The organism is Enterococcus sp. DIV0660C (assembly GCF_017316125.1).
GTDB lineage: Bacteria > Bacillota > Bacilli > Lactobacillales > Enterococcaceae > Enterococcus_B.
Genome location: NZ_JAFLWA010000008.1, coordinates 1 through 57,671, shown reverse-complemented (window position 1 = coordinate 57,671; position 57,671 = coordinate 1). Strand labels below are relative to the sequence as shown.

Here is a 57,671-nt window from a genome sequence, read left to right as displayed (position 1 = left end):
ATCAATATCAAGAAGCTTTGGATGAAATCGGCACAGCACTCGAACGCGTGGAACCAGGAGCATTTAAGCGAATTGAAGATTTTTACTTCAATAATCCTGACTTAGTTTAGTCAGTTGATGCTTGATTTGCAGAATCAACAATGAATAAAGAAAAGAAAGTGGGAAAGTGATCCCACTTTCTTTTTTTGTCTATTTTGTGGAAGAACAGGATCTTTGAAATTTTTCTGCGAAACAACTACATTTAGTCGATTTTTTCATTATTTTTCGGAGTTGACCGCTTAGGGCCATAATCTTGTCTACGGTGTTTCCTAAGCAGTTTTTTCAGCAATAAGTTCTCTTTTCATAAAAATATGAGCAGCTATTTTTAGAAAAGCATTTTTATTGCTTGAAGCTAACCGTTTAGAGCCACATCAACTTACAAAAAAGAATTGTTGAAAGCATATAGGACAACCGTTATAATAGAAAAGAATTTCAAAAAAGAGGGGTTTCTTATGATATATTTTGACAATAGCGCGACAACCCCAATTTTTCCGCAAAGTTTAGATGCCTATGTAAAGACAAGTCAGCGGATTATTGGGAATCCATCAAGTTTACATGACTTGGGCAACCAAGCCAATCGTTTATTACAACAGGCAAGAAAGCAGATTGCTGAGCTTATTGGCGCAACTGCAGAAGAAATTTATTTTACCTCTGGTGGGACAGAAGGCGATAATTGGATCTTGAAAGGTACAGTGATTGAGAAACGTGAATACGGTAATCATTTGATTATTTCTGGAATCGAACATCCTGCAGTGAGCGAAACCGCCGAACAATTAAAAGAACTAGGGATAGAAGTCAGTATTGCACCTGTGGATAAAAATGGTTTCGTGATTGTAGAAGAGCTGAAGAAATTAGTTCGCAAAGAAACCATTTTGATTTCAATTATGGGTGTTAATAATGAAGTTGGTTCTATTCAACCAATTCAAGAAATCAGTGAATTTTTAGCAGACTATCCAAAAATCCATTTTCATGTTGATGCCGTGCAAGCAATTGGAAAGGTTCCAACTGACCAATGGCTGACCGAACGTGTTGATTTTGCAACATTTTCTGCGCATAAATTTCATGGACCTCGTGGAATTGGTTTCATCTACTGGAAAAAAGGGCGTCGTTTAGCACCTTTACTAACTGGTGGAGGGCAAGAAAACAATCAACGAAGTGGAACGGAGAATGTTCCTGCAATTGTCGCAATGGCAAAAGCATTACGCCTTTCTTTAGATACAAAAGCAAGAAAACCTGAGCATACAAAAAATCTTAAAACGGCATTGATCGGCGCGTTGAAAACATACGATAAGGTGACGATTTTTTCTGAAGGAGAAAATTATGCGCCGCATATTTTATGTTTTTCATTAAAAGGAATTCGTGGTGAAGTGCTCGTACATGCGTTGGAAGAAAAACAAATCTTTATTTCAACAACGAGTGCTTGTTCTTCTCGTAAACACATGGCTAGCAGTACGTTACATGCGATGCATGTGCCTCATGACTTAGCGACATCTGCTGTCCGGATTAGTTTAGATGAAAGTAATTCAATGGCTGAAGTAGAACAGTTTATGATTATTTTTAAACAACTGTATCAAAAGTTCTCAGCTATTAATTAAATGAAGGAGTGTTTCGGTGAAATATAGTGAAATTATGGTTCGCTACGGCGAGCTATCGACGAAAGGAAAAAATCGCAAAACGTTTATTATGCAATTAGCACAAAATGTGCGTCAAGCGTTAAAAGAGTTCCCAGAAATCAAAATTCATGCAGACCGTGATCGTATGCATTTATTGTTAAATGGTGCAGATGGACATTTGGTTATACCAAAATTGGCAAAAATTTTTGGTATTCAAAATTTTTCACCAAGTATTCGTGTAGAAAAAGATGTTCAAGTCTTAAAAGATAGTGTTCAAGCAATCATGAAAGAAGTTTATACGGGGGAGCAAACATTTAAAATTATTGCCAAACGTAGTGATCATGATTTTGAATTAACTAGTAATGAATTGAACCAAACACTGGGGAATGCTGTATTTGATATTTTTCCAGAAATCAACGTTCAAATGAAAAAGCCAGATATTCCATTACGTGTGGAAATTCGTCGCGATGGTGCCTACCTTTCTTATGAGACAATCAAAGGTGCGGGTGGCTTACCTGTTGGCACGAGTGGAAAAGGGATGTTGATGTTATCTGGTGGGATTGATTCACCTGTTGCAGGCTATTATGCGATGAAACGTGGTGTTGAAATTGAAGCTGTCCATTTTGCTAGTCCACCTTATACAAGCGAGCAAGCATTACAAAAAGCCAAAGATTTAACTGCCAAGTTAGCACCATATGTGGGAACGATTCAGTTTATTGAAGTACCATTTACAGAAATACAAGAAGAAATTAAAAAATCAGTCCCACAAGGATACTGGATGACAATTACCCGCCGGATGATGTTACGATTAACAGATGAAATTCGTCGTATTCGTCATGGATTGGTTATTTTAAATGGCGAATCATTAGGCCAAGTGGCTTCTCAAACATTGCAAAGTATGGTTGCAATCAATGAAGTGACGAATACACCGATTATTCGTCCTGTGGCAACAATGGACAAACTAGAAATTATTGAAGTTGCTGAAAAAATCGATACATTTGAGTTATCTATTCAACCATTTGAAGACTGCTGTACTATATTTGCACCACCACAGCCAAAAACGCGACCAAATTTGGATAAAGTTCATCAGTATGAAGAACGCTTAGCGATTGATGAAATGATTGAGCGTGCGTTGGTAGGGCTGAAAATCGAGGCAATTCGTGTAGATGCTATTCAGGAACAAGAAGAGGAATTTGCTGATTTGTTGTAAAAGGTTGTGAAAGAAGTGTTCAGCTCTGATAAGATAGCGGGCAGGTATTCAAAATAACTTTTCATATTTTGAGATGACTGAAAGCTATATGGAGGAGTTGTTTTGAGAACACTGTAGACAAGGTTGTGGCTCTAAGCGGTTAGCTTCAAGCAATAAGAATGCTTTTCTAAAAATAGGCTTCTCATAGTTTTATGAAAAGAGAACTTATTGCCGAAGAAGCTATTTGAGAAATGCCAAAGTACCAAATAATTAATTGAATTAGTTAGAAAAGCAAAGGATAATTTTTATTGTTCTTTGCTTTTTTCATTGACATGAATGCTTGTTCCAACGTTTCAAACATGATACACTAAATATGTGAAAATATGAACAAGGAGCTTTGAACATGCGAGAGTTGAAAAAATCTGAAACGTTACCAAAAGCAACAGCAAAACGTTTACCGTTATACTTACGTTACTTAAAGATGTTGGATGATTCAGGAATCGTTCGCATCAAATCAAAAGAATTTAGTGAGATTACGCAAGTACCGCCTGCAACGATTCGAAGAGATTTTTCACATCTTGGTGAGTTGGGAAGAAGTGGTTATGGGTATGATGTTCCTTTCCTGATCGAAGTTTTTAATAGTATTTTAAATACCCGGGAAGAAAAAAGAATCGCGTTAGTGGGTTATGGAAATTTAGGTAAAGCTTTACGACATAACAATTTTCGCCGAAATGATAATTTAAATATTGTTTGTGTGTTTGATAATGATCCTGAACTGATTGGCAGAGAAATAGATGGCTTGACGATCTACCCAATTGAACGTTTTGCTGAAATCTCAAAAGAAATGCAAGTCAGCGTAGCGATCTCTACCGTACCTAGCAAGTATTCACAGTCAGCTGTTGATGAAATTGTCAAAAGTGAAGTTACAGCTATCTTAAACTTTGCACCTGACCGAGTGATTGTGCCGGAGCATGTCAATGTTCAGTACATTGATTTAACGACAGAACTACAAACACTGATTTATTTTGACGAAAATTATTCGACTGTTTTCTCTTAAACGTTGACTAAAAATAAAGTGTAGTTGACACATAAAAAAAAGGAATGTAGAATGAATCATGACGTTGAACAAGAGGAGTAACTAGTGATTTATTTTTAGAGAGAGAGCGAGTAGCTGAAACGTTCTTAATAATAGCTGGTGAAGGTAGCTTGGAAGTCTTTGTCTTGAAGCTCATTGTGTTAGTCAATGAAGGAGTAGGGATAAACGAGTCGTGATCGTTAACTCACTTGAGAGGTAGTAGCAAAACTTGCTAGTACAAATTAGGTGGTACCGCGTAAATTATACGTCCTAAAATACGAAAGTATTTTAGGACTTTTTTTATTTTAAAGGAGGAAACAGGATGACGGAAGAAAAAAATTTATCAACAAAATATAATCCGCAAGAAGTTGAAGCTGGCCGCTATCAAAACTGGTTGGATCAAGATTTATTCAAACCAAGTGGCGACAAGAAAGCGAAACCCTACTCAATTGTTATCCCACCACCAAATGTAACTGGTAAATTACATTTAGGTCATGCTTGGGACACAACATTACAAGATATGTTGATTCGCCAAAAGAGAATGCAAGGTTTCGATACATTATGGTTACCAGGAATGGACCATGCAGGTATTGCCACTCAAGCAAAAGTAGAAGAAAAACTTCGTGAACAAGGAATTTCTCGTTATGATTTAGGTCGTGAAAAATTTATCGACCAAGTTTGGGATTGGAAAGAAGAATATGCTAGCCATATTCGTGAACAATGGGCAACAATGGGCTTGTCTTTAGACTATAGCCGTGAACGTTTTACTTTAGATGATGGGTTATCAGAAGCTGTCCGTAAAGTTTTTGTGACTTTATATGAAAAAAATCTGATTTATCGTGGTGAGTACATCATCAACTGGGATCCACAAGCTCGAACAGCATTATCCGATATTGAAGTAATCCACAAGGACATCGAAGGTGCATTTTACCATATGAGCTATGAACTAGCAGATGGTTCTGGCATCGTTGAGATTGCAACGACGCGTCCAGAAACAATGCTTGGGGATACCGCAGTGGCTGTTCACCCAGATGACGAACGTTATCAAGATTTGATTGGCAAAAAAGTTATCTTACCATTAGTCAACAAAGAAATTCCAGTTGTTGCAGATACGTATGTTGATATGGAATTTGGAACAGGTGTTGTTAAAATTACGCCAGCACATGACCCAAATGACTTCGAGGTTGGTAATCGTCATGACTTACCTCGCGTCAATGTAATGAATGAAGACGGAACAATGAATGAATTAGCTGGAAAATATGCTGGTATGGACCGTTTTGAAGCAAGAAAAGCAGTTGTCGATGACTTAAAAGAAATCGGTCGTTTAATCAAAATCGATACTATGACGCATAGTGTCGGTCATTCTGAACGTACAGGAGTTGTTGTGGAACCTCGCTTATCCACCCAATGGTTTGTTAAAATGCAACCACTTGCTCAAAAAGCAATAGAAAATCAAGAGACAGATAACGCGGTGGAATTTTTCCCACCACGTTTTGACCAAACCTTCTTACGTTGGATGGACAATGTGCACGACTGGGTTATCTCTCGTCAATTATGGTGGGGACATCAAATTCCTGCTTGGTATCATAAAGAAACTGGCGAAATGTATGTTGGAATGGAAGCTCCTGCAGATAGCGAAAACTGGGTGCAAGATCCAGATGTTTTAGATACATGGTTCAGCTCTGCATTATGGCCGTTTTCAACAATGGGCTGGCCGGATACAGACAGCGAAGATTATAAACGTTATTTCCCAACAAGCACATTGGTGACTGGCTACGATATTATTTTCTTCTGGGTTAGTCGAATGATTTTCCAAAGTCTCGAATTCACTGGGGAACGACCATTTGATAACGTCTTGATTCATGGATTGATCCGTGCAGAAGATGGTCGTAAGATGAGTAAATCGTTGGGTAATGGAATTGATCCAATGGAAGTAATTGAAAAATATGGTGCTGACGCACTTCGCTGGTTCTTATCAAATGGTTCTGCACCAGGACAAGATATGCGTTTCAGTTATGAAAAAATGGACGCAGCTTGGAACTTTATCAATAAAATTTGGAATGCTTCACGTTTTGTTATCATGAATGTGGAAGGCATGACAGTTAAAGACATTGATCTAACTGGTGAAAAATCAGTTGCTGATCGTTGGATCTTGACACGTCTAAATGAAACAGTTGCTAAAGTAACAGATTTATTTGACCACTTTGAGTTTGGTGAAGCAGGTCGCCAATTGTATAACTTCATTTGGGATGATTTTTGTGATTGGTATATTGAAATGAGTAAAGAAGTTCTTTACGGCGATGATGTGGATTCAAAACAAACGACTCGTAGTATCTTAATCCACACACTAGATCAAATTTTACGTCTGTTACATCCAATCATGCCATTTGTAACGGAAGAAATTTGGCAACATATCCCACATGAAGGGACTTCATTAGTTGTGGCGGAATATCCTGTTGTTCGTCCAGAATTTGATGATGAAACAGCTTCAAAAGGAATGGAAGTCCTAAAAGAGTTGATTCGTGCAGTACGTAATATTCGTTCAGAAGTGAATACACCGTTATCAAAACCAATCACTTTATTGATTAAGACGACTGATCCAAAAATTGATCAATTCTTGGTTGAAAATACCAATTATATTGAACGTTTCTGTAATCCGGAAGAATTAGTTATTTCCAGTGAGATTACTGCACCAGATTTAGCAATGTCGGCCGTCTTAACAGGGGCTGAAATTTTCTTACCATTGGCTGGATTGATCAATATTGAAGAAGAAATCAAACGTCTTGAAAAAGAATTAGCTAAATGGACAGGTGAGGTAAAACGAGTTCAAGGAAAACTTAGCAATGAACGTTTTGTATCTAATGCACCAGATGATGTTGTTGAGGCAGAACGTGCCAAAGAAAAAGATTATTTAGAAAAACAAGCAGCTGTGAAGGATCGTATTGAAAGTTTGCGTACGATTGGCTAAACCGTGAAAAAGAATGATGTTAAAAATGAAGATTCAAGAAGAGAGAAGACCAGAAATTTTTGGTCTTCTTTTTTTGAAGGATAACCAAGAAATCTTTTAACTTTTTATCAGAAGCTCCTATAATAGAAGGAAGAAAATGATTTTGAATGATTTTTCAGTTTTCTTTAAGTGGAACTCTTCTTTCATTCTTTCTTTTTGCTATAATGAAAGAGAAATGGGGGCATTGTTGATGACAATTGAAGAAGCAATTGCTTGGATCCATAGTCGATTACCTTTTGGCTCACGTCCAGGTTTAGATCGCGTAAACGCATTATTGGAAGTCGTTGATCACCCAGAAAAAAAAATCAAAACAATTCATATTGCTGGGACCAATGGCAAGGGTTCAACTGTAACGTACTTGCGTTGTTTGTTAGAAGAAGCGGGATTAACAGTAGGAACCTTTACCTCGCCTTATATTGAAACATTTAATGAACGAATTTCGATCAATGGCAAAGAAATTCCTGATGAAGAATTGATCCAATTAGTGGAAAAATATCAGCCCTTGGTTGAACATCTTGATAAATTTGAAGTAGTTGCTGGCATTACGGAATTTGAGACTTTGACGGCAATGGCATTTGATTATTTTTTAGAAAAACAAGTGGATATTGCAATTATTGAAGTCGGCTTGGGCGGCTTACTGGATTCAACCAATGTTGTTGAGCCAATATTGACAGCAATCACGACGATTGGACTGGATCACACCGAGATTCTTGGCAAAACACTAGAAGAAATTGCAGCACAAAAAGCAGGAATCATTAAGCAAGGTGTGCCTGTTGTAACAGGAAAAATCGAATCAAATGCACTGGAAGTAATTAATAAGATAGCCAAAAATAAAAATGCAAAACATTATTTATTTGATGAAGACTATCAAGTGTCTTATCAACATCCAGCTAAAAATTGGGGTGAGATTTTTGACTTTTATAATGAAACTGGGAAAATGGTCGGTCTAAGCACAAGTATGTTGGGGCAGCATCAAGTAGAAAACGCAGGTGTTGCTATTGAATTGTATGCTCTTTATTGCCAAATGGAAAAGTTACCATTTCGCGAAAAAGAAGTCAAAAATGGATTGAAACAAGCGTACTGGCCTGGCAGAATGGAACGATTAAGCAAAGAACCATTAGTTATTTTAGATGGCGCACATAATACGCATGCAATGAAACGATTAGTTCAAAATATGAAAAAAGAGTTTTCTGGCTATCGAATCAACATTTTGTTTTCGGCATTGACTACGAAAAATGTAAATAGTATGTTACAGCAATTACAGGAAATCCCTAACGCCCATATTTATCTCACTACATTTGAGTATCCGAAAGCAATCGAATTAGATCAAGTAGCAGATTTAGCCAATCAAAAAGTATCGATCGTTTCACTTTGGCAATTTGGATTAGCTGAAATTTTAGAAAAAATGACAGACGAAGATGTATTGTTAGTAACAGGTTCTCTTTACTTTATTTCAGAAGTTCGTAAACTATTAGTTGAATTAGGAGGAAATGATGAAGGTTAATGCAGTGATTTTTGACATGGATGGCTTGTTGTTTGATACAGAAATGGTTTATTATGAGGCAACTCAAATGGTAGCCGATCAAATGGGGTTCCCGTATGATAAAGAGTTTTATTTACGGTTTTTGGGTGTTTCAGATGAAGAAGTCTGGGCAAATTATCATGAGATTTTTGCTGAGTATGGACGAGAAACAGTTCAGCGATTTATTGACGAGTCTTTCCAAGAAACACTCACTCGTTTTGCCTCAGGCAACGTTCAACTAAAACCGGGTGTAATGGAGCTACTGGATTTCTTGGATGAACAGGAAATTCCTAAAGTAGTTGCTTCTAGCAATCAGCGAAAAGTGATCGAACTCTTGTTAGAAAAAAATAATTTATTGACTCGCTTTGATACGATCGTTTCTGCTGAAAATGTGAAACGCGCAAAGCCAGATCCAGAAATCTTTTTATTAGCACAACAAAAGTTAGGAACCGCTAAAGAAAATACGTTGATTTTAGAAGATTCACAAAATGGGATTTTAGCAGCAGAAGCAGCAGAAATACCTGTCATTATGGTACCTGATTTACTGGAGCCATCTGCTGAACTTGCAGACAAAACAGTTGCTGTAGTCTCTTCGTTACATGAAATTCCAACATTTATTTAATAGAAAATGCCTCTTTTTTCGTAGCTTATAGTGAACGGAATAGGAGGTTTTTTTATGGGGAAACGGTTGATGAAAGAAGTACCAACAACATCACTTCCAAGAGAACGAATGGAGTCTTACGGTGTAGAGGCATTATCGGATCAAGAATTACTAGCGATTTTGTTGCGCACAGGACAACATCCTTATAATGTAATGGATATTGCAGGTGAGGTTTTGAAGAAGTTTGCTAATTTAACTGCTTTACGTCAAGCTTCTTTAACTGAGTTGCGGGAGATTCGAGGAATCGGTCGAGTGAAAGCATTAGAAATTTGTGCATTGATCGAGTTGGGTCAACGAATCCAAGCAGAGGCCCGTCCAGCAAGTACACTCGTACGCTCAAGTTATGAACTTGCGCAACAGTTGATTATGGAAATGCGTGATTTTCAACAAGAACATTTAGTCTGTATTTACTTGGATACCCAGAATCAAATTATTTTGAAGAAAACGTTGTTTATTGGTTCTTTGAATCAGTCAATTGCTCATCCACGAGAAATTTTTCATTTTGCCGTAAGAGTTTCGGCAGCAAAAATTATCTTGGCGCATAATCATCCATCTGGCAATGTTATCCCATCTAAGCAAGATTTACATTTTACTAAACGAATGAGAGAGTGCGGAGAGTTGATGGGGATCGAAGTATTAGATCATTTGATTATTGGTACGAAACAATATTTGAGTTTGAGAGAAGAAGGCTTACTTGAAGAAGAGTAAGTGACATTCTTGCAAAAAAAACAGAGCAAGTGTACAATTATAGTGTAATTTTGTTTGGGAATAGAAGTTAGACATTTGTTCACCTCTATCGTACACGAGCAATGTTACAAAATAATAAGTGCTCTTATGCACGAGGAGGCTATTATATAATGGAACATGGAACAGTTAAATGGTTTAATGCTGAAAAAGGATTTGGCTTCATTTCACGTGAAGACGGAAGCGACGTATTTGTTCACTTCTCAGCAATCCAAGGCGACGGATTCAAAACATTAGAAGAAGGTCAAGCTGTCACTTTTGATGTAGAAGATTCAGATCGCGGACCTCAAGCTACAAACGTTGAGAAAGCTTAATTTACTCAATATCCAAAAGGCAGTAACTGCACTTGATGTGGTTACTGTCTTTTTTATCTATACTTAATAGGGAATCACTACGGAAGACAAGAGCGTCTTTTATTAAGAGAAAAACTCCTAATGAAACAAAAGAATAATTATAAATAGATATATTCAGAAATAGCTAAACAATTTGAAAGTCACAAACTAATTTCTGATCTTTCTGATAGTTGAGTCATTTTGAAAACAAAAAAACACCGTGTTACCTCATTATCAAATGCAGCAACAGCGGTGTTTTGTTCTTATTTATTTTGTGGGAATAGTCCAAAGATTATTCATCCACATCAGGAGTCATAATCATCGGTAAAATCATTGGATGTCTTTCTGTACGATCAAACAAGAAAGGTTGTAATGCACTAGTCATTGCTTCTTTTAGTTTATGCTCTGAGCAATCAGGTGCGTTCAAGCATTCTCTTAAGGCGTGGAATAAAATTCGTTGTGCTTCGTTGATCATCTCACCAGATTCCCGCATATAAACGAAGCCGCGTGATAAGATATCTGGACCAGCCAAAATTTCTTTTTTCTTGATATCAACTGTAGCAACAGCTAATACAAGTCCTTCTTGAGATAAGGTGTGGCGATCACGCAAGACAACATTACCGATATCACCGATTCCGCTACCGTCAATATAGACATCGCCAGAAATAAAGTGTCCAGCTGGTCGAGCAGAGTCTGCAGTTAATGCTAAGACATCACCATTTTCCATAATAAAACAGTTTTCAGCAGGAACACCTACATCTTGTGCTAAGGAAGCATGGATTTTTAACATTCGAAATTCACCATGAACGGGAATGAAATATTTTGGCTTGATTAAACGCAACATCAATTTTTGTTCTTCTTGGCCACCATGACCAGAAGTGTGGATGTTGTTGATTTTTCCGTGAATAACTTCAGCACCAGCTTCGGACAGTAAATTGATCAAGTGATTGACACTTGTTGTATTTCCTGGAATTGGTGAGCTTGAAAAAATCACGGTATCATCTGGTTGGATTTGAATCTGACGGTGAGTTCCATTCGCGATACGACTAAGAGCAGCCATTGGTTCACCTTGAGAACCAGTACATAAAATCATTGTTTCGTTTGCAGGCAAACGATTGATCTCATGCGCATCGACAAATGTACCCTCAGGAACGTTGATGTAGCCTAGACGTTGGCCATTAACGATTGCATTTTCCATACTACGACCAAAGACCGCAATTTTTCGTCCAGTTGCAACTGCGGCATCTGCGGCTTGTTGTAAACGAAAGATATTTGAAGCAAAGCTGGCAAAAATAATACGTCCTTCAATTTTCTCAAAGATTTTTAAAATTGACATGCCAATCGTTTTTTCTGACTTCGTAAAAGTTGGTATTTCAGCATTTGTACTATCAGATAGTAAACATAGAACGCCTTCTTCACCAATACGTGCCATCTTGTGCAAGTTAGCTGGTTCGCCAACGGGGGTAAAATCAAATTTGAAGTCACCTGTTGCAACGATATTTCCTGATGGTGTTTTAACCACAACACCTAAAGCATCTGGAATACTATGGGTTGTACGGAAAAAGCTAACGGATGTTTTTCTAAAACGGATAACCGTATCTTCATTGATTTCGTGAAGCTCAGCATCACGAAGCAAGCCATGTTCATCCAATTTATTTGTGATCAAAGCTAATGCAAGAGGCCCAGCGTAAATAGGAATATTTACTTGCTTCAAAAGATAAGGAATACCACCGATATGATCTTCATGTCCGTGAGTGATCACAAGGGCCTTTACTTTGTGTATGTTTTGAACGATGTAGCTGTAGTCAGGAATCACATAGTCAATTCCAAGTAAATCATCTTCTGGGAATTTAATTCCAGCATCAATAAGGATGATTTCATCTTGAAATTGTACCCCATACGTGTTTTTCCCGATTTCACCTAATCCACCAATTGCAAAGACGCCTGTCTCATTATTTTTGATGGAAAGTTTCATCTTAAAACTCCACTAAAGTAAATTGAACGTTCTCTTTTTCGTATTCTAGGTGATTTCCTTCTAGAAGTTGAACGAACTCAATATTGTATGGGGTATTTTCTTCGACGCGTTGTCGTGCTTCGACATCATCTTTCGCATCAATGTAAAGAACTTGTGTTTCTTCCCGTTTTGGGTTACGGATTTTTGATTCTTGATAGTAAACTTTGTAAATCATTTATTTTGTCTCCTTTATCTGCATATGCAGGAATTTAGCTAGTTGATTTTTTAGACAACACAAAACGAGTGGGCAAGCCACCTGAATTTTGATATGCTTTGACTCAAATTAATTATTTGGATCAAAGAGACAAGCCTCGCTTTGCTTGTTCTGTTCGGAATTTTTTTCAACCGTACCTTTGTATAAAAAATTATACAATAATTACTTGTTATTCTAGCACAAATTGGGGAATAAGTATAGAAATCAACAACAGAGTCTTAAAAAAATGTTGGGGATTTATTTCCAATATTTTTTTGAACGAGAAGTGTTCTAATAAGGATTTTAGTGTGCTATCATGGGTTTTAATGGCAAAAAAATGAAATTTTTAAAAGGGAGATGAGAAAGTGAAGTTAATGTGGCACTACACAATGAGGTATAAGAAATTTTTACTTTTCAATTTTATTTGTGTATTTGGATTTATCCTCATTGAATTAGGTTTACCAACAATTTTGGCACGAATGATCGACTTTGGGATATTACAAGATGATTTTGATTACGTTAAACAACAAGGAATCGTCATGATCGTGATTACCGTCATCGGAATTATTTTAAATATTCTTTTAGGCTATTTTGGCTCAAGAATCACGACAAATATCGTTGCGGATATTCGCGATGACTTATTTGAAAAAATTCAAAGTTATTCGCATCAAGAGTATGAAAATTTAGGTGTTTCTTCTTTGATTACGCGTACAACGAATGATGCGTATCAAATCATGCTGTTTTTACAAAATATTTTACGAATTGGTTTTATGACACCGATGATGTTTGCAGTTAGTTTATATATGGTTGTTCGGACAAGTGCAAGATTAGGGCTTTATGTAGTTGGTGCGCTCCCTTTCTTACTACTTGCTGTGATAGCAATTGCAAAAGTTTCTGAACCATTATCCAAAAAGCAACAAAAAAACTTAGATAAAATCAACAGCATATTAAGAGAAAATTTATCTGGTCTGCGTGTCATTCGCGCTTTTGTGAATGAAAAATTTGAAGAAAAACGCTTTGGCGAAGTTAATGAAAATTATGCTTCAAGCTCAAAAAGTTTATTTCGTTTGATGGCAGTCGCGCAACCAGGTTTTTATTTCTTATTTAATATTGTCATGGTTTTGATTATTTGGAGTGGGACACTACAAATTGATGCCGGAGCATTAAAAGTCGGGGACTTGATTGCATTTATCGAATATATTTTTCATGCACTCTTCTCATTTATGCTTTTTGCAAGTGTCTTTATGATGTATCCAAGAGCAGCTGTTTCGGCTTCACGTATCCAAGAAGCCTTAGATGCACAGCCTGAGATCTCAGAAAATCCTGACGGGGTTTCAGAAACAAAGACAAAAGGATTTGTTGAGTTTAAGGATGTAACATTTGCTTATCCTGGTCATGCACAAGAACCAGTCATTCGCAATGTGAGTTTTACCGCATCACCCGGTGAGACGGTTGCATTTATCGGAAGTACGGGGAGTGGTAAGTCAACTTTGATCCAATTGATCCCGCGTTTTTATGACGTGAGTGAAGGGGAAATTTTGATTGATGGTGTAGATGTACGCGACTATCGTTTAAGTGCTTTACGTGACAAAATCGGTTTTATTCCGCAAAAAGCATTACTGTTCACTGGAACTATTGCAGAAAATCTTCGTTACGGAAAAGAAGATGCGACAGATGAAGAAATGAAAGCAGCAGCAGATATTGCACAAGCGACTGACTTTATTTCTCGTAAACCAGATGGATTTAATGAACATCTTTCAGAAGGGGGTTCAAACTTTTCTGGTGGTCAAAAGCAACGGTTAGCCATTGCCCGCGCAATTATCCGCCGACCAGAAATTTATATTTTTGACGATAGTTTCTCTGCTTTGGATTACCAAACAGATGCAAAACTTCGTGCTCGCTTGAAGAAAGAAACAACGGAATCAACTGTTTTGATTGTGGCACAACGTGTTGGAACGATTATGCACGCAGACAAAATCGTTGTGCTGAACGAAGGGGAAGTTGTGGGAATGGGTACGCACCGTGAATTACTGGAAACTTGCCCAATCTATTACGATATTGCCGCCTCTCAACTATCGAAGGAGGAATTAGCATGAAACAGACATTTTCTTCTTTAAAAAGACTGGCACATTATATTAATCCGTATAAAACAACTTTTATTTTGGTCCTTTTATTTACGGTCTTAACGGTTGCTTTCAATGCAGCCCTTCCTTACGTGACAGGGTTGCCAACAACGGAAATCAGTCGAAATTTAGCAAATAATGAACCAATCAACTTTTCTTATATTATCCAATGCTTGATTTGGATCACGATTGTCGGAATCGGTTACTGTGTTTCACAATTGTTGTCAGGGGTGCTGATGACGAATGTGGTGCAAAGTGCAATGCAAGATTTGCGTCGTGATATTGAAGAAAAGATCAATCGTTTGCCAGTATCTTATTTTGATAAAAATCAACAAGGAAATATTTTATCTCGGGTAACAAATGATGTGGATGCTGTGAGTGGCGCATTACAACAAGCGTTTATTGGCATTGTTAATGCCATACTTGCAATTGCAATGGCTGCAGTAATGATGTTTTACATTCAACCAATCATGGCACTCATCTCGATGATCATGATTCCAGCTTCTATTTGGATTTCTAAAAAAATTGTGAATGTATCGCAAAAAGATTTCCAAAATATGCAAAATTCACTTGGTGATTTGAATGGATATGTCCAAGAAAATATGACAGGATTTACTGTTTTAAAAGTTTATGGACGTGAAAAACAAACGCTAGACGGTTTTAAAGCTGTTAACCATCAATTAAAGTACTTTGGTTTTAAAGCGGCATTTATTTCTGGTTTAATGATGCCATTAGTTCAATTGACTGCTTATGCAACGTATATTGGCATGGCTGTCATGGGAAGTTTTTATGTTATCACTGGTGTGATCGTTGTAGGGCAACTTCAAGCGTTTATTCAATACATTTGGCAAATCAGTCAACCGATGGGAAATATCACACAACTTTCTTCTGTGCTACAGAGTGCTTCTGCAGCAACAAAACGAGTATTTGAAATTCTTGATGAGGCAGAAGAACCATTGAATGAAGTCGACGCGACTTTACCTGAAATTGTTGAAGGTGCGGTCACGTTTGAACATGTTGACTTTGCTTACGATCCAAGTAAACCGTTGATCCAAGACTTGAATTTTGAAGTCCAAGCAGGACAAATGGTGGCTGTAGTTGGGCCAACTGGTGCAGGGAAAACGACTTTGATCAATTTATTGATGCGTTTTTATGATGTCAACAGTGGTGCAATCAAAATTGATGGCATTGACACCAAATCCTTAAGTCGAAGCGATGTTCGATCGCTATTTGGCATGGTATTACAAGATGCTTGGTTGTACGAAGGAACTATTGCAGACAACATTCGTTTTGGGAAGTTAGATGCCACTGATTATGAAGTCGTCGACGCGGCAAAGACAGCGAACGTCGATCACTTTATTCGCACGATGCCAGACGGATACGACATGGAAATCAATGCTGAAGGTGACAATGTTTCTCTTGGTCAAAAGCAGTTATTAACGATTGCCCGTGCAGTGATTTCTGATCCTAAGATTTTGATTTTGGATGAGGCAACAAGTTCAGTTGATACACGTCTTGAAGCTCTGATTCAAAAGGCAATGGATCGTGTCATGGAAGGGCGCACAAGTTTTGTGATCGCGCACCGATTATCGACGATTCGTGAGGCAGATTTGATTTTAGTAATGGATCAAGGATCAATTATTGAAAAAGGAACGCATGAAAGTTTACTTGCACAAGGTGGTTTTTATGAGAAACTTTACAACAGCCAATTTGCTGAAGAAGTCGAGTAACAGTTAACTGGTTAATCGGGAAATTATTCTTCAATGCGAAATTTTTGTTTTTCCAAAAACTTGGTGATACAGTTAAAGTATCAAGAAGAAACGGAGATGGAAAACATGGAACAATTTCTAAATAAACAAATCGCTGAAGCTAAAAAAGAAATCGACCGTTTAACAACACGCCGACAAGAAGAATTAGGTAATTCAATCAATTTTATCGAAAACGAAGTGCAAATCGAGCGTTTACTCGCACAAGTTGAAGCTTATGAAGTTGTCTTAGAACAACTATAGGATTCAACTCAAGTGTAAGGTTGTAACAGGAAGTCTGTAGACTTTTGTTGCAACCTTTTTTCATTGATTCTTTTCTAGTATTCACAGAAAAGTATTGCTATACTTTGAACAAAGAATGAGTGAAAGTGGGAGGCAAATGGAGAAAATATTTATTGCGCCAAATGCAACAGTAGTTGGTGATGTTACTTTAGCCAAAGACGTTACGATTTGGTACCAAGCTGTTTTGCGAGGAGATAGTAATTGGATCAAGATAGGAAAAGGAAGCAATATTCAAGATGGAACGATTATCCATGTAGATCACGATGCACCAACAGAGATTGCAGAAAATGTAACGGTCGGTCATCAATGCTTGCTTCACGGATGTAAAATTGAAAAAGGTGCACTGATTGGGATGGGCTCAACGATTTTGAATCATGCGCAGATCGGCGAAAATAGTCTGATTGGCGCAGGATCTTTGGTAACGGAAGGCAAAGTGATCCCGCCAAATGTGTTGGCATTTGGGCGACCAGCCAAAGTGATCCGTCCGTTAACGGAGGAAGAAATCCAAAAAAATCAGGCAAATATTCAGCACTATATTGAGTTAGGCAAAGACTATTTAGCAGGAAACATTTCAATCAAAGCATAATGGTATAATCCATGAAGCAAAGCCTAAAGAAAAAACTAGCGCAAGGAATTCATCACGAATACCGTAGCGCTGTTTTTTTTGCGTATGTCAAGGTACCGATAAAGAATCTGCGCTAGATAAAACCGCTGAGAAAGTGTGATGGGCGAAAACTATTTGTTATGTTATTCTACTAATGAAAAATTTCTTTACCACATCTAATCATTACTTTAATTTAGCAGGAGGAACTCAAATGAAAGATGAAGCATTGAAAGAATTGTTTCTGCAAGAAAATGAAATTGAAATTATTCAGCGCACAAAAGGCTATAATGTGAACGATCAAAATCTTCCGTTTGAAAAGGTGGACATTCCTAAAATGCCGAGCACTAATTTTTTTAAAGAAGGGAATATTTTTATCAATAAGCATCATCGTTATTCTGCTATGCCGAATCATACACATGAATTTGTCGAATTTAATTACATGCTTTCTGGTAGCTGTACCCAGTATGTGAATGAAAAAAAAGTAGTGTTGAATGAAGGCGAAATTATTTTGTTAGATAAAGAGATCGTGCAACGAATCGATCCTTTAACCACACACGATTTATTGATCAATATTTTATTAAAAGATGAGTCGATTACTACCGATATCATCATTAATATGGTCAAATCAACAGGATTGGTGAACGAGTTTTTGATGAATGCTTCAAATAAAGCAGGGAAACATGATGCTTTCATCCATTTTCATTGTGGAAAAAATGAAGAAGTTCAAAACATTCTCCACAAATTAATTGGCGAATATGTGCAAAAGAAAAGATACTATATGCGAGAAGCTAATCTGTTGCTTTCCCTTTTGTTGATCGAGTTAACTCGTGTGATTGAAGAAGAACGTTTAGATCATTACCAGCAAAAGGATGAAGAAATCATTCAGATCATGCGATATATTGAAACCAATTTTAGGTACCTCAGCTTGAAAGAGTTAGCAAATAAATTTGGTTACAATGCAAATTATATGGGCAATAAATTAAAAAAAGACACTGGACGTACATTTCAGGAGTTGATCAATTCTGCTAAGTATCAAACGGCATTAGAACTGATGAAAGAAACAGATCAAAGTATGGAAGAAATCGCTTATGAGGTTGGTTTTCATTCGTTGCCTTCTCTTTATAAATTATTTGCTAGATTCACAGATAAAACACCAAAACAAATACGAAATCAGTTGAAGAAGTGAAAAGACTTTCCTGCTTTTGCAGGAAAGTCTTTTCTGTAGTTTGGCTAAAAATATCTGGAATTAGACCATGGTTGAAAAGCCGTGATGCGCTTACAATTACCTCGTAAGCTGATCAGCTAAAAAAAGAAATGGAGTGTTTGTGTTGAATAAAAAAAGTAATTCAGTCGTCAAAGAATATTCTCCTTTAGCTACGGCTGCAGGAATTGGATCCATGCTTGGATCCGGCTGTATCGTTGGATTGTCCGCAACGATTCCAGTTTGGCAAAAAGGATTAGAACTAACAACTGGTCAAGTAGGGATTCTTTCTGGAGGATTAACGTTTGCGATTGCTTTTGGCTCAATATTTGCCGGAAATATTACAAAAGGATTTGGATTAATTCGTTCCTTTAACTGGCTTAATCTTTTTTATGCGATTGGTGCAGCCATCTGCTTGTTTTCGACGAATTTTTTGATGTTGTTAGCTGGTGTGATTGTCATGGGCCTGTCATCTGGTGCCGATTTACCAATTAGTTTGACGGTTGTCTCACATGATGCGCCTGATGAAACAACGTCTGCGCAATTAGTTTCTTCTACTCAGATTTTTTGGCAAATTGGTGTATTTATTTCTTATATTTGTTCTTTCTTGCTTTCTGGCATCGAGGGTGTATTGGGTGCACGGATCGTGTTTGCTATTTTGTTTGGTTTTGCAATTATCACATGGCTATGGCGTACATTTTCAGCTAAATTCAAACGTTTCCATGAAGAAGGAAATGCTCGACAAGCAGTCAATAAAGCCATCACACAAGAAGGACAAGAAGTCTCATTCAAAACGGTTCTTTTTGGTGAAAACAAACGCAAATATCTCGGCTTCTTTTTCACTATTCTTACTTTTTATATCTGTTGGAATTTATTAGCCAATACGTGGGGACAATTTCAAACATATGCGTTAACAAATGCTGGTGCGAGTCAAACACAAGCTACTGGTCTAGGAATTGTCTTGAACGTTGTTTCTTTAGCAACAACGATTGTTTTCACTTCAATTGCTGGTGGAAAATATCGTAACAAAGCTTTCTTTGTTGGTGCCTTCGTTCAATTTGCAGCAATGGTCGGTATGGCTTTGCTTGGTGGTGGTGCGGGCTTCATCGCTTTGGCTATTACGATCGCCTTTTATAATTTTGGAAATCCTTTAGCAGGCGAAGCAATCTACAAGGTATGGACACAAGAATCGTTTCCGGCAGAAACCAGAGCTTCTTTGCAAGGATTCATTAACGGCTTCTCCCGTTTATGTTGTGGGCTTTTCGCCTTCGTTACACCTTACCTAGTGATGCCAGAACGGATTCAGTCTTCAATGATTGGTTTTGCTGGAATCGTCTTATTGGCGACAATTGCTGGGATTATTATGATGCGATTGCAAAAAAAATATGGAACATCAGAAAATCACGAAACTACTCTTCAAGATACAAATGTTACTGTTTGATAAAAAATAAGTGAGGAGAATGAACATGGCTTTTACTTTTCAAATAAACAACGATGTCGTTTGGGAATACGATCAAAAACTTTTGACAAAAGCAGAAGAAAATATCCCAGAATTAATGGAGACAGAAATTAAGCCGGTTAGGATCGTTGAAAAAATTCCTGCAAACCAGCGTTCAAATGACTTTTCACTACTAGAAAGTCAAAAAGATATCTTAGCATTAGAAAAGTACACATTGGGAAGAGAGGAGTCGATCATCTTGGATTTAGGCGATCATTATGTCGGACAATTTCGTATTGATATCGACTCAGTTGGTTCGCCGATGGATGCACCTTTGTATTTGCGTTTGAAATTTGCGGAAGTACCTTCTGAATTGTATGCCAATTCAGAAGACTATGATGGTTGGTTATCACGCTCATGGATTCAAGAAGAGTTCGTCCATCTTGATGTATTGCCTGCTACTCTAAAATTACCACGACGTTATAGCTGTCGTTATGTCGAATTAACTGTAATCGACACGTCACCAAAATGGCAGGCAAGTTTTCGTCATCCGCGATTTCTTGCAAAAAGTTCGGTATCAATGGAACAATTGCCAGCAAGAACAATTGAAGATGATACATTAAAGGAAATGTACAATATTTCAGTTAAGACCCTTTTTGACTGTATGCAGACAGTTTTTGAAGATGGTCCTAAACGAGATCGAAGATTATGGTTAGGGGATTTGCGCTTACAAGCGTTAGCTAACTACTATACGTTTGATGATTTGTCGTTAGTAAAACGTTGCTTGTATCTTTTTGGTGGCATGCGAACAGTGGAAGGAAAGATTCCCGCAAATGTCTTTACGGAACCTCGTTTGACACCAGATGATACGTTTTTATTTGATTACAGTCTTTTCTTTATTGCTTCACTATATGATTATGTTGAACACACGAATGATAAGAGCGTTTTAGAAGATCTTTATTTCGTGGCCAAAAATGCTGTTGATTTGGCACTGACACAAGTTGACGATGCTGGTCGTTTAGTATTAACGGAAGACTGTCCTGTCTTTGTTGACTGGTCGAATGATTTCGATAAAGCAACTGCTGGACAAGCAATCATGATCTACGTATTGAAACGATTCTTGAAATTAGCTGAACGTTCAAATGAAAGAGAAAAGCCACATTACGAAGAAGTTTTGGAAAAAATGATCCAATTCTCAACACAACATTTATTTGACCCAAAGCAAAAGCAATTCATTATTGAAAGGACAAACGAAGTAAACATTGCAAGTCAAGTGTGGATGGTGTTGGCTGAAGTATTCGACACGCCAACAAATCAAGCAATTATGCAGACAACGGTGAAAAATCATTTTCCGATAAGAGGAATTGCTACGCCTTATATGTACCATCATGTGGTGGAAGCATTATTTCTGGCGAATTGCCGCGAAGAAGCGATTCAATTGATGAAAGACTATTGGGGAAAAATGATGGACTTAGGTGCGGATACTTTTTGGGAAGCCTTTAAACCAGAAGATTTAGACTTTTCTCCTTACGGCAGCCCAATATTAAATAGCTATTGTCACGCGTGGAGTTGCACACCGGCGTATTTGATTGGAAAATATCTAGTGGAAAATTAGTCTTGCTAAAAATCATGGATCATTCTGTATATTTCTACAGGATGATCCATAGATTAATCATGTGGTGAAAGCGGTTGTAATTGCTGGTAGATCATTTTAAAGGAGTTTTATTATGGAAACGACACAAATGAATCAATTGAAAAGAAACCAATTCAACATTTGGCGACAACGGATTGGCTACGGTGTTTCTGATTTAGCCTGTAACCTTATTTGGCAAATGATTTCACTTTATCTTCTGTACTTTTATACAGATGTCATGCATTTAAATGCCGCAGCAATCAGTTTGATGTTCGTTGTTACGCGCTTTGTAGACGGGATCACCGATTTATTGGTGGGCTATTTGATCGATCATACCAATACGCGTTGGGGAAAATCACGGCCTTATTTTCTTTTCGGAGCGATTCCTTTTGCGCTCTTTGCTTTTTTATGTTTCAGTGTCCCTGATTTTTCTGCCTCAGGGAAATTAGTGTATGCGTATATCACCTACTTTGGGTTATCGCTAGCATACACTTTGGTCAACGTACCAATGGCTTCAATTTTACCTAGTTTAACAAGTGATACAGAAGAAAGAACAGCGTTATCAACTTCACGAAAATTTTTTGCCTTTCTTGGTGCAACGATCGTCAGCTCTTGCGCATTCGCTTTGGTGGCCTTTTTTGGACATGGAAATGAACAAATTGGCTTCAAAATTGTCATGGGGATCTTCGGAATTATTAGTTGTCTTTTATTCTTTTTTACGTTCTTCAATGTTCGAGAATTACCAGTCCATGGGGTGAAAAATCCCTCACTTAAGACAGTTTTGACTTCGTTAAAACAAAATAAACCTTGGTTGGTCTTTGCCGTCAATATTCTTTTTATGTGGACTAGTTTCTTTATTCAATCAAGTGCGTTAGTTTATTATTATTCTGTTGTCGTCGGCAGCAAATCACTGTCAGTTACGGTAGCAACGATTATGTCGATTGTCCCAATGTTTGCAAACTTTTTCGTCCCGCTGCTTGCTAAATTATTTGGCAAACGAAACTTGTATCTTTTGTCTTCGGGTATCCAGTTAGTTGGTTTAATCGTGATCATGTTTGCAGCTAGTCGTATACCAGGCATTCTAGTAGGGGCTTTTATTTCAGCAATTGGTTATGGTGTGAAAGAAAGTATTTATTTTTCTATGCAAGCAGATTCAGTTGATTTTGGGGAATGGAAGACAGGGATCAATGTCTCTGGTTCTCTTTCAGCAATCAATGGCTTTTTAGGAAAAGTAGCACAGGCAATTTCTGGTGGACTAGCAAGTGGATTGTTAGCTTGGGGAATGTATCAGCCCGGAGCAGCTGTGCAAACTGAACGAACAATTTTTGCCATCCAAGCAATGTATCTTTATGTCCCAATATTCTTGATTATTTGTTCGATAGTAACCATGCTATTTTATCATTTAGATACAATTTATCCGCAAATAAAAGCTGATTTAGAGCAAAAGAAAGTTATTGAAGCCCAAAACAAAAAAGCATCATGAGTAAGTTAAAACAAAACAGTCAGGACTTAGTTCTGACTGTTTTTTGTAATGAATAAAGCCATAAGAATAGCCTGGATAGCAAAAAGAAAACGGCGTATCGATTTAGAGTTCCCAAATTTATTTACTAACTTTTGAAAAAATGATTTTTGACTGATTGGTACAAAAATGATAAACTAAAAAAATAGTACGGAATGAAAGGAACGAATTAGTATGAATGAAACCATTGATTTATTACAAAAGCATGTTTCTGTTCGACAATTTTCAGATAAAAAAATGTCAGAGGCGCAAGTGAAAGAATTGATTCTTTCTGCTCAAGCAGCTTCCTCATCCAGTTTTTTGCAAGCATATTCGATTATCGGAATCGAAGAGGAAGAGCTCAAAAGAAAAATTGCTCGATTAGCGGGCAACCAACCATTTATTGCTGAAGGCAGTCACTTTTTTATCTTTTGCGCAGATATGCAAAGACTAAATAAATTAGCTAAAAAAAGGAATGTTGATATTCAACTGACACTCGAAGGAATAGATGCTACTTTAGTAGGGACGGTAGATGCGAGCTTAGCTGCCCAAAACATGACAATAGCAGCAGAATCAATGGGGATGGGCGTATGTTACATTGGGGGAATCCGTGACGCCATCGTAGAAATTTCTGAAATGCTGGAATTACCAGAATATGTTTTCCCAATCTTTGGATTAGTTATCGGTTATCCTAAAGTACGAAATGACTTGAAGCCTAGAATGCCGATTACAGGTATTTATCATGTCAATAAATACAATAATGAGACAGACCGAGTAGTGGATGAATATGAAGAACAAACAAAAAATTATTATGCCCATCGAACAGGTGGCGCTAAAAAACATTCTTGGGCTGAAAGTGTCTTAAGTAGTCTAAAAAGATTACCAAGAACGGAAACGAAACCTTTCCTAAATCAACAAGGCATGGCTAAAAAATAAATTTTGATCAGAAATGGTAGGTGACTCTTTTTATGACAGGAAGACCAAGAAAATGTAGCGAAGAAGAATTAATTGAAAAGGCGATGAATGAATTTTGGGCACGTGGGTATGAGGCATGTTCCACTGATCATTTATGTCGGAAAATCGGAGTCGGCAAAGGTAGTTTTTACAACGCGTTTGAAACTAAACATGCACTATATGTTGAAACGCTGAAATATTACCATGAACTTTGGTTGGAAGAACAAATTGCGCTCTTGTCGCAGCCAATCGCGCTCAAGCAACGGTTAGAAAATTTATTGAATTGGGCAGTAGCGGTGGATTTTGGCGATCAAAGACAAGGATGCTACCTGATCAATGCAGCTATAGAACGGGGAAAAACGGATGAAGCCGTTGTTCACTGGACCAAAAAACATGTGGATGTACTAGGGCAAAAAATCCAGATGGAAATTCAACGTAGTATAGATGAGAAGGAATTAAACACAGCTAAAACTGCAACAGAATTAACAACGATGTTTCTAACGAGTTATTATGGCTTGCGAACATTAAATGCGTCTGTTCAAAGTGAAGAAATGGCGAAAACGATCGTAGCAAATGCCATGGCAGCTTTTTGAGTGAGCATGCAATGTGTGAGTGAATCATTTTCTTGCCAGACTGTTAATAACGAATGTCACCGAAACGCTCTTATATAAAGAAAAGTAGCCCGAAAAATACGGAGCAAGAGAAATATCACTTCAGATCAAGTGTTTAGGAAAAAATTTATCTAAAAAAGAACCAGCCTTATTAACGATAAGGCTGGTTCTTTTTGTGTCTTTTCAATTATAAGAAATTCTATCACTGATCAAAGTTAAATTGTGCTGGTCTGTTAGCCGTTTACTTCAAAGCAGAGTTGTTTTCCATTACTTCGTCGATCAAGCCATAATCTTTTGCTTGCTGAGCAGTCATATAATTGTCACGATCAGTATCTTTTTCGATGACTTCAAGTGGTTGACCTGTACGTTCAGCTAAGATTTTGTTTAAGCGTTCACGAGTTTGTAAAATGTGGCGTGCAGCAATTTCAATTTCAGTTGCTTGACCTTGTGCGCCACCAAGTGGTTGGTGAATCATGATTTCTGCATTTGGCAAAGCAAAACGTTTGCCTTTTGTACCAGCGGTTAGTAAGAAGCTACCCATTGAAGCAGCCATCCCCATAACGATTGTTTGGACATCTGCTTTGACAAAGTTCATTGTGTCATAAATGGCCATACCTGCTGTCACAGATCCACCTGGAGAGTTGATATAAAGATAAATATCTTTTTCAGAGTCTTGAGCATCAAGGAAAAGCAATTGTGCAATGATCGAATTTGCAAGATCATCTGTTACTTGTCCACTCAACATGATGATACGGTCTTTTAATAGACGAGAATAAATATCGTAGGCTCTTTCACCACGAGATGATTGTTCGATAACTGTAGGAATTAAATTCATTCTAAATTTCCTCCTTAAAATTCTTTCAAAGTTAGTGTAACACAAAGTGTTCTTAAATACCTAAGAAGAAGTATACCTTTTTGGTCAACAAAGGTCAAATGAAAAAACTTCGACAAATTGGTCGAAGAAAGACTTCTTTATGTTATGATAAAAAGAGAACAGAAACAAGGAGGAGCAATAGATTTGGAAGTGGGAATCATAGGTTTTATCGGCGTTCTTTTGGGTGCAGTGGTTGTCTATCTTGGCATGGCGATCCAGATGCGCCATTTAGAAAATAAAGAAACACGTCGACGTGAATTAGAACTAAAGGTCAAAGAAATTGAAACGTTGAATCAATTGAATAAGAAAATCAATGAGATTTTGCAAAAACGTTCCACTCTAATGGAAGAGTATGTCAGCTTTGACGCATTTGATGACTGCTACATCACGATTGACGATTTTGCTTATTTGCAATCATATGCGACACAAAATAATTTTTATTTACCTAACTATATTTTAGATGAATTGTTCAAAACAATTGCCCATCGAAAAGTAATTCTTTCACCTGATGAAACAATGAAAGTAGGTGGATATGCGTATAAAGGTGGTCGTGTCATTTTAGAAAACTTTAGTGATAATTTGACTGAGATGATCAACGAGAAAAAACTACAATTAAAAAATCTGACGAAACAACCAATCGGTTTCTTTTCAAAAGATGACGTGTGGAGCTAACTAGAAAATCAATGAGCAGCAGAACCTTGACGAGAGTCAGGGTTCTTTTTTGTTGCAGATAGAAAATCTTTCTTAAAAGATTGGTTCAGCTTGGTATGATGGATGCGTTTAGCAACAAATTTATTTGTGAGCTTTTTAAAGTAAAAAATCGAAAAAATGCGTAGCTATATAAAAACAGCGAGAGTTCTTTGAAGTACTTGTTCCTTGTTCAGCTAGGGTCAGTGCTTGAGCTAGAACTTCTTCCATATGTTACAATAGTACTCGATTGGAGTGAATGAATATGGTACAGATTTACGCACATCGCGGGAGTAGCGGAACACATCCTGAAAATACATTGCCAGCATTTGCCGAAGCAGTTCGTGTTGGTTCAGATGGAATCGAGTTAGACGTTCATCTTAGTGCAGATGGCCAAATAGTTGTGATGCATGATGAAGAAGTGGATCGAACAACAAATGGTAAAGGATTACTTCGCGAAAAAACGTTGGAAGAAATCAAAAAGTTGAACGCCGGTAGTTGGTTTAGCAAAGATTTTTCTGCGGCAAAAGTGCCAACTTTAAAAGAGGTACTGAACCTTTTGCTCCAAAAAAACTACCGCGGTGTATTAATGATCGAATTAAAGACAGATAAGTATGAATATCCTCAAATTGAGGATAAAGTTTCTGCCTTGTTGCAACAGTCTTGGCCGTTTGAACATGGGTATTGCAGTTTCAACCTTGCTTCTCTAGAGCGCATGGCGAAACTAGAACCCGGTGTTCAATTAGATGTTTTAACAGGGACTTCAAAAAATAAAATCATGTACGCAAAGGAAAACGAATTTATCGAAGGTGTTCATCCCAAAAAGACTTGGTTGCAAGAACAATCTGGACAAGTAGGAATGTTTGATAAACCTATTCGACCATGGACGATCAATACAGAAGAAGAAATCAATTGGTGCTATGGACTTGGAGTGACAGGAATTATTACTGATTATCCTGAGAGAGCCATTCGCCTGAAACAATTTATGAAAAAGTAGGATGCTTATGAAAAAAGTATTAGTAATTGTTGGCCCAACGGCTGTTGGTAAAACAGCTTTGAGCATTGAATTAGCAAAAAAATTTAATGGGGAAATCATTAGTGGTGATTCCTTGCAAGTGTACCAAAAACTAGACATTGGAACAGCGAAGGTCACCAAAAAAGAAATGGCTGGCGTACCACATCATTTGATTGATGTGATCGAGCCGACGCAACATTACTCAGTTGCTGATTTTCAGCAGTCTGCTAGACAATTGATTACTGAAATCACGGCTAGAGGTCATTTGCCAATTATTGCAGGGGGCACAGGATTGTATATCCAGTCTTTACTTTATGATTATCAATTGGGTGCTGCAGATAAGCAACAAGATGAAACCAAACTAGTTCGCCAAAAATACGAAACATTTGCTGACGAATATGGAAAAGAAGCTTTGTGGAGGATGCTTAAAGAAAAAGATCCAGAAGCTGCAGAAAAAATTCATTGGAACAATCAGCGAAAAGTTGTCCGGGCACTGGAAGTTTTAGAAACAACTGGATTCAGCATTACTGCCCCAAAAGAACAACCAAAACAATTATACGATTATTACATGATTGGCTTGGATACCAACCGGGAGAAGCTTTATGAACGAATCAATTTACGAGTGGATCTGATGCTAAAAGCTGGTTTGGAGGATGAGGCACATTTTGTTTATCAATTAGGTGATACACAAGCAAGTCAAGGAATTGGGTACAAAGAATTTTTTCCTTATTTTAACGGACAGGGTTCTTTAGCAGAAGTCGTAGAACAAATCAAACAAAATTCCAGACGCTATGCAAAACGACAACTTACTTGGTTTAGAAATCGACTAACTGCTCAGTGGTTTGATTTAATAGAGCAGCCTGAGGAACAACAAGTAATTGAAACGGAAATTCAAAAATGGCTGGAGGAATCACAATGATTGAAGAGAAAGAAAAAGTGGTGGTTGTCGGGGTTGAAACGGAAAAAAATCAACATTATTTTGCAGAATCAATGAAAGAATTGATTCAACTGACGAAAACTGCAGCAGGAGAAGTGGTTTTTTCGCTTACACAAAAAAGACCGCAAGTTGATCGCCAAACATTGATTGGTAAAGGAAAATTAGAAGAATTAGTCCAGCAAGCAACTGCTTATGAAGCAGATTTAATCATTTTTAACCATGAGCTAACGCCACGACAAAGTCAAATCATTTCGGATACCGTAGGATTACCGGTTATCGACCGAGTACAATTGATTTTAGATATTTTTGCGATGCGCGCACGTTCAAGAGAAGGCAAACTGCAAGTAGAGCTGGCACAGCTTGAATATTTGTTGCCACGATTGGTGGGGCAAGGGAAGACTTTGTCTCGTTTAGGCGGGGGAATTGGAACAAGAGGGCCTGGTGAAACAAAACTGGAAACGGATCGTCGCCATATTCGCAACAAAATCTATGCAGTCAAACGTGAACTGAAAGAAGTTGAAGCACATCGCGAGCGTAATCGGCAACAGCGAAAAAATAATGAGATTTTTCAAATTGGTCTGATTGGTTACACGAATGCTGGAAAATCAACGATTTTAAATCTATTGACCCAAGCAGATACGTATTCAAAGGATCAGTTATTTGCAACACTTGATCCATTGACGAAAAAATGGCATTTTCCTGAAGGATTTGAAGTGACAATGACAGATACTGTTGGTTTTATTCAAGATTTGCCAACCCAGCTGATTGATGCATTTCATTCAACTTTAGAAGAAAGTCAAAATATGGATTTACTTCTACATGTCGTGGATGCTAGTGCACCTGAACGAATTTTACAGGAACAAACGGTTCTGAAATTAATGGATGAACTTAAGATGAAAGACATACCAATCTTGACCATTTATAATAAAGCAGACCAAGTTAATCGTGGAACCTTTACACCCACATTGTTCCCGAATCGTTTGATATCAGCCAAAAGTCAGTCGGGAAAACAAGAATTGACAGAAGCAATCAAACGAGAAATCATGGAACTATTGACTCCCTATACACTTTTGTTGCCAAGTGATGCAGGACAACAGCTAAGTGAAATCAAGCGACAAACCTTGGTGTTAAGTGAAGAATTTATTGAAGAAAAGAATAGCTATGAAGTCAGAGGATTTGCAAAGAGTACTTCGAAATGGAAAAGGAGAATGACAGATGAGTTGGACAGCTGAGTTAGCGCCTGAATTAGTTGAAAAAATAGATGAAGTGGATCAAAAGGTTGCTAAGCGATTAGCTGAGGTTCGAGAAGTAGCATTAACGAATCAGGCAAAAGTGTTAGCAGCATTTCGAGACCAACAAGTATCAGAGACACATTTCTTGCCATCAACTGGTTATGGAAATGATGATTTAGGTCGCGATGTTCTGGAAGCTGTGTATGCTCAAGTGTTTGGAGCAGAAGCAGCGCTTGTTCGTCCCCAAATCGTTTCTGGCACACACGCAATTGCGACAGCACTTTTTGGGGTGCTACGTCCAGGTGATGATTTACTTTATATTACAGGAACTCCTTATGATACTTTGTTGGAAGTCATCGGTGTTGCCGGCAACGGGATTGGTTCGTTTAAAGAATACGGAATTGGATACGACCATGTTGACTTGCAAGCAAATGGAGAAGTAGACTTTGAACAAGTACGAAAAAAAATGACAAGCAAAACAAAAGTGGTTGCGATTCAACGTTCGCGAGGATATGCTACGCGTCCATCTTTTACGATTGAAAAGATCAAAGAGATGTGCACTTTTGTACATGAAATTGATCCAAATGTGGTTATTTTTGTCGATAATTGTTATGGAGAATTTGCTGAATTAATGGAGCCAACTCAAATTGGTGCGGATCTCATTGCTGGGTCATTGATCAAGAATCCTGGTGGTGGAATTGCAAAAACAGGTGGTTATATTGCTGGAAAAAAAGAGTTTGTTGAACGTGCAGCTTATCGTTTGACTACACCAGGTGTTGGTGCAGAAGGTGGCGCAATGTTGGGAAATGTTTACGATATGTTACAAGGTTTTTTCCTAGCACCACACGTAGTTAGTCAAGCGATTCAAGGTGCAGTCTTTACAGCCGCTTTATTGGAAAGTTATCAACTGCGTTCGACACCACGTTGGGACGAGCCACGAACGGATTTGATCCAATTAGTTGAAATGGAAAATGCAAAAGCCATGGTCACCTTTTGCCAAGCAATCCAAAAATTTTCACCAATCGATTCATTTGTTGCACCGATTCCCTCATACATGGCTGGATATGAAGATGATATTATTATGGCAGCAGGTACTTTTGTCCAAGGTGCGAGTATCGAATTAAGTGCTGATGGTCCTTTGAGAGAACCTTATGCTCTGTATATTCAAGGTGGATTGACCTTTGAACACGTAAAAATTGCAGTTTCTCACGCGGTGAATGCTGTTTATCATCAATAAATAATCAAATGATGCGCTTTTTCTAGCAAAGAAAGAGCTCATTTTTTTTGTACAGAAAAAAATTTATCTTTCATGTTAGAAAACCTTACATGAATCGTTGACAAGTAAAAAATAAATTGGTACACTTTTCTCAACTTAGAAAACGAAAGGAGACGTCTGATGGGAGAAAAGGAATTACGGCGCTCAATGTCAGTTTTTCCAATTGGTACAGTTATGAAATTGACTGATTTAACTGCGAGACAGATTCGTTATTATGAAGAGCAAGAACTTGTTCATCCTGAACGTAGCGAAGGAAATCGTCGTATGTATTCGTTAAATGATATTGATACATTGTTGGAAATCAAAGATTATCTTTCGGATGGTCTGAATATGGCAGGAATCAAACGGGTATATGAAATGGCGCAGGCGAAGAAAAAAGAAGCCAAGAAAAAACGACCATTGACCGATCATGATGTCCGTCAAATCTTTCGTGATGAAATGCTGTCACAAGGTGGACTAAGTAAAACGGGGCACTATCAGTCGCAAGGAATGCAACATCAATTCTATGACTGAATAAAATAAAAAACAAAAATGAAAGAGAAAGAGGGATACCATGGTAAAGAAACAAATCACTGGCGAAGAAATCAAACGAATTATTGAGGAAGAAAACGTACGCTTTTTACGTCTAATGTTCACAGATATTTTAGGAACAATCAAAAATGTTGAAGTTCCAGTAAGTCAAATCGACAAGGTCTTAGAAAATAAAATGATGTTTGATGGTTCTTCGATCGAAGGATTTGTTCGAATTGAAGAAAGCGATATGTATTTGTATCCAGATCTTTCAACTTGGATGATTTTCCCATGGGAGAGTGCGCATGGAAAAGTTGCACGTTTAATTTGTGATATTTACAATCCAGATGGAACACCATTTGCTGGCGACCCTCGTGGAAACTTAAAACGTGCGTTGTCAGATATGAAAGAACTTGGTTTTACCTCTTTCAATTTAGGTCCAGAACCTGAATTTTTCTTATTCAAACTTGATGAAGATGGCGGAATTACTACGACATTAAATGATAAAGGTGGTTACTTTGATTTTGCCCCAACGGATTTAGGTGAAAATTGTCGTCGTGATATCGTTTTGGAACTGGAGAGTTTAGGGTTTGAAGTCGAAGCTTCTCACCATGAAGTTGCGCCAGGACAACATGAGATTGACTTTAAATATGCAGATGTCGTAGATGCTTGTGACAATATTCAAACATTCAAACTAGTTGTCAAAACAATTGCTAGAAAACATGGCCTACACGCAACCTTCATGCCAAAACCATTATATGGAATCAATGGTTCAGGGATGCATTGTAATATGTCCTTGTTCAATGAGGACGGCAACGCTTTTTATGATAAAGATGGTGAATTAGAATTAAGCCAAACAGCTTATCACTTTTTAGGTGGATTGTTGCATCATGCGCGTGCTTACACAGCTGTTTGCAACCCAACAGTGAACTCATACAAACGTCTAGTTCCTGGATATGAAGCACCTGTTTACGTTGCATGGAGTGGACATAATCGTTCACCATTAGTTCGAGTTCCTGAATCGCGTGGTGTATCCACTCGTTTAGAATTACGTTCAGTTGATCCATCTGCAAATCCTTACTTGGCAATGGCTGTATTATTACAGGCTGGATTAGACGGTATCCGTCATGAATTGACACCACCAGACGCAGTTGACCGTAATATCTATGTGATGAATGAAGAAGAACGTGAAGCCGCACAAATCCAAGATTTACCTTCAACAATCCACAATGCAATTAAAGAATTACGTAAAGACGAAGTAATGATTGATGCACTAGGTCAACACATCTTCTCAAACTTTGTTGAAGCGAAACGCTTGGAATGGGCAGCTTTCCGTCAAACAGTTTCTGAGTGGGAAAGAGAACAATATTTAGAACTTTATTAATTCGAAAAAGCAGAAAACACAGAAGACATTCTTTTGTCTTCTGTGTTTTTTCTTTACTCCTTGTTTTTTGCTTCCCGCAAGTTTATTTTTCTAGGACAAATTAAGAAAAAAATTGTTGAAATATTCTAACTGAAGTTTTGCTATATTGTCTAGAATGCATCCAGCACCAACAATTTTTTTGAAATCGCAATCATCAAATTGATGTCTTGACTTTCGATTCTGGAGCTTGTATTATACTCCTTGGGCACCCTTTTAAAGGGTCAGAAGTTTACAGAAATTTCAGCTCCCTATTCTTGTTAGAAGAATAGGGAGCTTTCTTTATTTTTTTCTGGGACTTTTCCTGCAGATAAAACAAGAAGGAGTTTTTGAATTTATGACAAAATACATTTTTGTAACTGGCGGCGTTGTATCTTCGATTGGTAAAGGAATCGTAGCAGCTTCATTGGGTCGCTTGTTGAAAAATCGTGGCCTAAAGGTAACTATCCAAAAATTTGACCCGTACATCAATGTTGATCCAGGAACAATGAGTCCTTATCAACATGGAGAAGTATTTGTAACAGATGATGGTGCGGAAACAGACTTAGACTTAGGTCACTATGAACGTTTTATCGACATCAATTTGAACAAATACTCCAACGTTACCACAGGAAAAATCTATTCTGAAGTATTGCGTAAAGAACGTAAAGGGGAGTACCTAGGGGCAACTGTCCAAGTGATTCCACATATCACAAACGAAATCAAAGAAAAAATCATGCGTGCCGCAAAATTAACGGACTCTGATGTGATCATCACTGAAGTTGGCGGAACAGTGGGCGATATCGAATCATTACCATTTTTGGAAGCTTTGCGCCAAATGAAAGCAGATGTTGGTGCAGACAACGTAATGTATGTGCATACAACATTGATTCCTTATTTAAAAGCTGCCGGTGAAATGAAAACAAAACCAACACAGCACAGTGTGAAAGAATTACGTGGTTTGGGAATCCAACCAAATATTTTAGTTGTTCGTACGGAGCAACCTGTTTCACAAAGCGTAAAAAATAAATTAGCACAATTTTGTGACGTTGAACCAGAAGCAGTGATTGAATCACCTGATGTAGACACTTTATATTCCATTCCATTATTGTTACAAAAACAAGGAATGGATCGAATTGTTTGTGAACACTTGAAACTTGAAACACCAGAAGCAGACATGACGGAATGGAAAGAACTAGAAGAACGTGTCTTGAACTTGAAGAAAAAAGTGCGTATTGCTTTAGTTGGTAAATATGTTGAGCTACCTGATGCTTATATCTCAGTGGTAGAAGCATTGAAACATTCAGGATTTGCTTATGATGCGGATATTGAATTGGATTGGATCAAGGCACAAGAATTAACGGAAGAAAATGTTGCAGAACGCTTGAAAGATGCTGACGGAATCTTAGTTCCTGGTGGATTTGGTGACCGCGGTGTTGAAGGGAAAATTGAAGCAATCCGTTTTGCCAGAGAAAATGATATTCCATTTTTAGGTATTTGCTTGGGGATGCAAATGGCTTGCGTTGAATTTGCACGTAACGTCGTCGGTCTTCCTGACGCGGCTTCAGCTGAAACAAATCCTGATGCACAAAACAACATCATTGATTTGATGGCTGATCAAGAAAACGTTGAGAACCTTGGTGGAACACTTCGTTTGGGCTTATATCCATGTAAAATCAAAAAAGGAACGAAAACAGCAACAGCGTATGAAGAGGCAGATGTCGTTCAAGAACGTCACCGTCACCGTTATGAATTCAACAACCAATACCGTGAAATGTTTGAAGAACAAGGATTGGTCTTCTCTGGTGTTTCACCAGACAATCGCTTGGTTGAAATCGTTGAAATTCCTGAGAAGAAATTCTTTGTTGGTTGCCAATTCCATCCAGAGTTGATTTCACGACCAAATCGTCCACAAAAACTTATTAAAGCATTTGTTGGTGCTGCGTTAACTGATCGCGAATCAAAATAAAAAACAGATCAAACAGAGTAGCTTTTATAAACTACTCTGTTTTTTTGCGGAAAGAGTCGGAAGTAGGGATTAAGTGAAGCAAATGAGGATTTATGAAAAAAGAATGATTTTTTCTATTTGTTCTTTTGTTATTAAATGGGGAAGAAAAACATAATAAAACGGTATTTTTGTCTAGTTATGATCTGTGATTGTGTTTCTTTTTTACAAAAAACTTGTTGAAAATTTTCATTTTCGGTGATTTTAGTAGAAAAGTACCACAATGTTTGGTAAAATAAGGTCGTTGGTTAAGAATTGTCTTAACAAATTTAGTTTTTACAAAACTTAGGAGGAATTTTATTATGCCAGTAGTATCAGGAGCTGAATTTTTAAAAGCTGCTCGTAAAGGCGGTTACGCTGTCGGCGGATTCAACACAAACAACTTAGAATGGACTCAAGCTATTCTTGAAGCAGCTGAAGCTAAACAAGCACCAGTACTTATCCAAACTTCAATGGGTGCAGCTAAATACATGGGTGGTTACAAAGTATGTAAAGATTTAATCACTGATTTAGTTGAAGCAATGAACATCACTGTTCCAGTTGCTATCCACTTAGACCATGGTGACTACGATGCAGCTTTAGAATGTATCGAAATCGGCTATACTTCAGTTATGTTCGATGGTTCTCATTTACCATTCGAAGAAAACTTGAAATTAGCTAAAGACGTTGTTGAAAGAGCTCACGCTAAAGGAATCTCTGTAGAATGTGAAGTTGGTTCAATCGGCGGAGAAGAAGACGGAATCATCGGTAACGGCGAATTAGCTGACATTGAAGAATGTAAACAAATGGTTGCTACAGGTATCGACTACTTAGCATGTGGTATCGGTAACATCCACGGTCAATACCCAGAAAACTGGAACGGATTAGCATTTGATCACTTACAAGCAATCGCTGATGCTGTAGGTCCAGATATGCCTTTAGTATTACACGGCGGATCAGGTATTCCTCAAGACCAAATCGAAAAAGCTATCTCAATGGGTATCTCAAAAGTTAATGTTAATACTGAATTCCAATTATCATTTGCTGCTGCTACTCGTGAATATATCGAAGCTGGTAAAGACCGCGAAGGTAAAGGATTTGACCCTCGTAAATTATTAGCACCAGGTAAAGCTGCAATCGTTAAAGATGCAGAATCTCATATTGACTGGTTCGGTTCAGCAAACAAAGCTTAATTACTTCCTTTGTTGACTGATGAAAAGGGTGAGACAAAACAGATTTGTTTTGTCTCACCCTTTTTTTGTCTGCTAAAAATGTTTGTTTCTCCAGATTTGACAATGAAGAGCTGGTGTCAGAGAAAGTTTTTCAATTGATTAAAAGCTAAAGCTAGATTCATCTAAAAGGTCTCAGCTTTTTTTGACTTGCTTAGCAAAAGAACTGGAGAGTTTTGTTGTCGATCATTTGAAAAAATCCCTTACTTGATTTGCTAGCTATTATGAGTTATTTTGTTCTAGAATAAGTTTTGTAATCGCTTTTTTGATAAAAATAGAAATAAGTGGGCAAATTTGAATTGAGCTGCAACTAGGGGGAGAACAAATGAGTTTTTTTGGGAATATTGATTTTAATGCTTTGTCTGATACTGATCAAGCAATTTATCATTATATGAGTAGCAATGTGGATAAAGTTCCGTATATGCGCGTACGAGATATTGCGCAAGAATCGCATACTTCAGCATCTTCGGTGATGCGTTTGATTCGTAAGCTGGGGTATGAAAGTTATACTGAATTCCGCAGTCAGTTTAGCACAAGTGTGATAGAAGGAGAGGACTTTAATGCAGCTTTGACAATTTTGAGCCGTGATAGTTTTCGCAAAGATATTGAAAGTAAATTAAATCAAGTTGTGGAGAAAATCCAATATTGTGAGAATATTATTTTTTTTGGTATGGGCGCATCGGGTTCGATTTGTGAATACGCAGCCCGCCGTTTTGCTTTGATGGGGTATAACAGTTACCCATTGATTGACCCAACTTATCCAATTAAATCAAAACTGCAAAATACGAGTGACAATGTGCTAGTGACCTTATCTGTTTCAGGAATGACAAATGAAGTAGTGGAAGTAGTGAATGGCTTCCGGAATCAAGATGATTGTTTGACGATTGCGATTACTTCAGATATCAATTCGACCTTGAGTCGAATGTCTGATTATGTGCTGGATTATCACGTGGATGTTCGTCGAGTAAAAAAACATGAAGATTTGACCAGTCAGATACCTTGTATTTTTTTGATTGAACAACTTGCAGATCGTCTTCAACAATTTGACTAAAAAATTTCACTATTTTTAGGTACATGGCGTTTTAGGAAACACCGTTTTGGTACATAGCGTACCATGATGGTGTTTTTTTCTATTTATTGGATTTTATGCCGGAATTCCGTATAAGCATTGAGTAAGGCTGACTTCCTAATTATACTGAGGGCATTAAATAATTGAGGTGACCAATAATGACAAATAAATTTCCAAAAGATTTTTTATGGGGTGGCGCAGTAGCAGCTCATCAAATCGAAGGTGCTTGGAACGTTGACGGTAAAGGGGTCAGTATTGCTGATGTGATGACAGCTGGCGCCAATGGTGTTGCACGAGAAATTACGAAGGGTGTGAAACTTGGTAAGAATTATCCCAATCATGAAGCAATTGACTTTTATCATCGTTACAAAGAAGATATTTCTTTGTTTAAAGAATTAGGATTAAACGTGTTTCGGACATCGATCAATTGGACAAGAATTTTTCCGAATGGAGATGAGGAAGAACCTAATGAAGCAGGGTTACAATTTTATGATGATTTGTTTGATGAATTATTGAGAAATGGGATTGAACCGGTGATTACTTTATCACATTTTGAAATTCCTTATCATTTACATGAAGTATATGGTGGATTCAAAAACAAAAAGTTAATTGATTTTTTTGTTCATTATGCGGAAACAGTCATGACACGTTACCAGAAAAAAGTGAAGTATTGGATGACCTTTAACGAAATCAATAATCAGGCAGACGGGCAACATGAGCTACACACTTGGACCAATTCTGCCATGCTTTTTCAGGTGGATGAAAATAAAGAAGAATTAACTTTTCAAGCTGGTTTAAATGAATTGATTGCCAGTGCCAAAGTGGTTCAATTAGGACATAAAATTAATCCGGAGTTTCAAATTGGCTGTATGATGGCTTACGTTCCTGTTTATCCATACTCTTGCAATCCAGAAGATTTAATGGCGTCCGTCAAAGTAATGGAGCGTCGCTTCTTTTATTCTGATATTCATGCTCGTGGTATTATTCCTACTTATGCCAAAAAATATTGGGAAGAAAAAGGGTATCAAATCGAAATTACCGATGAGGAATTACAAGCGTTGAAAGAAGGAACAGTTGATTATATTGGCTTTAGCTATTATATGTCTGGTGCAGTAACGACTTTACCAGAAATTGATGGAGAAAATATTACTGATTTTCCAGAAGCAAAAATAGTTCGAAATCCTTATGTTCAGGCAAGTGATTGGGGTTGGCAAATTGATCCAGTTGGGTTGCGTTATATTTTGAATGTTGTATACGAACGTTATAATTTACCTCTTTTCATTGTTGAAAATGGTTTCGGGGCCTACGACCAATTAGAGGAGGGGCAAGTCCATGATACGTATCGGATTGACTATTTGCAAAAACACATTGACCAAATGAATCTGGCTGTACATGTCGATGGGGTGGATTTACTTGGGTATACACCTTGGGGAATCATTGACTTAGTCAGCTTTGGTTCTGGTGAAATGGAAAAACGCTACGGTATGATTTATGTGGACAAAGACAATGAAGGCAATGGGCGTTTAACTCGTTTGAAAAAAGATTCTTTTGCTTGGTATCAAAAATTGATTCAAGAACATCAATAGAAGGAGTATATCATGGACACTCACGAACTAAGAAAAGTAATGGACAAGTTAAGTTTAGCTGAAAAAATTGGTCAGTTGGTTCAAATAACACCTAATTTCTTTGGGAATCAAGGAGAAATTACTGGTCCAATGGTGGAGTGGTCAATGGGGACAGACCAGCTTTATCAAGTAGGGTCTATTTTAGGTACCCATCGAGGAACAGAAGTTAGAAAAATTCAAGAAGATTATTTAGCACATAGTCCACATCAGATTCCTTTATTGTTTATGGCAGATGTTATTCATGGTTATGAAACGATTTTTCCGATTCCGTTAGCATTAGCTAGTAGTTTTGATCCTGAATTAATTGAAAAAGTAGCAAAAGCATCCGCCGCAGAAGCAGCCAGTGAAGGCATTCACGTCACTTTTTCTCCAATGGCAGATTATGTCAAAGATCCCCGTTGGGGACGCGTGTTAGAAAGTAATGGTGAAGATCCGAGACTTTCTCGCACGTTAACAAAAGCTTATGTCAAAGGGTACCAAGGAACAGATTTGGCAACAGAACCATATCATATAGCGGCTTGTGTGAAGCATTTCGTCGGCTACGGCGCTGCTGAAGGTGGTCGGGATTATAACACTGTAGATTTTTCTGATGTTGAGTTGCATCAAAACTATCTGCCTGCTTTTGAAGGAGCCATTACGAATGGTGTAAAAATGGTTATGACATCATTCAATAGCTTACATGGGGTACCTGTAACGGGAAATCGAGAACTGATCAAAGGAGTTTTGCGAGATGAATTGGGGTTTGATGGTGTCGTAATTTCAGATTGGGCAGCAATTGCTGAGTTGAAGAATCATCGTGTAGCTGAAAATCTACATGAAGCAGCAAAGAAAGCCTTTGAGGCAACCGTCGATATAGATATGATGACGGGTTGTTATTTAAATGAGCTTGCGGAAATGATTGAAACAAACGAGCAATTAAAAAATTTAGATGAAGCAGTTTGGCGTATCTTGACGTTGAAGAACGAGTTAGGCTTATTTGAAAATCCATACCGCGGGTTGGATGTTACCACTAATTTATCTGAATTAAAAAAATTAAGTTATCAAGCAGCTATTAATTCTGCTGTTCTTTTGAAAAATAATGGCGTCCTACCTTTAGAAAAAACAGAAAAAATTTTATTGATCGGCACGAAAGCAACAACACAAGATGTGCTTGGTGCATGGTCATGGATTGGTGATTCAAAAAATGCCCTTTCGTTTGCTGATGGGGTCAAACAGCAATTTTCGGAACTCCAGCATATTTCAGTGACTGACCAGCTTGACAAAAAAGCAATCGAGCAAGCAATTCGAACGACTGATAAAGTGATCATCGCAGTTGGGGAGAAGAGCGAAGAATCAGGTGAGGCTGCAAGTCGTGCCGATTTAAAATTAAAAGCGATAGAACTCGAACTGATCGATTTATTAGCGACATATGAGATTGATAAGATTTTAGTGACTTTTAGTGGACGACCATTGGTTTTGACGGACGTTGTTGAAAAAGTAGATGCAGTTGTTTCTGCTTGGTTTTTAGGTAACCAAACAGGAGAGGCATTGGCGATGCTTCTCAGTGGAGCAGAAAATTTTACAGCACATCTACCAATGAGTTTTCCTCGTAGTGTCGGGCAACTACCTTATTCTTATCAAGAAATGTCGACTGGACGACCTCAAACAAAGGAAAATTATCAGGAAAAATATATTTCGCGCTACGTGGATGAAGAGAATCAGCCACTGTACTGTTTCGGTCATGGGCTGTCTTATAGTGAGTTTCAATATAAGAATTTTATCCTTTCAAATGACACGTTGGCGAAAGAGGAAGAACTGACAGTAAGTTTTGAAGTTATGAACATTTCTCAGATCAAAGGGTGGGCATTACCACAACTTTACTTTCAAGATGAGGTTACCGAAGTTATTCGACCAAAAATCGAACTTTTGAAGTGGAAAAAAATCGAACTAGCTGCAGGTGAAACAAAGAAAGTTGAGTTTGTAGTTTCACCAGTTGAATTGGCCTATAGCCATGTAGATTTAAAGAGAACGATTGAATCAGGAGGATTTCGTTTATTTTTAGGGGAAAGTGTAGCAAATATTGTGGCAGAAAGTCGATTTTTCTTAACCTAATTTTCATAGTGGTACAGCTTGTACCACTATGACTTTTTTTTCAAAAGAGAGAAACGAAAACCATCAATTGGACAAGTTATTGTTTTTGAAAACGTTTTTATTTATGATGTGAATGTAAAAAAGACTTCTTTACTTATTTAAGAAAAATAAAAACGTTTTTATTTGGAGGGAGTTATGAAAGAACGAATAACTATTCGTGAAGTTGCTCAAGAAGCAAATGTCTCGATTGCGACTGTTTCAAAAGCATTGAATAATGTGGACGTGGTAACGCCAAAAACAAAAGAAAAAGTCCTGACTGCGGCTAAAAAACTGCATTATACACCGAACTTATTTGGCAAAAATCTAAAAGCGAAGCACACGAATATGATCGGTTTTTATACGCATACGATTATCGGTCCTTACTTTAGTACATTGATTGAAGCAATCGTGAAGGAAGCAGAAAAACATCAGTATGGTGTGAATGTGATCATTTCTTCTGACAAAAAAGTGCTCAGTTCGCATCTGTTAGGAAATATGGTTGATGGGTTTATCGGATTTGAAGACCTGATTGATGATGAAGCACTAGGTACGATTCAGTCAGAAGGGATCAAAGCAGTTTTTATGGATCGAGAAATTGAGGACCAAAGTATCAGTAGTGTGGTCTTTTCTTCTCGAAAGGCTGGGAAATTAGCGACACAGCATTTAATTGAAAAAGGACATCAAAAAATTGGTTTTTTACCTGGACATCCAGGTGTCTATGATAGTGACGAACGTTATTTAGGCTTTGAAGAGACAATGAATGAAGCTGGCTTGGTGATTAACGAACAATGGATCATCCCAGGTTTATTTGAAGAAAAAGCTAGCTTTAACAATATGACACAGTACTTAAACACGCAAGAAAAAAATAGCTGGCCCACAGCATGGATTGCTGGGAATGATTTGAGTGCAATCGGCGTGATCAAAGCAATTGAAAGTTTAGCGATGTCAGTTCCAGAAGATTTTAGTGTGATTGGGTTCGATGATATCGAATTACTTCGCTATTTCAACCCAAAGATATCGACGATTCAAAATCCCATTCGTGAGCAGGGACGTCAAGCAGTTATTGAACTACTACATTTGATTGATAACCAAAAAACTGGTGAGAATAAAAGCCTAGACTGCCAGTTGATTCCCAGAGAAACAGCGAAGGAGTTGCGTAAAAAATGCAAAAGTTAGCGTAATAAATTGAAAAGGAAAAACAATGAGGAGGAAAATCAGTTGGAAGCAAAAATAAAACCAGCACTGGGCGTTCGTATTAAGAAATGGTTTCGAAATTTTGGCCGTCAGTGGCAACTACAATCGATGGCGATTCCAGGTATTGTCTACATGATTATATTCAGCTTTATTCCCATCTACGGATTAGTGATTGCTTTTAAAAATTATACAGTGATTGATACGATTGAAAGTGCACAATGGGTGGGTCTTGAAAACTTTAAAATTATTATGGCAGATAAATATTTCTGGCAATCAGTAGTCAATACGTTAGGAATCAGTGGCTTAAAACTAGCTTTTGGTTTTGTCTTACCGATTATTATAGCAGTGATGATTTATGAATTAAGAGATAGCGTCTTTAAACGGACGATCCAAACGATTTCTTACTTACCACACTTTCTTTCTTGGATCATACTCGGGGGAATGTTGATTACTTGGTTTTCTTCCAACGGAATGATCAATGAGCTTTTGAATTTTATTGGTATCCAAGCGAAACAAAACCATATGTTAGATGCGGGAAAATACTGGTGGATCGCTTCTTTATCTGATGTTTGGAAAGAAGCCGGGTGGGGAACGATTTTGTACCTTGCGACGATGTCACGAATTGATCCCACATATTATGAAGCAGCAAAAATGGATGGCGCCACTCGAATGAGCCAAATATGGAGTATTACGATTCCCATGATCCGAAATATTATTTCGTTAAACTTGATCCTTAGTGTAAGCGGTTTATTTAATTCGAATTTAGACCAGACATTGGTTTTAATGAACTCACAAAACCAACCTAAAGCAGAAGTAATCAATTCGTATGTTTATCGCGTTGGTTTGATGCAGGGGGATTTTTCTTACGCAACGGCTGTTGGATTAGGGATTTCAATCATTTCAGTTATTTTGCTAGTTGCAACGAATATCGTTACTAAGAAATTAAACGATAATCAGTCAGTTTTATAAGAAAGGAGTAAAAATGTTGGAAAAAAGAAAATTATCCTTATCAAAACCCAAGAGTAATGTCGTACAAGACAAAGACAGTAAAATCTTTAATTTTGTTAATGTGTTACTTTTACTAGTTTTCACAATCATGATTATCGTCCCCGTTTGGAACATTGTTGCTTCCTCTTTTGCTTCAAGTGATGCTTTGGCAAAAGGAGATTTTGTCTTTTGGCCTTCGGAGATCTCGATGGATAACTATCGTAAAGTCCTTGGTGATTCTTCCATGTGGCAGGCATTGATTATCTCAATTGGAAAGACGGTTCTTGGTGTATTAGCACATACGGCTTTTTGTGCAATTATGGCCTATGCTTTGTCTAAACGTAATTTAAAAGGTCGTAATCTTTATTCGACAATGGGAATTATTACGATGTTTTTCTCTGGGGGGATGATCCCAACCTATTTATTGATTAAATCTTTAGGCTTGTTGAATACTTTTTGGGTTTATATTATCCCAGCATTGTTATCTTACTACGATGTTATTATTCTAATGAATTTTTTCCGTGATGTGCCAACTTCACTAGAAGAGTCAGCAAAAATTGATGGTGCAAGTGATTGGGGTGTTTTCTTAAAAATCTTTGTGCCATTATCAAAGCCAGCACTTGCAACAATTGCACTCTTTCACGGTGTCTGGCAATGGAATGATTTTATGACAGCAAAACTGTATGTGACGGACAAAGCACTGTATCCACTACAAATGAAGCTTTATGAAATCATTACGCAATCTCAGGCAGCTTCGCAACAAGGCTTGAATGCTGCTGTTGAAATCAGTACCACATCTAAAGGAGTACAATTGGCAACGATCGTTGTTACGACCGTTCCAATTTTAATCATCTATCCATTGCTACAAAAACATTTTATCTCAGGCATGATGCTTGGGGCAGTCAAAGAATAGGAGGAATAATTAATGTTTGGAGTCTCAAAGAAAAAAGTTGTTGGTATGTTGGCATTAACGAGTACGGTGTTACTAGCTTTAGGTGCTTGTGGCAATAGCAAAGAAGAAGCATCAGCAAATAAAAAAGTGGAGCTTCCATCAATTGAAGATCGTTATACACCAGAGAAAGATACACCTGCTTGGAAATTAGATAAAAAAGAAGAAACAACAAAATTAACTTGGTATGTTAATGCCGATTGGTGGAACACTGAATTTGGAAAAGATATGGTAACGAAAAAAGTAAAAGAAGACTTGAATATTGATATTAAATTCATCACAGGTGATGATACAAAATTAAATACTTATTTTGCTGGTGGAGACATGCCAGATATCGTGACTGTCTTTGATTCAAATTCACAAGTAGCTAGAAAAGCCAATTCTTGGGCGCTTCCATTACAAGACTTAGCAGAAACATATGATCCGTATTTCAATCAGGTGGCACGTCAAGAAACATTAAATTGGTATAAACTTTCAGATGGAAAATCCTATGGTTATCCAGACTATTCAAATGTTCAAAAAGATTTTGACAGTGGCGACATCTTTGCCCGGGATGCATTCATTATTCGAAAAGATGTCTATGAAGCAATTGGCAAACCAGATTTCACTACACCAGATGGTTTTGTTGCTGGAATGAAGAAAATCAAAGAACAGTTTCCTGAATTGATCCCATTTGGGTTCAATGACTTTGCCAAAGATGGTTCGTCAAATGGTTCAATGGATAGTGTGGTTCAAGATATGTTAGGTGTTCCTTATACGGATGGGGATGATTACTATGATCGTAATTTAGATGAAGATTACATTAAATGGGTCAAAGCATTCCGCCAAGTTCATGAAGATGGAAATATTTCAGATGATACGTTTACAGATGATGGTGATAAATTCAAAGAAAAGTTACAAACTGGTAAATATGGTGCTGTGATGATCGGTTCATTTGTTAATCAAGGTATCCCGCTCCAAACATTCAAAGCGGCTAATCCTGATTCGGAGTACATTGCAGTTGACGGAATTCAAAGCACCAAAGGGAATGATCCAACGTTAACACAAGCGGGTATCTCTGGTTGGATGATCAACTATATTGGTAAAAATTGCCAAGATCCTGCAAAAGCAATTCAATTATTTACTTATTTGCTAAGTGATGATGGACAAATGTTAACGAACTTTGGGGTCGAGGGCGAAACGTATACAAAAGATGGCGATAAAGTACAATGGACAGATGAAGCACGAAAAATTCAACAAGAAGATCCAGAAAAATGGCAATTGGATTATCGAATGGGTGAATTCATTCAATTTGGTCATGACCGTTTTAAAGCTATGAACGATGATTCTTACGTTGATGCAGTAAAACAAATGCAGCAATGGGGAGAAGGCAAATTAACTTCTCAATTCTTAACGGAAAACATTGGACCAGATGCAGGTAGTCAAGAAGCACGTGCCTTAAGTGCTATCCAAACGAACTGGAGTACAACACTAGTTGGTATGCTACGTGCCAAAGATGAAAAAGAATTAGATGATTTATTAGCTAAGTACAAAACATTCCAGGAAGAAAATAAAATCGATGATGTGAATAAAGTTCGTAATGAGAAAATTCAAGAGAATAAAGAAAAATTAGCTATGTAATCTCTAAACCAAAAAAGAAGACTTAAGAAAAAAAGAACTTCTCAAAAATAGATTCATCAAATTTTCGAGAAGTTCAACTTCTTTTTGAAAAAATGTATCTGCGAACACCTACGAAACTAGCAGAGATTGTTCAAATAGTTTGAGGCTACATAAGCTAGGTGAATGACGGCTAAAAACGTTCAAAAAATCAAAATGAGTGTAATGATTTTTAGTGGAAGCAAAATGACTGAATTAGCTTGTGGCGAAAAGCTAAAATTGGAGCAATGAAAAATTTTTCTAGTTGAGACAACCTTTTCATTTGTGTGAACAGGATCATTTAGGAGGTAAAAAAATGCAAAAGATTTTTAGTACGGAAGGTAAAATTTACGAAGGAATGCAACGAATTTATCAAGTGCTATTACTAACAATTATTTTTTTACTTTCCTGTTTACCGATAATCACAATTGGTGCGGCAATAGCTAGCACTTATGGAACTGCTTACAAAATGGTTGATCATAAAGAAGGCATTTTGTATAAAGAATATGGTCATCAGTTTAAACAAAATTTTGTTTTGGCAACGAAAATGTGGATGCTGATTCTGGGCGTAAGTGGGGGGAGTTTTTTCCTGCTACCTTTTATCCAACCTTTATTGCTTGGAAATAAAATCGCCTATTATTTAGTAATGTCATTGATCACATTGCTTGTTCTGATGGGACTATATTTGTTTCCGTTAATCGCTCGTTTTGAAAATAATTTATCAGGAACAGCGATCAATGCGTTCGTCTTATCACTAAAACATTTACCGGTTAGTATCCTATTATTTTTTATAACAATTGGTGGAGGGATACTGGTTCCTCTTTATTTGCCAAGTTTATTATTTGTATGGCTCTTTTTGGGAATCGGTACAGTCATTTTTATCAAAGCAAAGTTATTATTGAACGTTTTTCATTCGTACGAGAATTTAGAAGAGGGAAGTTGATCATATGTATGTAGGATTTGATATTGGTGGAACAACTGTGAAATATGGTGTTCTAGATGAAACTGGAACTATTTTAGAAAAATCAGTCATTCCGACAAATTATCAGTTGGCAGATTTTTTGGTTGAGCTAGATGGAATCGTGAAAGATGCTCAGAAACGATATGAAAAAATTGAGGGAATTGGCATTAGTGTACCAGGAATTATCCAAAAAGATGGATTCATGCTTACAGCTGGTGCAATTAGACCTTTTTATGGGGCTAATATCAAACTGGAACTAGAACGACTGACTGGTTTACCCGTTTCTGTCGAAAATGATGCTAATGCTGCAGCGATTGCCGAACATTGGATTGGGAATGCACAAGGCTTGGAAAATTATTTATGTATTGTTTTGGGAACCGGCATTGGTGGCGGAATCGTACTCAATGGGGAAGTTTTTCGAGGCGCTCACGGCATGGCCGGTGAATTTGGCTGGAGTATCATTGATCAATTACCAGCAGAAGGAGATATTGAAGAAGTTTCGTGGAACAAGCGAGCAGCAACTGTTGGCGGACTTTGCTATCAATATAATTTGAGCCAAAAAAAGTCAGATGTAGCTGCACCGATGCTTTTAGATGCTCGAGAAATTTTCCAAAAAGAGGCAGAAGGTGAAGCATTAGCAATCAACACAGTAGAACAATTTTTAACAGATTTGGCTGTGGGAATGTTGAATCTAATTAGCTGCTTTGATCCAGAACTGATTTTATTCGGTGGAGGAATCAGTTCAAATGAGCAATTTAATCAGCGCTTTCAAAAACGTTTGGAAGAACTGATGGATCGACATCAATCAATTCATTACCTTAAAGATAAAACGATTGCTGCTGTTCGCCCAGCCAAATTAAAAAATGATGCAGGGATGATCGGGGCTGTTTATCAAATCCATCGTCAAGTGACAAAATGAATCAAGTCTTTGGCTATTTAAAGAATGTTCGAGAATAGTAGTTTAAATTGCCAAATAGAAAGCAGACTGAAAACTTATTTTTCAGTCTTTTTTTTGTGAAAAAAGCGGTTGAAAAGGACAAAAAAAGTTGTTTATGTACTGGTACAGTCCCAAGCTTTTGAAAAATGACAGTCTATGGTAAAATTAACGAGTATGAATAAATTAAGAATAGGTGGATTTTATGAAGAAAATCGTTATCAATGGTGGCCGTTCACTAACAGGTGAAGTAACGATTAGTGGGGCAAAAAATAGTGCAGTGGCATTGATTCCAGCAGCTATTTTAGCAAATTCCCCAGTGATTTTAGAAGGTGTCCCTGATATTCAGGATGTTCATTCGTTAATTGAAATTTTAGAAATTATGGGTGCAAAGATTACTTTTTCAAATAACGTATTAGAAATTGATCCAACAGAAATCGTATCTGTGCCAATGCCAAATGGAAAAATCAATAGTTTACGTGCATCGTACTATTTTATGGGAACATTATTAGGAAAATTTGGTGAAGCTGTAGTTGGTTTACCTGGTGGCTGTTATTTAGGCCCAAGACCAATTGATTTACATGTTAAAGGATTCGAGGCGCTAGGTGTACAAGTTACGAATGAGCATGGCGCGATGTATTTGCGAACTAAAAATGACCAAATGCAAGGAAATCGAATTTTCATGGATGTAGTCTCCGTAGGCGCAACAATCAATATCATGCTTGCGGCAGTAAAAGCAAAAGGGCAAACAATCATTGAAAATGCGGCTCGTGAACCAGAAATTATTGATGTTGCGACGTTATTGAACAACATGGGAGCAAAAGTACGCGGCGCGGGTACGGACATTATCCGTATTGATGGTGTCGAAGAATTACATGGTTGTCGTCATTTCATGATTCCTGACCGAATCGAAGCGGGAACATACTTAGCTCTTGCAGCAGCTGCTGGGAATGGAATAAAAGTAAAAAACGTTATTTTTGAACATCTCGAAAGCTTCATTGCTAAGTTACAAGAAATTGGTGTCAAAATGAAAATCAGCGAAGATGAAATCGAAGTTTATCCATCGACTGATTTGAAAGCAGTGAATGTGATGACTTATCCATATCCAGGTTTTGCGACAGATTTGCAACAACCTTTGACTCCATTGTTATTAATGACATCTGGCACTGCAGAAATTATCGACACGATTTATGCGAAACGCGTCAATCACGTACCAGAGTTAGCGCGAATGGGTGCAGATATTTCAGTTGAAGGAAACATGATCATTGTCAATGGTCCAAGTAAGTTACATGGTGCAGAAGTCGTAGCATCGGATCTTCGTGCAGGGGCTTGTTTAGTTATTGCTGGATTGCTAGCAGAAGGAACGACTACAATCTATAATATCGAATATATTCTACGTGGATATGATCACATTATCGAAAAACTAACCGCGTTAGGTGCATCAATTGAAATGATTGAGGAAGTGGAGGCTGAATGAGCGACTATTTGACAATGGCGGAGCTAGAAAATAAAACATTAAAAGAAATTTATAGCTATGCCAAGGATTTTAAAATTCCTTATTACAGTAAAATGAATAAAAAGGAACTCTCTCTCTCTGTGATTCGTGCGCAAGCAGAAAAGCAAGGGTTCTATTATATGGAAGGAATTTTAGATATCGTAGGACAAGATGGGTATGGATTTTTACGTCCAATCAATTATGGTCCAAGTGTAGAAGACATCTATATTTCCGCTTCACAGATACGCCGTTTCGGTTTGCGAAATGGGGATAAAGTTGCTGGAAAAGCCCGCCCACCAAAAGAATCAGAACGTTATTATGGATTGATGCATGTCGAAAGTGTCAATGGAAAAGATCCAGAAGAAGCAAAAGAACGACCTCATTTTCCAGCATTAACACCTCTTTACCCACAAGAACAGTTAACATTAGAAACAACCACTAATCGATTATCCACACGAATGATTGATATTTTTTCTCCTGTCGGTTTTGGCCAACGTGGGCTAATCGTTGCGCCACCAAAAGCAGGAAAAACAACGGTCTTAAAAGAAATTGCTAATGGTATCACGGAGAACTATCCTGATGTTGAATTGATTGTTTTATTAATTGATGAACGACCGGAAGAAGTGACTGACTTAGAACGTAGCGTAAAAGGAGATGTGGTATCTTCAACATTTGATTTGCAACCACAAAATCATACACGTGTCGCAGAATTAGTCTTAGAACGTGCAATGCGGTTGGTTGAAGATAAACGAGACGTTGTTATTTTAATGGACAGTATCACACGACTTGCTAGAGCCTATAACTTAGTGGTTCCGCCAAGTGGTAGAACCTTAAGTGGAGGAATTGACCCAGCTGCGTTGTATAAACCAAAGAAATTTTTTGGAGCAGCACGTAATATCGAAGAAGGTGGGAGCTTAACAATCCTAGCAACTGCTCTGGTAGATACGGGCAGTCGAATGGATGATGTCATCTATGAAGAGTTCAAAGGAACGGGAAATCTTGAACTTCAATTGTCACGTGAATTAGCAGAAAGAAGAATCTTCCCAGCAATCGACATCAAAAAATCAGGAACGCGTAAAGAAGAATTGCTAATTCCAAGTACACAATTAGAAGAAATTTGGAAATTACGTAAAAATATGATTGGTGATTCTTTAGAATACACGGAGCAATTGATTCGTTTCTTGCGGAAAACAAAAAACAACCAGCAGTTTTTTGCGGAGTTTCAAGATGTTTCCTTTGGCAAGAAAAATCAAATAAGAAATCAAAAAAGATAATTGCAACCTTGAATGAAACATGATAAGATGTTACTGTTGTAAATCGACAAATTAACTCTGGTTCAGCAAATGAAGCAGGGCAAAGGAGCGAAAAAACTATGAAAGCAAACATTCATCCAGATTACCATCCAGTAGTATTCATGGATTCAACAACTGGTTTTAAATTCTTGTCAGGTTCAACAAAAACTTCACAAGAAACAGTTGAATGGGAAGACGGTAATACATACCCAGTCATCCGTGTCGAAGTAACTTCTGACTCACATCCATTCTACACTGGACGTCAAAAATTCACACAAGCAGACGGACGTGTGGACCGTTTCAACAAAAAATACGGTCTCAAAGACGCAAACGCTGCAGAATAATCAAATTATTGTTTACGCAATATTTGGCAGATCTCATCTTCGGGTGGGGTCTGTTTTTTTACAGATTTTTTATTCTTGGTTTGACATAGTCGGATGGATTCGTTGCAAACAAATAAAAAACTGTAATGATAAAATGAGTTGAATCTATATTTTGTATTCATATTTCTATAGTTTGTTCATGTACTTCTTTTTAAGTAAGCGCTATCATTTTAGAAGAATAAAAAATGATAGGAGGAATCATGGGTGAATTGTTGGGTTAAAAGTGGAGTAGGATTGTTGTTGGTATTCGGGATAGTTGGTGTCTCAGGGTGCGGTGTCGAAAATAATGCAGAGTCAAATTCGATTGACTATCAGGAAACGGAAGAAGCAAAAGTTGATCGAGGTATGACGAATCAACCAGAATCTTCTTATTGGTTTCCAGAAGAATTATTGCAATGGGATTTTTCAAAAGACGAGGATGCAAAATACAATGTTAGTACTGTACCATTGGCAACACGAGTAGATAAAACAAAATTGATTCCTTCAAACAACACACAAAATTCAGAGATGAAAGTAGTGGCTTTGTCCATTATGAACAGTAGTACCAGCGGCAATGCACCACGAGGAATCAACACATTTGACGCGAATGTTTTTTCTAACTGGCAATATATCGACCAACTTGTTTACTGGGGTGGTTCATCTGGTGAAGGCATCATCGTTCCTCCTAGCCCAGATGTGACTGACGCAGCGCATAAAAATGGTGTGCCAGTGTTGGGAACTGTGTTCTTTCCACAAACTGCGCATGGTGGGAAAATCGAATGGCTAGATACTTTCTTGAAAAAAGATGCCGATGGTACATTTCCTTTAGTTGACAAGCTGATTGAAGTTGCTCAAAGTTATGGGTTTGATGGCTGGTTCATTAACCAAGAAACAGATACAGTTGTAACTAGCTTTGATGAGGCTAAAGAAAATAAAAAGGAGCAAACAGCAGATAATGCGGGCGGATTAACCAAAGAACACGCCGATTTGATGCAAGAATTTATCAAAGAATTTAAGAAGAAACAAGCTGATTTAGCTATCATGTGGTATGATTCGATGACGTCTGAAGGAAAAATGGATTGGCAAAATGCTTTGACTGATCAAAACCAAGCTTATTTAGTAGATGCAAACATGAATCCTGTAGCGGATAGCATGTTTCTGAATTTCTGGTGGAATACGGAGCAATTGGCAAGTAAGGAACTTTTGAAAGCATCTAAGGAAAAAGCAAATGAATTAGGGATCGACCCTTATGATTTATTTGCAGGAATTGATGTTCAAGAAAAAGGGTACGCTACGCCAGTTGATTGGGATTTATTTGTGGATGATAAGGGTGTTCCATATACTTCTTTAGGATTATATGTTCCTAGTTGGACATACAGTTCTGCGAGTGATCCAGATGATTTTCAAAATCGGGAAGAACGTTTTTGGGTCAATGACAAAGGAGATCCTACTCAAACTAGCGCGTTAGAAGGGCAAGATTGGCCGGGAATTTCAACGTATGCGTTGGAGCAAACAGCTATCACTTCTTTGCCTTTTGTAACGAATTTCAATACAGGGAATGGGTATAATTATTTCATTAAAGGCCAAAAGGTATCAAGTTTAGATTGGAATAATCGAAGCATGCAAGATATTATGCCGACGTATCGTTGGATAATGGAACATGACAAGAACAATGATTTATCAATTAGGATGGATTATGCTGAGGCTTTCAATGGAGGAAATTCCTTACTATTTAGAGGAAATATGACTAAAAATGCTACTAGTCAAGTGAAACTTTATCGAATGGAAACAACAGTAACGAAAGATTCAGAAATAACTACAACTGCGAAAGCATCAGATACGACCAACCTAGCTGTTGTTTTGGCATTTGAAGACGGAAGTACAGGAACGATTGAACCAAGTGAAAAAGTAGGAAATGAGTGGACTACTTTGAACTATTCATTAGAAAAATTTGCAGGAAAAACCATCACTTCCCTTTCCTATAAAATAACTTCAGAAAAAACGAATGATACTTATGAATTACATTTAGGGCAGCTTGCAATGACTGACTCACCTTCCACAGAAAAATTGATTGTTGCAAATGCTGAAGTAGAAGACGTCGTGTTTGATGAAGAAGAAAGTAATTATGCGGGAATTCGTTTAGCGTGGGATAGCAAAGAAAGTCAAGCGGATCATTATGAAATTTATCGAATAAATAAAGACGATACTCGCTCTTTCTTAGGTGTTACGCCTGCAACGACCCATTACATCAACGGATTAGAAAGACAAAAGAACACGCAGCAAACAAACTTGGAAATCGTCCCCGTTGATGCTCTTGGAAATCAAGGAAAGGCATCAGATCCGATTTCGTTTGAATGGCCAGATAATACATTACCAAAAGCGAGTTTTACTGCTTCTAAAACATTAGCGGCTCCTGGGGAACAAATTAGGTTTACAAATACATCTTCTTCTAATACGGACAAAGTAACTTGGGTGTTTGAAGGTGGCGATATTGAAACGAGTACGGATGATGCACCAGTCGTTACTTATGAAAAAGAAGGTGTATATAAAGTAAAACTGACTGCAGAAAATGAAGAAGGAAAAACACCGGTTGAGATAGAGGGCTTGATTACGATTAGTCAAAAGGTCCCTGACGAATTGGCATTGTTATCGTTAAATGCGAAAACAGATGCTTCCTCCTTTACCAATGATTCGGAAGCACCTGAATTTGCAGTTGATGGAAACTTGAAAACAAAATGGTGTGCAACAGGAACACCTCCCCATGAAATCATTGTCGACCTTGGTGCTAGCCAAACAGTTAGTGAAGTTCGATTCGCACATGCCGAAGCGGGTGGCGAGAGTGCAGATATGAATACAAAAGCTTATACAATCGAAGTAAGTCAAGATGGAAAAGAGTATAAGAAAGTATCACGAACGATCAATAATACGAAAAAAAATAGTATCAATACCTTTGCTGTCGAACAAGCACGATATGTAAAAGTAAGTGTGGACAAACCTACACAAGGCTCAGATACAGCTGTGCGAATTTATGACTTGGGTGTTTATGGAATGAAAGAGTTGCTGAAATAAAAGAGTGACAAGCAGATACTTAAACTTATTTACGTAAAAGAGCTATGACAAAAATCTTGTCATAGCTCTTTTTTGTAAATCATCGATGAATGGATGGCTTCTATCAAAGAACAAATCACCAGTAAGAACTGGTGATTTTAATAGATGAACTAAGTTGTTCTTTTATTAAAAATCAAATTCATCGGGATTAGGGCCACTGCGAAGACCTTCATTCAAAGCATTCAATTTTTCCATATCTTGATCATCCAATTGAAAATCAAATATGTCAGCGTTGCTACGCATTCGTTCTTCATGAACAGATTTAACGACTAAAAGAATCTGTTGCTGAATGTCCCAACGTAAGATGATTTGTGCTGGTGTTTTTTGATGCTTAGCAGCAATTTCCGTAATTAATGGATGAGTTAATAGTTGACCTTGCATCAAAGGAGACCATGCTTGAATCTTGATATTATGTTGTTCGCCATATGCACGCAATTCATGCTGTGCCAATTTTGGATGAAGCTCAATTTGGTTTAGAGCAGGAGTGAGTTTAGAAAATGTGGCTAATTCTTCTAAATGATGCACTTCAAAATTGCTTACGCCAATCGATTTGATTTTTCCAGCATCATACAATTTTTCTAAAGCTAACCAAGAATCTTTGAACGCGTGTTTCCCTGGCCAATGGATCAAAAATAAATCTAAATAGTCTAATTGCAACTTAGTCAATGTTTCATTGAAAGATTCCAGTGCCTCTTCTTGTGAAAGATGAGCGTTCCAAATTTTGGAAGTAATAAATAAATCTTCACGAGTTAGGCCCGTTGCGGCTAACCCTTCTTTAATTCCTTTTCCTGTCCCTTCTTCATTTCCATAAATTTGAGCTGTGTCGATGAGACGATAACCGTTAATAATCCCTTGTTTCACCACTTCGGTTACTTTTTCATTGGGAATTTGAAAAACACCTAATCCTAATCCGGGAATTTTTTGACCATTGTTAAGAACTACTTTATCTGATAGCGATTGAATCATTTGTTTGTTCCTCCTTGTTATTCTTGGTGTTTAGTATATAATTGTGGTGGTGTTGTGTATAGTACCTACTTTAAAGTTATATAGTAACCTTTTAGTAACTATTGATTATATAAGGGGAAAGGAACGAATGATGGAAGAAAAAATTTATAATATTGGTGTTGAAGCAACTATGGATGTGATTGGTGGGAAGTGGAAACCAATTATTTTATGTAATTTAAGACATGGATGTTTACGGACGAGTGAATTAAAAAGACAGATCACTGGAATTAGTCAAAAAATGTTGATTCAACAATTAAGAGAATTAGAAGAAGCTGGTATTGTAGATCGTAAAGTTTATAATCAAGTGCCACCAAAAGTTGAATATTCATTAAATGAGTACGGAGAAACATTAAGTGAGGTTCTTGATAATTTGTGTAGCTGGGGGGAACAGCACGTTGATACTTTACGAACAAAAGGAGTAAAAGTTCGAATGAAAGAAACAGTATAGACTTTTAACGATTGAAGGAGGAAATAACATGGATTTAAAATTAAAAAATAAAACGGCACTTATTACAGGTTCAACGAAAGGAATTGGTAAAGCAATCGCGAATGCACTTGCTCAAGAAGGTGCTAATGTGATCATTAATGGTCGAAATCCTAAAGTAGTTAATGAGGTAGTTAAGGAGCTACAAGAACGTTACGAGGAAACTTCAGTGCAGGGAGCAGCGTATGATCTAACTGACGGTCAAGCATTAGATTCCTTATTTACTGAATTTCCAGAAATTGATATTTTAGTGAATAACATGGGGATTTTTAAACCAATGGATTATTTTGAAATTACGGATGAGGTTTGGCAACAATTTATCGATACGAATGTTATGGTTGGCAATAAGTTGGCACGATATTATTTGCCAAAAATGTTAACGCAAAATTTTGGGCGGATCATTTTTATTGCTAGTGAAGAAGCAATCATGCCTTCAGGGGAAATGCCACAATACAGTATGACAAAAACGATGAATCTGTCATTAGCAAAAAGTTTGTCAAAACTGACAGTTGGAACAAAAGTAACTGTTAATACAGTGATGCCGGGATCGACACTGACAGAAGGTGTCCAAGAGATGTTAGATGAAATGTATGCAGAAAAAGGATTCACTCAAGAACAAAAAGAGCAAGATTTTATGAAACATCATCGCCCATTGTCGCAAATTCAACGATTGATACGTCCAGAAGAAATTGGTTCATTTGTAGCGTATGTGTCTAGTCCGATTGCAGGTGGTTTTTCTGGAGAAGCTTTACGTATGGATGGTGGACTGGTACCAACTCTCTTTTAAGAAAACCCATCATATTTGAGAAGAGATCAAGTTGGTAACGTGAATGACTTTTTAGGTAAAGAGCGAAAGAAACTAAGCTTCGCTCTTTTTTTTACCAAAAAATCTATCCTTTTTCGGATAATCCAGACAAAAAGTTGGCAGTTTGCTGGGGAACAGGTACACTTAGAAAGAGGAAGAATCAACAGAATCCCTTACAATAATTAAGAGGAAAAAGGACGTGTTCTGAAATGAAAAAATATCGTGGAGCAATTGCAATCTCGGTGATTATTACCCTGCTACCGCTTGTGGCAAGTGCCATTTTTTGGAAAGAAATTCCAAATCAAGTTGCCACACATTTTGATTTGAATTGGCAAGCGAATGGTTGGAGTTCAAAAGAATTTGCGTTGATTGGCTTACCACTTCTTCTCGCGGGTGTACAATTATTAGTTGCCTTTTTTGTGTTGAATGATCCAAAGCAAAAGGTGACAAAACGCTGGATTATTTATGGTGTTTTAGGAATCATTCCACTGATTGCCCTTTTTGTTCAAGCGTTAACGATCAGTTATGCTTTAGGTAATCAGGTAACATGGTTGATGAAAATTAGCCCTGCCGCATTTATCGGTGTCATCTTTATTTTTTCAGGAGTGATTTTAACTGCTGTCCCACAAAATTATACAGTGGGTATTCGTTTACCTTGGACATTGAGCAGTGAAAAAAATTGGGTACAAACAAATCGACTTGGGGCCAAAATATTTATCGCAGGTGGTATTGTGATGTTACTTGCAGGTCTTGTTTCATGGGAATTTTTGATGCTACCAATTATTGTGATTGTTATTTTGATCCCAACGATCTATTCATTTTGGTTGCACCGAAAAGGAATTTGATAAAGTGAAGACGAGTAAAATAGCAGAAACAAATAGGTTAAAAATGACTGGTTTTAGGAGATGAAGAGGAATGCACATTGAACATTTAGCTATTTGGACGAAAGATTTGGAAAAAATGAGAACGTTTTACGAAAAATATTTTCATGCAACAAGCAGTGAACGCTATCGTAATCCAAAAACACAATTTCAATCTTACTTTTTAAGTTTTGATTCAGGAAGTCGCTTAGAATTGACAACGAAACCGCATCTAGCAAATCGAGTCACAGATCATCTAGGGTATGCACACTTAGCGATGGCGGTAGGGACGAAACAAGAGGTGGACCGTTTCACTGACCAGCTTGTCCAAGATGGTTATCCTTTACTGAGTGGACCGCGAACAACAGGAGATGGCTACTATGAGGCAGTAATCCAAGATCCAGAAGGAAATTTGATTGAATTAACGACAGATTTGGTTGACTGATTACGAATAAAAAAGGCGGGGATGCGAATGGTAAAAGATTTTGATTACGAGCAAATGTTAGCTGGTGAACTTTATCAAGCATCAGGTATTTTTCCGGAAAATCGCTCGATTAATGGACAAAAGCTAGCACAAAAAATCAATCAATTACCTATTGATGAAACAAGAAAAATCGTGGCGTTGGAAAAAGAACTCTTTGGCAAAACGGGTGAACATATTTATGTTAACCCACCACTTCATGTCGACTATGGTCGCCATGTGGAAATTGGCGAAAATTTTTACGCAAACATGGATTGCATCTTTCTAGATGTGAATAAAATAAAAATTGGGGATAATGTCATGGTGGGACCGCGAGTCAGTTTCTTTACCGCAGGTCATCCAACAGATGCGGATATTCGTATAACTGATTTAGAATTTGGTTTACCGATTACTGTGGGAAATAATGTTTGGATTGGCGGAAACAGTGTGCTGCTACCAGGGATAACGATTGGTAATGATTCGATTATTGCTGCGGGTGCAGTCGTTACCAAAGATGTACCAGATCATACGATCGTTGGTGGAAACCCAGCAAAAGTAATTCGTGAAGTCAATCGGGCTGATAAAGAGAAGTGGCAAAAACAAATGGAAAACTATTATTCGCTTAAGGAAGAACATCTCAAGAAAATAAGTGAGTAGAGTAAGCAAACTAGTTAGATAAAAAACGAGACAAGGAA

At 37.5% G+C, this 57,671-nt stretch carries 50 protein-coding genes and 1 other annotated feature (1 of these 51 running past the window's edge); of the genes, 46 read left to right on the top strand and 4 right to left on the bottom strand.

What is annotated here, in order from left to right; translation table 11 throughout:
* The 9 genes from DOK81_RS01870 to DOK81_RS01830 form a co-directional block, all read left to right on the top strand.
* Positions 1-110, top strand: the end of a protein-coding gene (locus DOK81_RS01870; RefSeq protein WP_206907572.1) for a septation ring formation regulator EzrA. Its footprint begins 1,612 nt before the window's first position; the window shows 110 of its 1,722 coding nt (coding positions 1,613-1,722); its start codon lies beyond the left edge, outside the window; its stop codon occupies positions 108-110.
* Positions 111-491: 381 nt separating this feature from the next.
* Positions 492-1,634, top strand: a complete 1,143-nt coding sequence (locus tag DOK81_RS01865) for a cysteine desulfurase family protein (RefSeq protein WP_206907570.1) — start codon at positions 492-494, stop codon at positions 1,632-1,634.
* 16 nt (positions 1,635-1,650) lie between these two features.
* The gene (gene thiI / locus DOK81_RS01860) at positions 1,651-2,862 is read left to right on the top strand and encodes a tRNA uracil 4-sulfurtransferase ThiI (protein WP_206907568.1); all 1,212 of its coding nucleotides are present in this window, start codon (positions 1,651-1,653) and stop codon (positions 2,860-2,862) included.
* 382 nt (positions 2,863-3,244) lie between these two features.
* A complete protein-coding gene (locus tag DOK81_RS01855; protein ID WP_206899588.1) occupies positions 3,245-3,898 on the top strand; it encodes a redox-sensing transcriptional repressor Rex in 654 nt (217 codons plus the stop codon).
* A gap of 55 nt (positions 3,899-3,953) precedes the next feature.
* Positions 3,954-4,192: a binding site (T-box leader), on the top strand.
* Between the two features lie 46 nt (positions 4,193-4,238).
* Positions 4,239-6,884, top strand: coding sequence for a valine--tRNA ligase (locus tag DOK81_RS01850; RefSeq protein WP_206907566.1), 2,646 nt, complete (start codon positions 4,239-4,241; stop codon positions 6,882-6,884).
* Positions 6,885-7,113: 229 nt separating this feature from the next.
* On the top strand, positions 7,114-8,427 hold the full coding sequence (locus tag DOK81_RS01845) for a folylpolyglutamate synthase/dihydrofolate synthase family protein (protein WP_206907593.1): 1,314 nt from the start codon (positions 7,114-7,116) through the stop codon (positions 8,425-8,427).
* The gene (locus DOK81_RS01840) at positions 8,417-9,067 is read left to right on the top strand and encodes an HAD family phosphatase (protein WP_206907557.1); all 651 of its coding nucleotides are present in this window, start codon (positions 8,417-8,419) and stop codon (positions 9,065-9,067) included. Before DOK81_RS01845 ends, DOK81_RS01840 begins: the two co-directional genes overlap by 11 nt.
* 54 nt (positions 9,068-9,121) lie before the next feature.
* On the top strand, positions 9,122-9,814 hold the full coding sequence (gene radC, locus DOK81_RS01835; protein WP_206907555.1) for a DNA repair protein RadC: 693 nt from the start codon (positions 9,122-9,124) through the stop codon (positions 9,812-9,814).
* Positions 9,815-9,963: 149 nt separating this feature from the next.
* A complete protein-coding gene (locus tag DOK81_RS01830) occupies positions 9,964-10,164 on the top strand; it encodes a cold-shock protein (RefSeq protein WP_067480248.1) in 201 nt (66 codons plus the stop codon).
* A 310-nt stretch (positions 10,165-10,474) separates the two neighbouring features.
* Here the strand turns inward: DOK81_RS01830 and DOK81_RS01825 are convergent, their stop codons facing one another.
* Positions 10,475-12,157, bottom strand: a complete 1,683-nt coding sequence (locus tag DOK81_RS01825) for a ribonuclease J (protein ID WP_206907553.1) — start codon at positions 12,155-12,157, stop codon at positions 10,475-10,477.
* Between the two features lies 1 nt (position 12,158).
* Positions 12,159-12,371 (bottom strand): DNA-directed RNA polymerase subunit epsilon, encoded by a 213-nt coding sequence (locus tag DOK81_RS01820; RefSeq protein ID WP_067480254.1) that lies wholly within the window; start codon positions 12,369-12,371, stop codon positions 12,159-12,161.
* A gap of 383 nt (positions 12,372-12,754) precedes the next feature.
* Here DOK81_RS01820 and efrA point away from each other — a divergent pair, with 383 nt between their 5' ends.
* From efrA to DOK81_RS01770, 10 genes are all read left to right on the top strand, one after another.
* Positions 12,755-14,485 (top strand): multidrug efflux ABC transporter subunit EfrA, encoded by a 1,731-nt coding sequence (efrA, locus tag DOK81_RS01815; protein WP_206907551.1) that lies wholly within the window; start codon positions 12,755-12,757, stop codon positions 14,483-14,485.
* The gene (gene efrB / locus DOK81_RS01810; RefSeq protein WP_206907549.1) at positions 14,482-16,242 is read left to right on the top strand and encodes a multidrug efflux ABC transporter subunit EfrB; all 1,761 of its coding nucleotides are present in this window, start codon (positions 14,482-14,484) and stop codon (positions 16,240-16,242) included. Before efrA ends, efrB begins: the two co-directional genes overlap by 4 nt.
* Before the next feature lie 96 nt (positions 16,243-16,338).
* Positions 16,339-16,521, top strand: a complete 183-nt coding sequence (locus tag DOK81_RS01805; RefSeq protein WP_206899713.1) for a hypothetical protein — start codon at positions 16,339-16,341, stop codon at positions 16,519-16,521.
* Between the two features lie 136 nt (positions 16,522-16,657).
* The gene (locus DOK81_RS01800; RefSeq protein ID WP_206907547.1) at positions 16,658-17,146 is read left to right on the top strand and encodes a gamma carbonic anhydrase family protein; all 489 of its coding nucleotides are present in this window, start codon (positions 16,658-16,660) and stop codon (positions 17,144-17,146) included.
* Positions 17,147-17,375: 229 nt separating this feature from the next.
* A complete protein-coding gene (locus tag DOK81_RS01795) occupies positions 17,376-18,350 on the top strand; it encodes an AraC family transcriptional regulator (RefSeq protein WP_206907545.1) in 975 nt (324 codons plus the stop codon).
* Positions 18,351-18,492: 142 nt separating this feature from the next.
* Complete coding sequence (locus DOK81_RS01790) at positions 18,493-19,806, top strand: MFS transporter (protein WP_206907542.1); 1,314 nt, start codon at positions 18,493-18,495, stop codon at positions 19,804-19,806.
* A gap of 25 nt (positions 19,807-19,831) precedes the next feature.
* Positions 19,832-21,418 (top strand): alpha-rhamnosidase, encoded by a 1,587-nt coding sequence (locus DOK81_RS01785; RefSeq protein WP_206907540.1) that lies wholly within the window; start codon positions 19,832-19,834, stop codon positions 21,416-21,418.
* A gap of 112 nt (positions 21,419-21,530) precedes the next feature.
* Complete coding sequence (locus DOK81_RS01780) at positions 21,531-22,919, top strand: MFS transporter (protein WP_206907538.1); 1,389 nt, start codon at positions 21,531-21,533, stop codon at positions 22,917-22,919.
* 210 nt (positions 22,920-23,129) lie between these two features.
* Positions 23,130-23,870, top strand: a complete 741-nt coding sequence (nfsA, locus tag DOK81_RS01775) for an oxygen-insensitive NADPH nitroreductase (protein ID WP_206907536.1) — start codon at positions 23,130-23,132, stop codon at positions 23,868-23,870.
* Positions 23,871-23,902: 32 nt separating this feature from the next.
* Entirely contained in the window at positions 23,903-24,481 is a 579-nt protein-coding gene (locus tag DOK81_RS01770) for a TetR/AcrR family transcriptional regulator (protein WP_206907534.1), read from the top strand.
* Between the two features lie 259 nt (positions 24,482-24,740).
* Here DOK81_RS01770 and clpP read toward each other — a convergent pair whose 3' ends face one another.
* Complete coding sequence (gene clpP, locus DOK81_RS01765) at positions 24,741-25,334, bottom strand: ATP-dependent Clp endopeptidase proteolytic subunit ClpP (protein WP_067480270.1); 594 nt, start codon at positions 25,332-25,334, stop codon at positions 24,741-24,743.
* 183 nt (positions 25,335-25,517) lie between these two features.
* On the opposite strand from clpP, the gene DOK81_RS01760 reads away from it, so the two are divergent.
* From DOK81_RS01760 to DOK81_RS01655, 22 genes are all read left to right on the top strand, one after another.
* On the top strand, positions 25,518-26,045 hold the full coding sequence (locus tag DOK81_RS01760; RefSeq protein WP_206899630.1) for a hypothetical protein: 528 nt from the start codon (positions 25,518-25,520) through the stop codon (positions 26,043-26,045).
* Positions 26,046-26,325: 280 nt separating this feature from the next.
* Positions 26,326-27,057, top strand: coding sequence for a glycerophosphodiester phosphodiesterase (locus DOK81_RS01755; protein WP_206907532.1), 732 nt, complete (start codon positions 26,326-26,328; stop codon positions 27,055-27,057).
* Positions 27,058-27,064: 7 nt separating this feature from the next.
* Positions 27,065-27,994, top strand: a complete 930-nt coding sequence (miaA, locus tag DOK81_RS01750) for a tRNA (adenosine(37)-N6)-dimethylallyltransferase MiaA (protein WP_206907530.1) — start codon at positions 27,065-27,067, stop codon at positions 27,992-27,994.
* Entirely contained in the window at positions 27,991-29,244 is a 1,254-nt protein-coding gene (hflX, locus tag DOK81_RS01745; protein WP_206907528.1) for a GTPase HflX, read from the top strand. The genes miaA and hflX overlap by 4 nt, the downstream gene beginning before the upstream one ends.
* The gene (locus tag DOK81_RS01740; protein ID WP_206907527.1) at positions 29,228-30,481 is read left to right on the top strand and encodes a methionine gamma-lyase family protein; all 1,254 of its coding nucleotides are present in this window, start codon (positions 29,228-29,230) and stop codon (positions 30,479-30,481) included. Before hflX ends, DOK81_RS01740 begins: the two co-directional genes overlap by 17 nt.
* Positions 30,482-30,640: 159 nt before the next feature.
* Positions 30,641-31,033, top strand: a complete 393-nt coding sequence (locus DOK81_RS01735; RefSeq protein WP_067480287.1) for a MerR family transcriptional regulator — start codon at positions 30,641-30,643, stop codon at positions 31,031-31,033.
* Between the two features lie 40 nt (positions 31,034-31,073).
* On the top strand, positions 31,074-32,414 hold the full coding sequence (gene glnA, locus DOK81_RS01730; protein ID WP_206907525.1) for a type I glutamate--ammonia ligase: 1,341 nt from the start codon (positions 31,074-31,076) through the stop codon (positions 32,412-32,414).
* A gap of 373 nt (positions 32,415-32,787) precedes the next feature.
* Positions 32,788-34,398: a CTP synthase gene (locus tag DOK81_RS01725; RefSeq protein ID WP_206907523.1), complete on the top strand. Its 1,611-nt coding sequence runs from the start codon at positions 32,788-32,790 to the stop codon at positions 34,396-34,398.
* A gap of 338 nt (positions 34,399-34,736) precedes the next feature.
* Entirely contained in the window at positions 34,737-35,606 is an 870-nt protein-coding gene (locus DOK81_RS01720) for a class II fructose-bisphosphate aldolase (protein ID WP_206899643.1), read from the top strand.
* A gap of 361 nt (positions 35,607-35,967) precedes the next feature.
* The gene (locus DOK81_RS01715; RefSeq protein WP_206907521.1) at positions 35,968-36,693 is read left to right on the top strand and encodes a MurR/RpiR family transcriptional regulator; all 726 of its coding nucleotides are present in this window, start codon (positions 35,968-35,970) and stop codon (positions 36,691-36,693) included.
* Between the two features lie 176 nt (positions 36,694-36,869).
* Positions 36,870-38,297 carry a 6-phospho-beta-glucosidase gene (locus tag DOK81_RS01710; RefSeq protein ID WP_206907520.1) on the top strand — a complete coding sequence of 476 codons (1,428 nt, stop codon included), beginning with the start codon at positions 36,870-36,872 and terminating at the stop codon, positions 38,295-38,297.
* A gap of 12 nt (positions 38,298-38,309) precedes the next feature.
* Positions 38,310-40,427, top strand: a complete 2,118-nt coding sequence (locus tag DOK81_RS01705; RefSeq protein WP_206907517.1) for a glycoside hydrolase family 3 N-terminal domain-containing protein — start codon at positions 38,310-38,312, stop codon at positions 40,425-40,427.
* A 174-nt stretch (positions 40,428-40,601) separates the two neighbouring features.
* The gene (locus DOK81_RS01700) at positions 40,602-41,621 is read left to right on the top strand and encodes a LacI family DNA-binding transcriptional regulator (RefSeq protein WP_206907516.1); all 1,020 of its coding nucleotides are present in this window, start codon (positions 40,602-40,604) and stop codon (positions 41,619-41,621) included.
* A gap of 126 nt (positions 41,622-41,747) precedes the next feature.
* Positions 41,748-42,608 (top strand): ABC transporter permease subunit, encoded by an 861-nt coding sequence (locus DOK81_RS01695; RefSeq protein ID WP_206907591.1) that lies wholly within the window; start codon positions 41,748-41,750, stop codon positions 42,606-42,608.
* 16 nt (positions 42,609-42,624) lie between these two features.
* The gene (locus DOK81_RS01690) at positions 42,625-43,539 is read left to right on the top strand and encodes a carbohydrate ABC transporter permease (RefSeq protein ID WP_067480314.1); all 915 of its coding nucleotides are present in this window, start codon (positions 42,625-42,627) and stop codon (positions 43,537-43,539) included.
* Between the two features lie 12 nt (positions 43,540-43,551).
* Positions 43,552-45,195 (top strand): sugar ABC transporter substrate-binding protein, encoded by a 1,644-nt coding sequence (locus DOK81_RS01685; RefSeq protein WP_206907513.1) that lies wholly within the window; start codon positions 43,552-43,554, stop codon positions 45,193-45,195.
* A gap of 331 nt (positions 45,196-45,526) precedes the next feature.
* Positions 45,527-46,153, top strand: coding sequence for a YesL family protein (locus DOK81_RS01680; RefSeq protein ID WP_206907510.1), 627 nt, complete (start codon positions 45,527-45,529; stop codon positions 46,151-46,153).
* Positions 46,154-46,157: 4 nt separating this feature from the next.
* Positions 46,158-47,090: an ROK family protein gene (locus DOK81_RS01675; protein WP_206907507.1), complete on the top strand. Its 933-nt coding sequence runs from the start codon at positions 46,158-46,160 to the stop codon at positions 47,088-47,090.
* A 220-nt stretch (positions 47,091-47,310) separates the two neighbouring features.
* Positions 47,311-48,582, top strand: a complete 1,272-nt coding sequence (locus DOK81_RS01670; RefSeq protein WP_206907505.1) for a UDP-N-acetylglucosamine 1-carboxyvinyltransferase — start codon at positions 47,311-47,313, stop codon at positions 48,580-48,582.
* Entirely contained in the window at positions 48,579-49,874 is a 1,296-nt protein-coding gene (gene rho, locus DOK81_RS01665) for a transcription termination factor Rho (RefSeq protein WP_206907503.1), read from the top strand. The genes DOK81_RS01670 and rho overlap by 4 nt, the downstream gene beginning before the upstream one ends.
* A 98-nt stretch (positions 49,875-49,972) precedes the next feature.
* Entirely contained in the window at positions 49,973-50,236 is a 264-nt protein-coding gene (locus tag DOK81_RS01660) for a type B 50S ribosomal protein L31 (RefSeq protein ID WP_206899662.1), read from the top strand.
* A 291-nt stretch (positions 50,237-50,527) separates the two neighbouring features.
* The gene (locus DOK81_RS01655; protein WP_347401432.1) at positions 50,528-53,323 is read left to right on the top strand and encodes a discoidin domain-containing protein; all 2,796 of its coding nucleotides are present in this window, start codon (positions 50,528-50,530) and stop codon (positions 53,321-53,323) included.
* Between the two features lie 165 nt (positions 53,324-53,488).
* Here the strand turns inward: DOK81_RS01655 and DOK81_RS01650 are convergent, their stop codons facing one another.
* Positions 53,489-54,328 (bottom strand): aldo/keto reductase, encoded by an 840-nt coding sequence (locus DOK81_RS01650; RefSeq protein WP_206907501.1) that lies wholly within the window; start codon positions 54,326-54,328, stop codon positions 53,489-53,491.
* Positions 54,329-54,458: 130 nt separating this feature from the next.
* On the opposite strand from DOK81_RS01650, the gene DOK81_RS01645 reads away from it, so the two are divergent.
* The 5 genes from DOK81_RS01645 (at position 54,459) to DOK81_RS01625 (ending at position 57,633) form a co-directional block, all read left to right on the top strand.
* The gene (locus DOK81_RS01645) at positions 54,459-54,815 is read left to right on the top strand and encodes a helix-turn-helix domain-containing protein (RefSeq protein WP_271015685.1); all 357 of its coding nucleotides are present in this window, start codon (positions 54,459-54,461) and stop codon (positions 54,813-54,815) included.
* Positions 54,816-54,843: 28 nt separating this feature from the next.
* On the top strand, positions 54,844-55,638 hold the full coding sequence (locus DOK81_RS01640; protein WP_206907497.1) for an SDR family oxidoreductase: 795 nt from the start codon (positions 54,844-54,846) through the stop codon (positions 55,636-55,638).
* A gap of 227 nt (positions 55,639-55,865) precedes the next feature.
* Positions 55,866-56,501, top strand: coding sequence for an SdpI family protein (locus DOK81_RS01635; protein WP_206907495.1), 636 nt, complete (start codon positions 55,866-55,868; stop codon positions 56,499-56,501).
* A 70-nt stretch (positions 56,502-56,571) separates the two neighbouring features.
* Positions 56,572-56,961 (top strand): VOC family protein, encoded by a 390-nt coding sequence (locus DOK81_RS01630; RefSeq protein WP_206907493.1) that lies wholly within the window; start codon positions 56,572-56,574, stop codon positions 56,959-56,961.
* Between the two features lie 27 nt (positions 56,962-56,988).
* Positions 56,989-57,633, top strand: a complete 645-nt coding sequence (locus DOK81_RS01625) for a sugar O-acetyltransferase (RefSeq protein WP_206907491.1) — start codon at positions 56,989-56,991, stop codon at positions 57,631-57,633.
* Positions 57,634-57,671 lie beyond the last annotated feature (38 nt).

What these genes read in the sequence shown, in the direction of transcription:
- DOK81_RS01700 (WP_206907516.1), top strand. Translation starts at nt 40,602, where the DNA reads ATGAAAGAACGAATAACTATTCGTGAAGTTGCTCAAGAAGCAAATGTC.
- radC (WP_206907555.1), top strand. Translation starts at nt 9,122, where the DNA reads ATGGGGAAACGGTTGATGAAAGAAGTACCAACAACATCACTTCCAAGA.
- DOK81_RS01710 (WP_206907520.1), top strand. Translation starts at nt 36,870, where the DNA reads ATGACAAATAAATTTCCAAAAGATTTTTTATGGGGTGGCGCAGTAGCA.
- DOK81_RS01785 (WP_206907540.1), top strand. Translation starts at nt 19,832, where the DNA reads ATGGCTTTTACTTTTCAAATAAACAACGATGTCGTTTGGGAATACGAT.
- DOK81_RS01640 (WP_206907497.1), top strand. Translation starts at nt 54,844, where the DNA reads ATGGATTTAAAATTAAAAAATAAAACGGCACTTATTACAGGTTCAACG.
- DOK81_RS01855 (WP_206899588.1), top strand. Translation starts at nt 3,245, where the DNA reads ATGCGAGAGTTGAAAAAATCTGAAACGTTACCAAAAGCAACAGCAAAA.
- clpP (WP_067480270.1), bottom strand. Translation starts at nt 25,334, where the DNA reads ATGAATTTAATTCCTACAGTTATCGAACAATCATCTCGTGGTGAAAGA.
- DOK81_RS01740 (WP_206907527.1), top strand. Translation starts at nt 29,228, where the DNA reads ATGAGTTGGACAGCTGAGTTAGCGCCTGAATTAGTTGAAAAAATAGAT.
- DOK81_RS01720 (WP_206899643.1), top strand. Translation starts at nt 34,737, where the DNA reads ATGCCAGTAGTATCAGGAGCTGAATTTTTAAAAGCTGCTCGTAAAGGC.
- DOK81_RS01735 (WP_067480287.1), top strand. Translation starts at nt 30,641, where the DNA reads ATGGGAGAAAAGGAATTACGGCGCTCAATGTCAGTTTTTCCAATTGGT.
- DOK81_RS01755 (WP_206907532.1), top strand. Translation starts at nt 26,326, where the DNA reads ATGGTACAGATTTACGCACATCGCGGGAGTAGCGGAACACATCCTGAA.
- DOK81_RS01800 (WP_206907547.1), top strand. Translation starts at nt 16,658, where the DNA reads ATGGAGAAAATATTTATTGCGCCAAATGCAACAGTAGTTGGTGATGTT.
- miaA (WP_206907530.1), top strand. Translation starts at nt 27,065, where the DNA reads ATGAAAAAAGTATTAGTAATTGTTGGCCCAACGGCTGTTGGTAAAACA.
- efrB (WP_206907549.1), top strand. Translation starts at nt 14,482, where the DNA reads ATGAAACAGACATTTTCTTCTTTAAAAAGACTGGCACATTATATTAAT.
- nfsA (WP_206907536.1), top strand. Translation starts at nt 23,130, where the DNA reads ATGAATGAAACCATTGATTTATTACAAAAGCATGTTTCTGTTCGACAA.
- DOK81_RS01635 (WP_206907495.1), top strand. Translation starts at nt 55,866, where the DNA reads ATGAAAAAATATCGTGGAGCAATTGCAATCTCGGTGATTATTACCCTG.
- DOK81_RS01660 (WP_206899662.1), top strand. Translation starts at nt 49,973, where the DNA reads ATGAAAGCAAACATTCATCCAGATTACCATCCAGTAGTATTCATGGAT.
- DOK81_RS01805 (WP_206899713.1), top strand. Translation starts at nt 16,339, where the DNA reads ATGGAAAACATGGAACAATTTCTAAATAAACAAATCGCTGAAGCTAAA.
- DOK81_RS01865 (WP_206907570.1), top strand. Translation starts at nt 492, where the DNA reads ATGATATATTTTGACAATAGCGCGACAACCCCAATTTTTCCGCAAAGT.
- DOK81_RS01825 (WP_206907553.1), bottom strand. Translation starts at nt 12,157, where the DNA reads ATGAAACTTTCCATCAAAAATAATGAGACAGGCGTCTTTGCAATTGGT.
- DOK81_RS01840 (WP_206907557.1), top strand. Translation starts at nt 8,417, where the DNA reads ATGAAGGTTAATGCAGTGATTTTTGACATGGATGGCTTGTTGTTTGAT.
- DOK81_RS01820 (WP_067480254.1), bottom strand. Translation starts at nt 12,371, where the DNA reads ATGATTTACAAAGTTTACTATCAAGAATCAAAAATCCGTAACCCAAAA.
- DOK81_RS01650 (WP_206907501.1), bottom strand. Translation starts at nt 54,328, where the DNA reads ATGATTCAATCGCTATCAGATAAAGTAGTTCTTAACAATGGTCAAAAA.
- DOK81_RS01675 (WP_206907507.1), top strand. Translation starts at nt 46,158, where the DNA reads ATGTATGTAGGATTTGATATTGGTGGAACAACTGTGAAATATGGTGTT.
- DOK81_RS01845 (WP_206907593.1), top strand. Translation starts at nt 7,114, where the DNA reads ATGACAATTGAAGAAGCAATTGCTTGGATCCATAGTCGATTACCTTTT.
- DOK81_RS01770 (WP_206907534.1), top strand. Translation starts at nt 23,903, where the DNA reads ATGACAGGAAGACCAAGAAAATGTAGCGAAGAAGAATTAATTGAAAAG.
- DOK81_RS01795 (WP_206907545.1), top strand. Translation starts at nt 17,376, where the DNA reads ATGAAAGATGAAGCATTGAAAGAATTGTTTCTGCAAGAAAATGAAATT.
- glnA (WP_206907525.1), top strand. Translation starts at nt 31,074, where the DNA reads ATGGTAAAGAAACAAATCACTGGCGAAGAAATCAAACGAATTATTGAG.
- DOK81_RS01685 (WP_206907513.1), top strand. Translation starts at nt 43,552, where the DNA reads ATGTTTGGAGTCTCAAAGAAAAAAGTTGTTGGTATGTTGGCATTAACG.
- hflX (WP_206907528.1), top strand. Translation starts at nt 27,991, where the DNA reads ATGATTGAAGAGAAAGAAAAAGTGGTGGTTGTCGGGGTTGAAACGGAA.
- DOK81_RS01780 (WP_206907538.1), top strand. Translation starts at nt 21,531, where the DNA reads ATGGAAACGACACAAATGAATCAATTGAAAAGAAACCAATTCAACATT.
- DOK81_RS01680 (WP_206907510.1), top strand. Translation starts at nt 45,527, where the DNA reads ATGCAAAAGATTTTTAGTACGGAAGGTAAAATTTACGAAGGAATGCAA.
- DOK81_RS01850 (WP_206907566.1), top strand. Translation starts at nt 4,239, where the DNA reads ATGACGGAAGAAAAAAATTTATCAACAAAATATAATCCGCAAGAAGTT.
- DOK81_RS01625 (WP_206907491.1), top strand. Translation starts at nt 56,989, where the DNA reads ATGGTAAAAGATTTTGATTACGAGCAAATGTTAGCTGGTGAACTTTAT.
- DOK81_RS01695 (WP_206907591.1), top strand. Translation starts at nt 41,748, where the DNA reads ATGGCGATTCCAGGTATTGTCTACATGATTATATTCAGCTTTATTCCC.
- DOK81_RS01705 (WP_206907517.1), top strand. Translation starts at nt 38,310, where the DNA reads ATGGACACTCACGAACTAAGAAAAGTAATGGACAAGTTAAGTTTAGCT.
- DOK81_RS01715 (WP_206907521.1), top strand. Translation starts at nt 35,968, where the DNA reads ATGAGTTTTTTTGGGAATATTGATTTTAATGCTTTGTCTGATACTGAT.
- DOK81_RS01630 (WP_206907493.1), top strand. Translation starts at nt 56,572, where the DNA reads ATGCACATTGAACATTTAGCTATTTGGACGAAAGATTTGGAAAAAATG.
- DOK81_RS01670 (WP_206907505.1), top strand. Translation starts at nt 47,311, where the DNA reads ATGAAGAAAATCGTTATCAATGGTGGCCGTTCACTAACAGGTGAAGTA.
- rho (WP_206907503.1), top strand. Translation starts at nt 48,579, where the DNA reads ATGAGCGACTATTTGACAATGGCGGAGCTAGAAAATAAAACATTAAAA.
- DOK81_RS01725 (WP_206907523.1), top strand. Translation starts at nt 32,788, where the DNA reads ATGACAAAATACATTTTTGTAACTGGCGGCGTTGTATCTTCGATTGGT.
- DOK81_RS01830 (WP_067480248.1), top strand. Translation starts at nt 9,964, where the DNA reads ATGGAACATGGAACAGTTAAATGGTTTAATGCTGAAAAAGGATTTGGC.
- DOK81_RS01645 (WP_271015685.1), top strand. Translation starts at nt 54,459, where the DNA reads ATGGAAGAAAAAATTTATAATATTGGTGTTGAAGCAACTATGGATGTG.